The sequence below is a fragment of the Pseudomonas sp. KNUC1026 genome (assembly GCF_021650705.1).
GTDB lineage: Bacteria > Pseudomonadota > Gammaproteobacteria > Pseudomonadales > Pseudomonadaceae > Aquipseudomonas.
Window position 1 is genome coordinate 457,422 of sequence record NZ_CP087138.1, and the last position, 57,671, is coordinate 515,092.

General features: G+C 62.8%; 35 protein-coding genes and 10 pseudogenes (2 of these 45 cut by a window edge). 22 read left to right on the forward strand and 23 right to left on the reverse strand.

Annotated elements, in window-relative coordinates:
- Nucleotides 1–999: pseudogene (purL, locus tag LN139_RS01790) on the forward strand (phosphoribosylformylglycinamidine synthase); it begins 2,902 nt to the left of the window's first position.
- Between the two features lies 1 nt (nucleotide 1,000).
- On the forward strand, nucleotides 1,001–1,312 hold the full coding sequence (locus LN139_RS01795) for a Nif3-like dinuclear metal center hexameric protein (protein WP_236358257.1): 312 nt from the start codon (nucleotides 1,001–1,003) through the stop codon (nucleotides 1,310–1,312).
- Nucleotides 1,313–1,832: 520 nt separating this feature from the next.
- Here LN139_RS01795 and LN139_RS01800 read toward each other — a convergent pair.
- From LN139_RS01800 to yaaA, 13 genes are all read right to left on the reverse strand, one after another.
- Nucleotides 1,833–3,302 carry a mannose-1-phosphate guanylyltransferase/mannose-6-phosphate isomerase gene (locus tag LN139_RS01800; protein WP_236358258.1) on the reverse strand — a complete coding sequence of 490 codons (1,470 nt, stop codon included), beginning with the start codon at nucleotides 3,300–3,302 and terminating at the stop codon, nucleotides 1,833–1,835.
- A gap of 111 nt (nucleotides 3,303–3,413) precedes the next feature.
- Entirely contained in the window at nucleotides 3,414–4,076 is a 663-nt protein-coding gene (locus LN139_RS01805) for an alginate O-acetyltransferase AlgF (protein WP_236358260.1), read from the reverse strand.
- Nucleotides 4,077–4,105: 29 nt separating this feature from the next.
- On the reverse strand, nucleotides 4,106–5,248 hold the full coding sequence (locus LN139_RS01810; protein ID WP_236358262.1) for an alginate O-acetyltransferase: 1,143 nt from the start codon (nucleotides 5,246–5,248) through the stop codon (nucleotides 4,106–4,108).
- A gap of 10 nt (nucleotides 5,249–5,258) precedes the next feature.
- Nucleotides 5,259–6,827 (reverse strand): MBOAT family O-acyltransferase, encoded by a 1,569-nt coding sequence (locus tag LN139_RS01815; RefSeq protein WP_236358263.1) that lies wholly within the window; start codon nucleotides 6,825–6,827, stop codon nucleotides 5,259–5,261.
- A gap of 122 nt (nucleotides 6,828–6,949) precedes the next feature.
- Nucleotides 6,950–8,113, reverse strand: coding sequence for a mannuronate-specific alginate lyase (locus LN139_RS01820; protein ID WP_268944806.1), 1,164 nt, complete (start codon nucleotides 8,111–8,113; stop codon nucleotides 6,950–6,952).
- A 7-nt stretch (nucleotides 8,114–8,120) separates the two neighbouring features.
- On the reverse strand, nucleotides 8,121–9,605 hold the full coding sequence (locus LN139_RS01825) for an alginate O-acetyltransferase (RefSeq protein WP_236358265.1): 1,485 nt from the start codon (nucleotides 9,603–9,605) through the stop codon (nucleotides 8,121–8,123).
- Between the two features lie 11 nt (nucleotides 9,606–9,616).
- Entirely contained in the window at nucleotides 9,617–11,212 is a 1,596-nt protein-coding gene (gene algG, locus LN139_RS01830; RefSeq protein WP_236358267.1) for a mannuronan 5-epimerase AlgG, read from the reverse strand.
- Between the two features lie 27 nt (nucleotides 11,213–11,239).
- Complete coding sequence (locus LN139_RS01835; RefSeq protein ID WP_236358269.1) at nucleotides 11,240–12,718, reverse strand: alginate export family protein; 1,479 nt, start codon at nucleotides 12,716–12,718, stop codon at nucleotides 11,240–11,242.
- The gene (locus tag LN139_RS01840; RefSeq protein ID WP_442964367.1) at nucleotides 12,715–14,151 is read right to left on the reverse strand and encodes an alginate biosynthesis protein AlgK; all 1,437 of its coding nucleotides are present in this window, start codon (nucleotides 14,149–14,151) and stop codon (nucleotides 12,715–12,717) included. The genes LN139_RS01835 and LN139_RS01840 overlap by 4 nt, the downstream gene beginning before the upstream one ends.
- Before the next feature lie 22 nt (nucleotides 14,152–14,173).
- Nucleotides 14,174–15,337, reverse strand: a complete 1,164-nt coding sequence (locus tag LN139_RS01845; protein WP_236358273.1) for an alginate biosynthesis protein Alg44 — start codon at nucleotides 15,335–15,337, stop codon at nucleotides 14,174–14,176.
- A gap of 34 nt (nucleotides 15,338–15,371) precedes the next feature.
- The gene (locus LN139_RS01850; protein WP_236358275.1) at nucleotides 15,372–16,853 is read right to left on the reverse strand and encodes a glycosyltransferase family 2 protein; all 1,482 of its coding nucleotides are present in this window, start codon (nucleotides 16,851–16,853) and stop codon (nucleotides 15,372–15,374) included.
- Nucleotides 16,854–16,961: 108 nt separating this feature from the next.
- Entirely contained in the window at nucleotides 16,962–18,278 is a 1,317-nt protein-coding gene (locus LN139_RS01855) for a nucleotide sugar dehydrogenase (RefSeq protein WP_236358277.1), read from the reverse strand.
- A gap of 823 nt (nucleotides 18,279–19,101) precedes the next feature.
- Complete coding sequence (gene yaaA / locus LN139_RS01860) at nucleotides 19,102–19,878, reverse strand: peroxide stress protein YaaA (RefSeq protein ID WP_236358279.1); 777 nt, start codon at nucleotides 19,876–19,878, stop codon at nucleotides 19,102–19,104.
- Between the two features lie 120 nt (nucleotides 19,879–19,998).
- Between yaaA and LN139_RS01865 the strand changes: the two genes are divergently transcribed.
- The 5 genes and pseudogenes from LN139_RS01865 to moaE all read left to right on the forward strand — a co-directional run bounded on the left by LN139_RS01865 (nucleotide 19,999) and on the right by moaE (nucleotide 24,086).
- On the forward strand, nucleotides 19,999–21,120 hold the full coding sequence (locus LN139_RS01865) for a polysaccharide deacetylase family protein (RefSeq protein WP_442964368.1): 1,122 nt from the start codon (nucleotides 19,999–20,001) through the stop codon (nucleotides 21,118–21,120).
- Nucleotides 21,121–21,392: 272 nt separating this feature from the next.
- Nucleotides 21,393–22,786: pseudogene (locus LN139_RS01870) on the forward strand (PhoH family protein).
- 119 nt (nucleotides 22,787–22,905) lie between these two features.
- Nucleotides 22,906–23,379 carry a cyclic pyranopterin monophosphate synthase MoaC gene (moaC, locus tag LN139_RS01875; RefSeq protein WP_236358281.1) on the forward strand — a complete coding sequence of 158 codons (474 nt, stop codon included), beginning with the start codon at nucleotides 22,906–22,908 and terminating at the stop codon, nucleotides 23,377–23,379.
- On the forward strand, nucleotides 23,376–23,618 hold the full coding sequence (locus tag LN139_RS01880) for a MoaD/ThiS family protein (protein ID WP_236358283.1): 243 nt from the start codon (nucleotides 23,376–23,378) through the stop codon (nucleotides 23,616–23,618). The genes moaC and LN139_RS01880 overlap by 4 nt, the downstream gene beginning before the upstream one ends.
- A 1-nt stretch (nucleotide 23,619) precedes the next feature.
- Nucleotides 23,620–24,086: pseudogene (gene moaE, locus LN139_RS01885) on the forward strand (molybdopterin synthase catalytic subunit MoaE).
- Between the two features lie 141 nt (nucleotides 24,087–24,227).
- On the opposite strand, the pseudogene LN139_RS01890 reads toward moaE, so the two are convergent.
- Together LN139_RS01890 and cra are read right to left on the reverse strand one after the other, a co-directional pair.
- A pseudogene (locus LN139_RS01890) lies at nucleotides 24,228–25,003 on the reverse strand (TatD family hydrolase).
- A 4-nt stretch (nucleotides 25,004–25,007) separates the two neighbouring features.
- On the reverse strand, nucleotides 25,008–26,003 hold the full coding sequence (gene cra / locus LN139_RS01895; protein WP_236358285.1) for a catabolite repressor/activator: 996 nt from the start codon (nucleotides 26,001–26,003) through the stop codon (nucleotides 25,008–25,010).
- A 266-nt stretch (nucleotides 26,004–26,269) separates the two neighbouring features.
- On the opposite strand from cra, the pseudogene ptsP reads away from it, so the two are divergent.
- The 3 pseudogenes from ptsP to LN139_RS01910 all read left to right on the forward strand — a co-directional run bounded on the left by ptsP (nucleotide 26,270) and on the right by LN139_RS01910 (nucleotide 31,826).
- A pseudogene (gene ptsP, locus LN139_RS01900) lies at nucleotides 26,270–29,135 on the forward strand (phosphoenolpyruvate--protein phosphotransferase).
- Nucleotides 29,135–30,085 (forward strand): annotated as a pseudogene (gene pfkB, locus LN139_RS01905) (1-phosphofructokinase). Before ptsP ends, pfkB begins: the two co-directional pseudogenes overlap by 1 nt.
- A 2-nt stretch (nucleotides 30,086–30,087) precedes the next feature.
- Nucleotides 30,088–31,826, forward strand: a pseudogene (locus tag LN139_RS01910) (PTS fructose-like transporter subunit IIB).
- Nucleotides 31,827–31,829: 3 nt separating this feature from the next.
- Here LN139_RS01910 and LN139_RS01915 read toward each other — a convergent pair.
- Nucleotides 31,830–32,135, reverse strand: coding sequence for a DUF2845 domain-containing protein (locus LN139_RS01915; protein WP_236358287.1), 306 nt, complete (start codon nucleotides 32,133–32,135; stop codon nucleotides 31,830–31,832).
- 286 nt (nucleotides 32,136–32,421) lie between these two features.
- On the opposite strand from LN139_RS01915, the gene LN139_RS01920 reads away from it, so the two are divergent.
- From LN139_RS01920 to LN139_RS01960, 10 genes and pseudogenes are all read left to right on the forward strand, one after another.
- Nucleotides 32,422–34,086 (forward strand): ShlB/FhaC/HecB family hemolysin secretion/activation protein, encoded by a 1,665-nt coding sequence (locus tag LN139_RS01920; protein WP_236358289.1) that lies wholly within the window; start codon nucleotides 32,422–32,424, stop codon nucleotides 34,084–34,086.
- Between the two features lie 13 nt (nucleotides 34,087–34,099).
- On the forward strand, nucleotides 34,100–35,419 hold the full coding sequence (locus LN139_RS01925) for a filamentous hemagglutinin N-terminal domain-containing protein (RefSeq protein WP_236358290.1): 1,320 nt from the start codon (nucleotides 34,100–34,102) through the stop codon (nucleotides 35,417–35,419).
- Between the two features lie 146 nt (nucleotides 35,420–35,565).
- The gene (locus tag LN139_RS25355) at nucleotides 35,566–36,813 is read left to right on the forward strand and encodes a hypothetical protein (RefSeq protein WP_442964408.1); all 1,248 of its coding nucleotides are present in this window, start codon (nucleotides 35,566–35,568) and stop codon (nucleotides 36,811–36,813) included.
- Between the two features lie 847 nt (nucleotides 36,814–37,660).
- Nucleotides 37,661–38,269: pseudogene (locus LN139_RS24640) on the forward strand (hemagglutinin repeat-containing protein); the annotation flags it as partial.
- Nucleotides 38,270–38,352: 83 nt separating this feature from the next.
- Complete coding sequence (locus LN139_RS24645) at nucleotides 38,353–39,933, forward strand: hemagglutinin repeat-containing protein (RefSeq protein WP_268944807.1); 1,581 nt, start codon at nucleotides 38,353–38,355, stop codon at nucleotides 39,931–39,933.
- A complete protein-coding gene (locus LN139_RS01940) occupies nucleotides 39,888–41,765 on the forward strand; it encodes a hypothetical protein (RefSeq protein ID WP_236358292.1) in 1,878 nt (625 codons plus the stop codon). The genes LN139_RS24645 and LN139_RS01940 overlap by 46 nt, the downstream gene beginning before the upstream one ends.
- A gap of 46 nt (nucleotides 41,766–41,811) precedes the next feature.
- Nucleotides 41,812–42,231 (forward strand): hypothetical protein, encoded by a 420-nt coding sequence (locus LN139_RS01945; RefSeq protein WP_236358294.1) that lies wholly within the window; start codon nucleotides 41,812–41,814, stop codon nucleotides 42,229–42,231.
- 3 nt (nucleotides 42,232–42,234) lie between these two features.
- Nucleotides 42,235–42,675 carry a hypothetical protein gene (locus tag LN139_RS01950; RefSeq protein WP_236358296.1) on the forward strand — a complete coding sequence of 147 codons (441 nt, stop codon included), beginning with the start codon at nucleotides 42,235–42,237 and terminating at the stop codon, nucleotides 42,673–42,675.
- 584 nt (nucleotides 42,676–43,259) lie between these two features.
- Nucleotides 43,260–43,808, forward strand: a complete 549-nt coding sequence (locus LN139_RS01955) for a DUF1524 domain-containing protein (RefSeq protein ID WP_236358298.1) — start codon at nucleotides 43,260–43,262, stop codon at nucleotides 43,806–43,808.
- 952 nt (nucleotides 43,809–44,760) lie between these two features.
- Entirely contained in the window at nucleotides 44,761–45,357 is a 597-nt protein-coding gene (locus LN139_RS01960) for a hypothetical protein (RefSeq protein WP_236358300.1), read from the forward strand.
- 287 nt (nucleotides 45,358–45,644) lie between these two features.
- Here LN139_RS01960 and LN139_RS01965 read toward each other — a convergent pair whose 3' ends face one another.
- The gene (locus tag LN139_RS01965) at nucleotides 45,645–45,875 is read right to left on the reverse strand and encodes an NADAR family protein (protein ID WP_236358302.1); all 231 of its coding nucleotides are present in this window, start codon (nucleotides 45,873–45,875) and stop codon (nucleotides 45,645–45,647) included.
- A gap of 694 nt (nucleotides 45,876–46,569) precedes the next feature.
- On the opposite strand from LN139_RS01965, the pseudogene LN139_RS01970 reads away from it, so the two are divergent.
- Nucleotides 46,570–48,122, forward strand: a pseudogene (locus LN139_RS01970) (alkaline phosphatase D family protein).
- Between the two features lies 1 nt (nucleotide 48,123).
- On the opposite strand, the pseudogene LN139_RS24650 reads toward LN139_RS01970, so the two are convergent.
- Together LN139_RS24650 and LN139_RS01985 are read right to left on the reverse strand one after the other, a co-directional pair.
- Nucleotides 48,124–50,479, reverse strand: a pseudogene (locus tag LN139_RS24650) (PepSY domain-containing protein).
- Between the two features lie 181 nt (nucleotides 50,480–50,660).
- Nucleotides 50,661–52,826 (reverse strand): TonB-dependent receptor, encoded by a 2,166-nt coding sequence (locus tag LN139_RS01985; RefSeq protein WP_236358304.1) that lies wholly within the window; start codon nucleotides 52,824–52,826, stop codon nucleotides 50,661–50,663.
- 254 nt (nucleotides 52,827–53,080) lie between these two features.
- Between LN139_RS01985 and LN139_RS01990 the strand changes: the two genes are divergently transcribed.
- On the forward strand, nucleotides 53,081–53,758 hold the full coding sequence (locus LN139_RS01990; protein WP_236358306.1) for a Fe2+-dependent dioxygenase: 678 nt from the start codon (nucleotides 53,081–53,083) through the stop codon (nucleotides 53,756–53,758).
- Nucleotides 53,759–53,780: 22 nt separating this feature from the next.
- Here LN139_RS01990 and LN139_RS01995 read toward each other — a convergent pair whose 3' ends face one another.
- From LN139_RS01995 to LN139_RS02010, 4 genes are all read right to left on the reverse strand, one after another.
- Nucleotides 53,781–54,944 carry a type III PLP-dependent enzyme gene (locus LN139_RS01995; RefSeq protein ID WP_236358308.1) on the reverse strand — a complete coding sequence of 388 codons (1,164 nt, stop codon included), beginning with the start codon at nucleotides 54,942–54,944 and terminating at the stop codon, nucleotides 53,781–53,783.
- A gap of 377 nt (nucleotides 54,945–55,321) precedes the next feature.
- Nucleotides 55,322–56,479, reverse strand: coding sequence for an osmoprotectant ABC transporter ATP-binding protein OsmV (locus LN139_RS02000; RefSeq protein WP_236358310.1), 1,158 nt, complete (start codon nucleotides 56,477–56,479; stop codon nucleotides 55,322–55,324).
- The gene (locus LN139_RS02005; RefSeq protein ID WP_236358311.1) at nucleotides 56,476–57,129 is read right to left on the reverse strand and encodes an ABC transporter permease; all 654 of its coding nucleotides are present in this window, start codon (nucleotides 57,127–57,129) and stop codon (nucleotides 56,476–56,478) included. Before LN139_RS02005 ends, LN139_RS02000 begins: the two co-directional genes overlap by 4 nt.
- On the reverse strand, nucleotides 57,126–57,671 hold the 3' portion of the coding sequence (locus LN139_RS02010) for a glycine betaine ABC transporter substrate-binding protein (RefSeq protein WP_236358314.1). It continues 366 nt past the right edge of the window; only the last 546 of its 912 coding nucleotides appear in the window; its start codon lies beyond the right edge, outside the window; its stop codon occupies nucleotides 57,126–57,128. The genes LN139_RS02005 and LN139_RS02010 overlap by 4 nt, the downstream gene beginning before the upstream one ends.

The following is a 57,671-nucleotide window of genomic DNA, read 5'->3' on the forward strand; positions in this document are numbered from 1 at the left end:
GTGGTCATCCGCTACGAGCGTGACGTCGTTTACCAGGGCGAGCGCCGCCTGTTGCAACGCCAGTGGGCCGAAACCAGCTACCAGATTCAGCGCCTGCGCGACAACGCGCACTGTGCCGATCAGGAGTTCGACGCACTGCTCGAAGAAGACAACCCGGGCCTGAGCGCCAAGCTCGGCTTCGACGTCAACGAAAACATCGCAGCGCCGTTCATCAAGACCGGCGTTCGCCCACAGGTGGCCGTGCTGCGTGAACAGGGCGTCAACGGCCAGGTCGAAATGGGCGCTGCCTTCGATCGCGCCGGCTTTGCCGCTATCGACGTGCACATGAGCGACATCCTCGCCGGGCGTGTCGACCTCGCCGAGTTCAAGGGCCTGGTGGCCTGTGGCGGCTTCTCCTACGGCGATGTGCTCGGCGCAGGTGAAGGCTGGGCGAAATCGGCGCTGTTCAACACCCGCGCCCGTGACGCTTTCCAGGGCTTCTTCGAGCGCAGCGACTCGTTCACCCTGGGTGTGTGCAACGGTTGCCAGATGCTTTCCAACCTGAGCGAGCTGATCCCTGGCAGCGACTTCTGGCCGCACTTCGTGCGCAACCGCTCCGAGCAGTTCGAAGCGCGCGTGGCGATGGTTCAGGTGCAGGAGTCGAACTCGATCTTCCTCAAGGGCATGGCCGGCTCGCGCATGCCGATCGCCATCGCTCACGGCGAAGGCCATGCCGAGTTCGCCAACGAGCAGGCGCTGATCGAGGCCGATGTCTCCGGTTGCGTGGCGCTGCGCTTCGTCGACAACCACGGCAAGGTCACCGAAAGCTACCCGGCCAACCCCAATGGCTCGCCACGTGGCATCACTGGCCTCACCAGCCTCGACGGCCGCGTGACCATCATGATGCCGCACCCTGAGCGGGTGTTCCGTGCGGTGCAGAACTCCTGGCGCCCTGACGACTGGAACGAAGACGCGGCCTGGCTGCGCATGTTCCGTAACGCCCGCGCCTGGGTGAGCTGATTTGCACAAGCTCTGCTTCTTCGTACCGCCAAGCCACCTGGAGGCGGTCAAGGAGGCAGTCTTTGCCGCTGGTGGCGGCAAGATCGGCGATTACGACCGTTGTTGCTGGCAGGTGCTGGGGGAGGGGCAGTTCCGCCCCTTGCCCGGTAGCCAGCCGTTCATAGGCACCAGCGGTGCCGTGGAGCAGGTGACCGAGTGGCGGGTGGAGCTGGTGGTCAATGATGAGCGCATCGCTGCTGCGGTGGAGGCGCTCAAGGCCAGCCACCCTTATGAAACACCGGCGTATGAGGCTTGGCGCTTGGTGGATCTCTGAGAAACTCCGTCGCCCGTTACACAGCGTCCGTTACACGTCGCCCGGCACAGCCGGCCTCCCACGAGGCCATCAGCGATCCCGAAGTAAATCGCGGTAAAGCAAAAGGCCCGCAGGGCAAGCCTTGTGGAAAGGATTGGTATGGGGCCGGATGTTGCTACCGCCTCCGGGGCCTGCACTCACCCGATCTGAGTGTTGTGGCTACATCCGTGGGAGGCCGGCTTGCCGGGCGACGTCTAACGGACGCCGTGTAACGGACGCCGTGTAACGGACGCCGTGTAACGGGTGACACCTGGCGGATCTCTGGAAAAGCTTTCGCCCGTTACACGGCGTCCGGCAAGCCAGCCTCCCATAAGGCCATCAGTGATTCCGAGATAAATCGCGGTAAAGCAAAAGGCCCCCGGGGCAAGCCTTGTTGAAGGGCTTGGCTCGGGGGCCTTTTGCTATGGGGATCGGATGTTGCTACCGCCTGCCGGGGCCAGCACTCCAGCGTGGGAGGCCGGCTCGCCGATGAGGCGGGCTATCAGTGATGCTGCTGCTGAGTGATCGCCTTGACCGACACACCACCTTCGAGCGAGGTACCGCCCGAACGGCCGTAGATGTCTTCGAAGCGCTCGATGTCGTCTTCGCCCAGGTAGGAACCCGACTGCACTTCGATGATTTCCAGCGGGATCTTGCCCGGGTTGCGCAGGCGGTGTACCGACGCGATCGGGATGTAGGTCGACTGGTTCTCGGTCAGCAGGAACACGTTCTCATCGCAGGTCACTTCCGCAGTGCCAGATACGACGATCCAGTGCTCGGCGCGGTGGTGGTGCATCTGCAGCGAGAGCGAGGCGCCCGGCTTGACGCTGATGTGCTTGACCTGGAAGCGGCCGCCCATGTCCACCGAATCGTACGAGCCCCATGGGCGGTACACTTCGCAGTGATTCTGGGTTTCGCTGCGGCCGGCTTCGTTCAGGGTAGCGACCATCTGCTTGACGCCCTGGACCTTGTCCTTGTGCGCAATCATCATAGCGTCCTTGGTTTCGACGACCACGATGTTGTCCAGGCCAATGACCGATACCAGCTTACCATTGCCGTGGATCATGCAGTTGCGGCTGTCTTGCACCACAACGTCGCCCTTGGTGACGTTGCCGCTGTCATCCTTCTCGTGCACTTCCCACAGCGAAGCCCAGCAACCTACGTCGCTCCAGCCCGCCGACAGCGGCACTACGCAGGCGCGCTGGGTTTTTTCCATGACGGCATAGTCGATGGAGTTGTCAGGGCAACAGGCGAAGCTGGCTTCGTCGATGTCGACGGTGTCGCCTTCCTGCTTGCTGCGCTCAAGGGTCAGCAGGCAGTTGTCATAGATGTCCGGGTCGTGCTTTTTCAGCTCTTCCAGGAAGCGGCTGGCGCGGAACAGGAACATGCCGCTGTTCCAGAAGTAACCGCCGGCCTGTACGTATTCCTGGGCGCGGGTTTCGTCGGGTTTTTCGACGAACTGCGACACGCGGGAGACGCCTTCCGGCAGCAGCGCATCGGCAGTGGATTTGATGTAGCCGTAGCCGGTCTCAGGGCGGGTGGCCGGCACGCCGAACAGCACCATTTCGCCACGCTCGGCGGCAACGGTGGCCAGGGCCAGAGCGCGCTGCAGGGCTTTCTGATCTTCGATCACGTGGTCGGCTGGCAGTACCAGCATCAGGTCATCACGGCCTTCGTTGATCAGCTTCATGGCCGCCAGGGCCACGGCAGGGGCGGTGTTGCGCCCGAAGGGTTCCATCAGCAAGCCCTGGGTCTCGAGCTTGAGCGCAGCCAGTTGCTCGCTGACGATGAATTTGTGGTCTTTGTTGCAAACGATAACTGGCTTATCCATGCCTTCGAACAACAGGCGCTCCAGCGTTTGCTGGAACAGCGTGTGCTCACCGGTCAGAGCCAGGAACTGTTTCGGGAATTGCTTGCGCGAGAGCGGCCACAGACGCGAGCCACTGCCACCGGACAAGATCACTGGAATCATGACGTATCTCCAAGATATTTCGTTAAGGAAGTTGGACTGCTGTCGCTGCCGTTTCTTCTTGTTCCATTTAAAGTGGCCGCTTGAACTAAGCGGCCACCCTCATCAGTTAGATCACAAGGCTGGCGGAACAACCCATTCCGCTTTTACATTGCTGCCCGAGCCGGTAACAAAGAGCGAAGTAATTTGACCGCGCTCCAGAGAAACCGGTTTTACGTCCGCCACTTTAGTGGCGCCATCGAACAGTGCGAGGGACACTTTCACCGGGTTGATTTCACGCTGGCCGGACTTACCCGGCGCGACGTTATCAACTACGGCAGTCTTGCCGTCGGCAGTTTTCAGTGTCAAAGATTTGTCCGTCAAATTCTGGACATCAACGCGGGCTTTCTGCTTATTATCGAACTTGGATTCTTCGACCAGTTTGGCGGCAGAAGTTTCATTGACGACCGTATAATATTTGTTGCTGTCCAGTTTCACCGGCAGGCTGGTGCCACCCAGCTGGGCGGTGTAGCTGCCGCCGGGCAGGAAGGAGTAGGCGCTGCTCTTCTGCGGCGCGATCGGGGTGAATTTGGCTGTGCCGATGGACGGTGTGATTTCCTGCGAGCTCGCATTGTAGACACGCACGAACGCGGACCCTGCAGGCGCGGTGGGGTACAGAGCCGAATCACCGCCGGCGAAGGCATTGAGCGAGAGCATCGAGAGGCCAGCGGCCATGGCGCACAGCTTGGCGGCGCGGGATTTGACGATGCGGCGTGGGGCAGTTGCGAGTGCGTACATAGGGTATTTCCTCTTGCTGAAAAATCGAGTCAGTCGTTCTGGCCGACGGCCAGGTTCTGGTTCTTTTTCACGTCTTTCAGTTCTGCGATCCAGTTCGGATCGAAGCTGCTGAGGTCACTTTTCGCCGGCAAGTAACGCTCCGGGAATTCCCAGATCACCACCTGCGGCGGCGCGTTCTTGAAACCGTCGCTCTGCAGATACTTGAGCATCGGCAGGATCGGGCCATGGCCATCTTCGGCGTAGTTAACGACATCGCTATTGAGCGATTGTTGCAATGCACCTACAAAGTTCCAGTGTGGATTGGCGCTGTAACTGGTACCGATCAAGGCAACCGGCACATCGCTATTACCGAACATGTCACCACCGCCGCTGCCGTTGTCGGCGGCCTGGGTCGTGTGCTGGGACAGGTCATCCGGCTTTGGCAGCAGGTTGCTGAACAGCGGGTCCAGCGGCAGGAAGTTGGTCAGGTCGCCCTTGTAAGGCTGAGCAGGCGCGGCCGTGGTGGTGTACTGCACAGGCGTTGCGTTCAGTGGCGTGTTGCTGGCGATGAAGCTGCCCAGCTGTTTGGCCACCAGGTCCGCGCCCATGGGCGTCCAGTGGGTGTCGGTGCGCAGAAACACCTGGCCTTGTTGCTTGCCTTGCTCCAGCGTACCGAGCAGGTCGGGGGCGGCGATGCCGTCCCGTTGCAGCTCGCTGTGCAGGCGCTGGTAGGTGTCGGCGTGCAGCGCGGCAGGTTTCACCTCGCCGATGTGCTCGGGATACACCCGCGCCTTGGCAGGGATCACCGCCATCACCAGCTTGATGTTGTGCTCCTTCAGGCGAGTGGCCACGCCCTTGATCAAGGCCAGGTTGTCAGCCTCGACCTGCTCGCCATGGGCGATCGGGTCGAATTCTTCGTCGCTGTACAGCCACTGGTCGCGGCCCAGCACAACGCCGGGGCGGCCTTCCTTGAACACCTTGTAATCCACGGCAGCCCAGAGATTGGTGCCCAGCCGCTTGATCGGGAACTCGTCGTCGTAGTGGCCTTCGAGCGCGTGGGTGAATTTGCCGTTGAGCACGGTCATCTGTTCGGTCTTGCTGAATGAGCCGAAGCTCACCAGCGACCACAGCCCCAGGATCACCAGGATGCCGAAGAAGGTCAGGACGTAGAGAAGGCGAAGTGTGCGTGTCATGGTCGTCGTCTCAGAACTGGAAGTAGAGGAACGGCGAGAAGCTCTGCGCCGAAAGCTTGAGGATCGAGGCGACGAACAACAGCAGGATCAGCGCGCGCATGGCATAGCGCGGAACGTCCGCCACCCAGTAGGCCGGCTGCACGGTGTGCCCGCCGCCGACGTGGGCTTGCACCACCGCAGGGCTGTCGCCCGGCACCGCCTTGATCTGGCCTGGTTGGGCAGTGGCCGGGCCATTGGCTTCGGCGTCGTCGCGCTTGGCTTCGGCTTTCTGGGCACGAGCGCCGAGCGGGGCGTAGTAGAAGTCGCGCAGGCCGAAGAACGCCAGCGACAGGTAGGCAACCACCAGCGTCGCGATCTGCAGACCGGTCAGGTCTGCGGCCAGCAGCTCGGACAGGTGCCAGTCACTGAAGCTGAACATCGCGCCGTACATGCGCCCGGCCACGTGCAGGTTCTCGGAACGGAAGATCACCCAGCCCATCACCACCAGCAGGAAGGTGAAGATCCATTTGACCGGGTTGAAGCTGCGTGGGCCGGCGTTAATGCCCAGTGCGCGCTCGATGGCCAGCCACAGGCCGTGCCAGGCACCCCAGATGATGTAGGTGAAGTTGGCGCCGTGCCACAGGCCGCCGAGCAGCATGGTCAGGAACAGGTTGCGGTAAGTCGCGAAGGTGCCGCCACGGTTGCCGCCCAGGGTGATGTACAGGTAATCACGCAGCCAGGTGGAAAGGCTGATGTGCCAGCGCCGCCAGAACTCGGTGATCGACTGGCTGATATAGGGCTGCTTGAAGTTCTCCATGAAGCGGAAACCCATCATCAGGCCCAGGCCGATGGCCATGTCGCTGTAACCGGAGAAGTCGAAGTACAGCTGCGCGGTGTACGCCAAAGCCCCCAGCCAGGCATCTCCCGTAGTGGGGTGTTCCAGGGCGAAGGCATGGTCGGCGATCACCGCGATGGTGTCGGCGATGAACACCTTCTTGATAAAGCCCTGCATGAAGCGGGTGCAGCCTTCGCTGAACTTGTCCAGCGTATGGGTGCGGTGGTTGAACTGGTCGACCAGGTCCTTGAAGCGCAGCACGGGGCCGGCGATCAAGTGCGGGAAAATCGCCACGAAGGCAGCGAAATCGATCAGATTCTTGGTGGCCGGGGTGTCGCCGCGGTACACGTCGATGATGTAGCTGATCGATTCGAAGGTGTAGAAGGAGATCCCGATCGGCAGCAGGATGTGCGTCAGGATGAAAGGCTCAAGGCCGAACGAGGTAATGATCTCGTTCATGCTGTCGACGCCGAAGTTGGCGTACTTGAAGTAGCCCAGCACCGCCAGGTCGACCGCCACACCCAGCAGCAGCCAGCGCTGCGAAGCCTTGGTGCGCACACCGTTGGCACCAATGCGCAAACCGATGAAGTAGTTCCACAAGGTGACCCCGGCGAACAGCGCCAGGAAGTCTATCCGCCACCAGGCGTAGAAGATGTAGCTGGAAATCAGCAGCAGCAGGTTGCGGTAGCGATTCGAGCACAGGTAGTACAGGCCGAAGAAGATCGGCATGAACAGGAACAGGAATACGTTGGATGAGAAAACCATCCCGATCTCTCCTTGTTGTTCAGCATTCCAGGGAACTGCTCACAGCTCCCCCCAAACCCCCCATGCCTAACGCATGGGGGAACGTAAAACGCCACCCCCGGGGATGCCCGGGGTGAGGTGCCTCAGAAGCCGTCGTCCTTGTCGTCGTCCTTGCCGCCCTTGTCACCCTTTTCGTGGCTCGGGTCGTAAGTACGGGTCAGGTCGCCGCCCAGGCGAAACGCCTTGAAGGGCTCCATGTCGTGCTTGCGCTCGACGACATCCGCCGCGCACTGGTACAGGTCGCAGTAGGGTTCGAGCCAGGCGAACTTGCTGTTGACCTTCAGATCGGTCATGTCCTGCTCGTTGCCGTTCTTGGCCACAAAACCGCCCTGGTCCTTGATACCGTCCATCACCCGCTTGGCCAGCTTCTCCAGTGCGCCATGATTCTCGCCGCGCAGGTCGACGCCGTTGGCGTTGGCGAAGCTGGCGATCATCATCAGCGGCGGCAGGGCGTAGTTGTGATACGCCAGTGCGCGCTGCTGGCGCTTGAGTTCGTTGGGCAGGAACCCGTCTGGGTCGATCTGCGTGGTGGCGATCTTGAATTCCTTGACCGACCAATCGAACAGGTCGCGGCGGTTGGTCACCACGGAGGTAGCCATTACCGACCAGGCGGCCCAGTAGGAATGGTTGTTGATCTTCTCCATCGGCAGGTTCGACCAGTCGCTCACGACCTGATCGCCCAGCTTGCTGAACCAGCCTTCGATCTGCTGAGCCTGTTGCTCGTGGCCCTGCAGCGGATGGGCGCTTGAGAATTTCAGGCGCAGGTAGGACGAGGACATACTGCCCAGTGCCCATTTGCGCATCGACTTGCCGGTGTGGTTGAAGTCGGTGGACTCCAGCGCATTGGCATTGGCCCAGGTGGTCAGCCAGTTCAGTGCGCAGTCGAGCTGGTTGGGCCGGCCGTCGCGCATGTACTGCATCACGATCTTGCTGATCCCGCGCTCCATGTCGGTGATCGGCTTGGTCGAGTTGCGGAAGGCTTCATCACTGGCGGCGTTGAACGTCGCGCGATGCTTGTCGGAACCTTCGTATTTGCTGCGAAATTGCAATGTGCCGGTGTACGGCTGAGGGATGGCGGGGCAACTGAAGTTGCCATCGCCCACCTTCTGCTTTTCGATGCCTTCGTAGTAGCCATGTGGCGGTACCAGAGGCCCACCGGCCAGCGCCGCGAGCGGGCTGGCCATGGCCAGCCCGAGCAGGGCAGGGGCCAGCAACTTCCTGGCTTTACGAGAGTTCACGCGGTTCATGATCACCTCACAACCCGGCTTGCGCGTTGCGGCGTTCGCTCACGCCGGGGAATACGTTGCGTTTGCACAGCGTCGCTTCGACCTGTTGCGGGCCCGGTTTGGCCGCTGGCGCGCCGTCGGCGGCCTGCTCATCCGGGTTGTCTTCCGGGCCATGCAGCTCCAGAGCCAGCAGGTTCTGGTGGGCCCAGTCGGCATCGTCACGCAGTTCGAAGGCAAAACGCCCGTCGGTATCGGATGTGGTGGGTTTCTCGATCTTGATGTCTTCGTGCCGCCCGTTCATGTACCAAAGGGTGGCCTTCATCGTCTTGACCGAAGTGTCGGCAAACTTAATGTCGATCTGATGGTTGTAGTTTTCGAAGTCCTTCACGCCATTGCGCCCGTTGACCAGCAATTCGCTGGCCTGGTTCGGTTTGAGCGTGGCTTTGCCGGTGAGTTCGGCAGGCTTTCCTTCGCATCCGTTACCCATCATTGCCATCATCTGGCGGTAGATGGTTTCCTGGTCCAGCGGGTACAGCGGGCTGAATTCCCACACCAGGACCTTCGGCGGGTTCTTCTGGAAGTCTTCGCTGCCCAGGTACTGCAGCATCGAGCCCTCGAAACCACCGCCGGGGAACGCCACGTTCAGAACGTCAGCGTTGGTGTTTTGCTGGATGAAACCGGCGAAGTTGTAGTTCTTGCCACTGTGCGAGGTACCCACCAGCGTGATCTGCGGCTCGGCGCTGTCGCCGAACAGGTCGCCGTCACCGGCTTCGCCTTTGGGCTCGGTGGAGAACTGGTCCATGTACTGGATCGCATAGCTGGTACCGCACAGCTGGCCGGCCATGTTCTGCAGGGTGCCGGTCTTGCCCATGCGGCCGGTGACCTTGGTCTCGAACTCGCGCTTGGGAATGCCTTGGTAGGCCGGGATCTGCTTGATGGTGTCGGCGACGATCTTGGCGGTGCGCTGGGCGCCGTACGGGGTCCAGTGCTGGTCACCGCGGAAGTAGAAGTCGTGGGCCTGCTGCTCGTTGGTCAACGGCGAGAGGTCCGGCACGTGGTAGCCCATCGCGGCGAAACGGCCGAGCATGTCCTTGTAGTTCTTCAGCGCCTTGTCGTAGTCGAAGCGGGCGCGGTCGGCCGGCAGCATGTGCGCGCGGTCTACCAGGCCACGGGTGGGCTGGTAAACGATGACCACTTCAACGCCCTTGCTCTTGAACGCATCGTGCAGTTCTTGCAGGCGGCGATAGCCTTCAGGCGTTGTGTTGAACTCGGTGCGCAGGTCTTCGACGGTACGGAACAGCCAGTCGCCTTCGCCCTGGAACAGGGTGGTGAAGTTGCGCTGGTAGCGGGTCACGTAGTTCTTGGCATCCAGCGCGGCCGGGCAGATCTGGCAGCAAGGCTGTGCGGTGAAATTCGGTGCTTGCACCGGCGCCGCCTGCGCGGTGCCTGCAACGGCGTAGAGCGCCGCTGCCAGGCCAGACAAACCGAACCATTTGATCAATGGTGAATGCATTTAGGTCTTCCTCAGTCCTTCGCCATGTCCGATTGCTTTTCGACCGGATCGATCAGCACCGCTTTCTGCTGGCGCACCAGCAGGTCCATGATTTTTTCCTGGTTGTCGCCCAGCACGCCGTTGAAGCTGATGCCGCTGGACTTCGACGGTGCCAGCATCGCCACCTTGTACAGCTCCACCGACAGCGGCGAGTCGATCGCCATGGGGCCTGTGCCGTTGGCCGACAACTGGCCGCCCACCACGATCAGCGACACTTCGGCATCGAACGGGTCGAGCTTGATGTCGCGGTCGGTGTCGGACAGGTCCTTGATGTGGCCATACACGCCCGTCAGGCCATTGCCCATGGCGATGTTGTCGTACAGGCGGATGTTGGTGCTGTTGCGCACGCGGATGCCGTGGCGCTTGTTGGCCAGCACCTTGTTGCCCCACAGCAGGTTGTCGCCGCTTTCGTACAGGGTGATGCCGTCGGTGTGGTTCTGGTAGATGTGGTTGTAGGCAACCACGTTGCCCACGCTGTTACGGTCCAGCACCACGCCGGAAAGGTGGTTGTTGTAGCTGCGGTTGTTGATGATGTAGCTGTTGTCGACTTCGCGCGACACGATGATCCCGTGCTTCTTGTGGGTTCCGTAGACGTCGTTGTCGGCGATGATCAACCCGTGCGAACGGTCGTGCGGGTCGATGCCGTAGATGATGTTGTCTTTGTAGGTGTTGCTCTTGACCACGAAGTCACGGGTCTCGTAGCAGTAGTAGCCGTACCACATGTCGCTGAAGGTCGAACCGATGATCCAGCCGGTGGGCTCTTCACGGTTCATCTGCGCCTTCATGCTGGGCGTGTACTGCGAAATCGAGATCCCGTAGGACTTCGATTCGTTGTAGCCCAGGCTGGCCACGACGGTGTTGACCAGGTACGTCTCGGTACCGCCCCACGACACCAGGAACGGGCGGAACTCGTTCGGCGTCTTGAACTTGCTCGGGCCTTTGGCCTGCTCGCTCCAGCCGGTGACCTTGGTGTCGAAGGTGAAGAACTTGCCGTCGTTGACCAGGAACGAGCCACCTTCCTGCGACAGGCGCAGGTCCTTGACCCGGCTGTCGATTTCCAGCGTCGCGCCGTGGGAGATCACGATCGGAACGCGGGCCACCCAGATGCCCGGCGAGGTTTCGTGCAGGTACTGCTGCGGCACGCTCTTGGCCAGGTCGGCAAAGTTCATGTAGCCGCCGTCGACGAAGATCGCCACCGGAATGCCACGTTGCTTGCCGACCCAGGCGGCGAGTTTGTTGTCACCGCCAATGAAGGCCTTGAGCGGATCTTCCTGCATCATGCGGCGGATCGACACCTTGCCTTTCTTGCTGTGGTCGATCTTGGCCCTGGCGGCCTCGGCGGTGTAGCCGGAAAGGTCGGGCAGCTTGGGCGGCGACATGGCCAGCGGGCCTGCATCGGCCTCGACGATGTTGTAGGTCTTGGCTTGCTGCAGTTCCTTGACCGCGTCCGGCTTGCCCGGCGCCGGTGCCGGCGCGGGGTTGGCCCAGGCGCCGGCGCCTGCGAGCATGATCGCGGCGGCCAGAGCTGTCACTGCGCAGATACGGCCACTGCGGTTAGGATGATTCATCTCAATGCACTCCCTTGGCGGTATTCATCAGAAACGCCAGATCACATCGACGATGGCGCGGTGCATGTAGCTGTCGACGCCACTGCCGTACGCATCGCCCGGCTTGAACACGCCGGCACGCAGGCGAACCAGTGCCGAAGGCTCATCGATGGACTTGGCAACGGCCGCCGGCAGCAGGCCTTGTTTGAAGTACTTGGTCACGACCAGGTCCAGCTCCTGCCCCAGGTCCTTGCTGCCGGGGCTGAGCGGCAGGGTGGAGAGGCGGTCGCCGTTGTTGTCGTCGGGGCCGATCGCGGTGACGTTGTTGCTGCCGATGCCGGTGCTGCCATCGACACGCCAGAACTTGTGGTAGATCAGGCTGGCGTCATAGTCCTCTTGCAGTTCCCATGAGGCGAACAGCGAAGCGGTCTGCACGTTGGCCATCTCGGCCTGGTAGGCCTCACCGAAACGGCTGATGCGCGAGCGGGTACCGGTCCAGCTGGAGCGGTTGCTCTGCAGGCCGTTCTGTTGGTAGTTCTTGCTGGCACGCGAATAGGCGCCGCCGACCTGCCATTGCGGATCGAGGCGGAAACGAATGCCCATGTCGGTAGCCCAGCCGCTGACGTCCTGGCTGGTGCGCTCGCCTGCGGTCACGATCTCGTCGCTGGTGGAGCTGGTGCTCACACGCTTGCGGTTACCGGTCATGCCGGTCAGGCTGCCCCAGTAGTTGATCGTGTTCAGGTTGCGGTGGTTGTAAGCGTCACTGTCAGCTTCGATACCCAGCCAAGTCAGTTTCGCGTTTTCGCGTTTATCCAGATCGTCGACTTCTTCGCCCACCGACGGCAGCTTGCCGTCATCGTTGATGTGGTGCGCGCGGATGCCGATCCACTGGCCCGGCGTCCACTGGTAGGCCGCGTCACCCCAGAAGTGGGTGCGGTCCTTGTCGGTGGGGGAGAGGCGCGAGTAGTCGGTACGGTAGTCGCTGAAACGCTGGCCAACGCCCACGTCTGCCTTGAGCAGGGTGGTGTCGAAGTTCCAGGTCAGCGATTCGATGTAGTTGTCGTGCCACAGGCCGTCGTTCTGTCGCAGGCGCTGGCGGCCGAACTTGAACATCTCGCCCGGGTAGGGCGTCAGGCCGCTGTAGCCGACCCACAGTTCGCGCAGGGCCAGGTAGCTGTTCTTGGCTTCGCGGTCCTTGCTGTAGTACCGGCTGTTGCCCGAGGCTTCCTGGCCCGGCTGTACCAACGGGTCGGTCTGGATGGTATCGGTGGCGGTGACCGCCTGGCCCATGAAATAGCCACTCCAGTTGCCCCACTCACCGTACGCCCACGGGCGCAGGTCAAGGCCGATACCGTTGACGTCGCCATCGGAGCGCGTGCCCAGGTCGCGGTCACCTTCCGATTGAGCAGTGGCCTTGACCTCAAGGCCGAAATTCTGCTCGGTGGTCAGCGCCGCCAAAGTGGGGCACGACCACAAAGAGGCGAACCCCAGGCCGATACCGGCCAGCATCCATTGATTCAATTTCATAGAGATTCGTCCTCACCTACTTCATTCTCTGGCAGGGCGTGCATCGCCACCGCGGCGTTATCCTGGGCCATGGCGCCGCGTGCGGCCATCTCTTGTTGCAAGATCTGCTGGGCTTGCGCACGTTGTTCTGGCAGCACTTGCTGGTCGATGGTCTGGAACAGCTCATCGATCTCCGGGCGCGGCTGGTTCATCGCCTGGGCACGGGCCTTGGCCAGCTGAATGAACACGTAGGCGTTGGTCATGTTCGGCATCGTGCCGCGGCCGTTGGCATAGAGCTGCGCCAAGGCGAAGTCTGCGCTGTTCTGGCCACGGCGCGCTGCGGTGAGCAGGTTGTCGACAGCCTTCTGCGGCTCGACCATGCCCAGGTAACCCCGGCGGTAGATCTGGCCGATGTAGTAGTAACCGCTGACTTGCTCGGGCACAGCCTTCTGGAAGTGCCCCAGTGCGTCCTGGGCATTGGGCAGGATCAGCTTGCCCTCATAACTCATGCGCCCCAGCAGCAGTTCCGCGCGGGTCGGGTCGGCCTCGTGGCCCTTGTCGATGTTGGCCTTGATCGCATCGACATCCCCAAGGTCGGGGTTGTTGTACTGCAGGTCTGCCAGCGTGATGTACGCCTGCGGCCAGCTGGGTGCTGCGTCTTCGAGCAGCTCCTTGGCGACTTTCGGGTCCGGGGTGCCGATGCTCGGATCGGCCATTACCCGTGCCACGCCGTCGACGCGCTGGCCGGTGACGAAACCGAAGTGGAACTTGTTCTTCAGGTCCTCGATCAGGTTGTCGCGGTCCTGGGTACGGTTCTGCTTCTGGTAAACGGTCGCCAGCTCCACGTAACAGATGTCGCTGGTTTCCAGCGCCTGCTTGCAGATGCTTTCGACTTCGCCCAGATGCTGGTCGTAGGTGTTCTGCATGCGGTACAGAATGATCTGCGCCAGGCCCGCCTCGGGATAACCCTGGGCGCGCCATTGGCTGATCTTCTGCTGCGCATTCACATTCGGGAAGCTTTGCGGGTATTGCAGGTACAGCAGCGCCAGCGGCATCAGCACGCCTGGCTCGCCGTTGTCGAACGCCTTGGTCAGCAGCCCTTCGGCTTCATGGCGTTCGGCCTCGGTGGAGTTGGGCTTGACCGCCAGCAGCTTGCCCAGGCGCGATTGCGCCCGTGGCGAGGTGGCAGCGGCGGCCCGATAGGTCGCCTCTGCCTTGGCCAGTTGCGCAGGATCGCCACTGTCTACCCAGGTGTCGGCCAGGCCGATCTGGGCGTCGACGTAACCCATGTCGGCCAGTTGCTGGTAGTTCTTCTGCGCCAGGGCGAGGTCGCCGTTTTTCAGCGCCTCGTTGGCCAGGCGCTGGTCAGGCAGCCCGGCGCAACCGGCGAGGCCGATGGCCACGGCCAGGCCCAAGAGCACGGGCCTGTGCAGGTTCTTGAAAGTATCTGCCACGGTCATCTCCTTAGGGCCCTGCTCAGAAACCGCGCGCCACGGCTTTGTTGATCAGCCAGTCCAGGCTTGGGCCACGGTCGTTGGCCACTTCAACCGGGCGGCCGGCCAGCGAGCTTGGCAGCGCTTCGTCAGGCTTGATGGTCACGCGGATGTCCGAGGACAGCTCGTCCTGCTTGAGCGGGGTGCTGGAAACGATGGTGCCTTCACGGTCGGTGTCTTCACCGGAGACGTGGAAGGTCACGCGCGCGCCTGGGCGAACGTGCTGGAAGTCGCTGTAGGCAAAGCGGGCATCCACACCTGCGGTCGCGTCACGCGGCGCCAGGGTGAAGATCACGTCGCCTTTGCTCGCGTACTGGCCATTGGCAACCAGTTGCTGAGAGACCACGCAGTCGCACGGCGAGGTCAGGGTGCCGGTCATCTGCTTGCCGAACAGCTCGGTGACTTTCTCGGGGGTCAGGTCGGCTTCTTCCAGGTGGCCCTTGAGCACGTCCAGCATGCTGGTGCTGAAGCTCGCCAGCGGGGCGCCTTTGGCAGCCACGCCGTTCGGGCCGATCAGGCTGGAAACGGTGCCGTCACGCGGCATGGTGATGTTGGTGCCCGGCACGCTGACCACGGCTGCTTCGGCGTGGGTGACGAAGTAGGCGCCGTAGATGGACTTGAGCACGTAACCGAAAGCCGCGACGCCAACGATGAACACGCCCAGGCTGAAGCCCACAGCGCTGGCACGGCCCAGGAAACCACGGCCGTCGGCCAGTTTCTTGTCCTTGCGCGCCTTGGTGAAGTTTTCGCGCTGCAGGGTGCCCAGCAGGTCGCCCATGGTCACCAGCTCACCGCTCATGTGCGAGGTGATCAGGTGGCGCAGGGTGGAGATGTCGGCAGGCTCCAGGTTCTGGAACTGCGCGCCTACACGGCCGTCGTTGTCGGTGGAGCGAGCCTGGAACTGCACGTCCATGCCCAGGCCGAGGTTGTCGACCACGAACATCAGGCGGCCGCGATACAGTTGGCCTTCGACCAGCGGTTTGGGGCTGACGAAGGAGAAACCGCCTGCGGACAGGTCGTCGACGCGCGCTTCCAGGGTCTCGCGGTTCGGGCCGATGAAACGAATCTTCGCAGGCATGCGAACCCGGGCGAACTGGCGCTGGGCTTCGGATTCATGGACCACGTTGGTGTTGATTGCTGTACTCATGGTGATAATTCCTGATTAATCCATTGAAGCCCGGTCAGATGATCGCGAACAGGAAAGCAACGAAGATGCTGCCTGCCGAGAACGTCATCGTCCGAGACGACCAGGTGTTGAACCATTGTTGAAAACTGGCGAGATCGCGTTTGAGCGCAGTGGGCTGGCGGGTCCAGGACTGCTTATCGAGGCGGAAGAAGACGTAGATCTTCATCAGTGCGCCGACGATTTGGTTGTAATAAAGAATGATCGGGTACGCAGGGCCGATGCGGTGGCCGCTAAGCGACAGCAGCAGCGTGAGGATCAGGCGGGTGATGCCGATCCACAGGAAGTACGCCATCAGGTAGGCCGCGTGGTACTTGATGCCGGCGATGATCGCAGTGGTCAGGCCCAACAGGCTGGTCCACATCGACACGCGCTGATCGAACAGCACGACGCTGGTGAACACACCAAGGCGCTGCATGCCCAGGCCCAGGGCCCGGCTGTTCTGGCGCAGGTTGTTGCCGTACCAGCGATACATCAGCTTGCGGCTGGCCTTGACGAAGCTCTTTTCCGGGGGGTGTTCCACGGTGTTGATCTTCGCGTCCGGCACGTAGAAGGTGTCGTAACCCAGGCGCATCAGGCTGAACCAGCTCGACTTGTCGTCCCCGGTCAGGAACTTGAAGCGGCCAAGGCGCCAGTGCTGCAGCGAATCGGCTTCGACGTCGGCGATGAAGCTTGGGTCGGTGACCACGGTGGCGCGGAACATCGACATGCGCCCGGTCATGGTCAGCACGCGTTTGGACAGCGCCATCGAACACATGTTGATGTGGCGCTGAGCGAAGCGCAGCTTGTGCCACTCGCTCATGATGTAACCGCCGCGCACTTCGCAGAATTCGTTGGTGGTCAGGCCGCCAACGTTGGGGTACATCGCGAACCACGGCACGCTCTTGCGCACCACGCCCTCGGCCAGCACCGTATCGCCGTCGATCACCGCAACCACCGAGTTGGCATCGGGCAGGTGGCGGGAGATGGCGCGGAAGCCGTAGGCCAGGCCGTCGCGTTTGCCGGTGCCGGGGATGCGGACGAAGTCCAGCGACACGCGGTCAGGCGGGTTCAGCCGTTCCCACAGTGCCTTGACCAGCAGTTCGTCGCTCATCTCGACCAGCGAGCACACCACGGTGGTGGGGTAGCCGCAGTTGATCGCTTCGCGGATTACCGAGCCGTACACCGCAGCAGTGGTGCCTGCGTCGATGCGAAAGCTTGTGACCATCAGGTACACATGCGTAGGGTCGGTCGCGTCGCCCAGGGCCTGCGCCTTGCGCTTGAGCCAGGGGTAGACGATATAAAGGAAGATCATCCCGCGCACGAAGTGGATCGCGCCCATGGAATAGCGCCAGATACCCACGGCGCCGACCAGGAAGATGAAATCCTTGGAATCGGATTCGAAGAGGCGTTCGGGCAGCATCAATGCCAGCACCATCAACGCGCACAAGTAGAAAAGCCAACCGGCGGCCTGTAGCAGGCCGTGCTTTAGCCTGAGCATATCTGCATCCGTCTCTTGATCGGGGCGCTCGAATTCAGAGGCCCGAAATGTCTATGGGCAGGCATCGAAAAATCCGCAGCGCCCCGGAGGGCGCCACAGTTTCGCTGCTTACCAGCAGATACCTTCGGTACCTTTCTGCAGGTCGGTGGTGTCTTTCATGAAGCCCACCAGGTCGATGACCTTCTTGCCAGCCGGGACGTTGTCCACCAGCTTGCGGAAGCTCTCGTCACCGTTGCCGAGGATGATCACATCGGCGTTGTCGACCACTGCGTCGAAGTCGGAGTTGAGCAGCGAAGACACGTGAGGGATCTTCGACTCGATGTACTCTTTGTTCGCGCCGTGTACGCGGGCGTACTCGACGTTGCGGTCGAAGATCGACAGCTCGAAGCCTTTACCGATCAGCTTTTCGGCCAGCTCTACCAGCGGGCTTTCGCGCAGGTCGTCGGTGCCGGCCTTGAAGCTCAGGCCCAGCAGGGCGACTTTGCGCTTGTCGTGACTGGCGACGATGTCGAAGGCGTTCTGAACCTGCGATTCGTTGCTGCGCATCAGCGAGCCGATCAGCGGCGCTTCGACGTCCAGCGAGGTGGCGCGGTAGTTCAGGGCGCGTACGTCTTTTGGCAGGCAGGAGCCGCCGAACGCGAAGCCTGGGCGCATGTAGTAGGCCGACAGGTTCAGGTGAGTGTCCTGGCAGACCACGTTCATCACTTCACGGCCATCGACGCCGCAGGCCTTGGCGATGTTGCCGATTTCGTTGGCGAAGGTCACCTTGGTGGCGTGCCACACGTTGCAGGTGTACTTGATCATTTCGGCCACTTCGATCGACTTGCGGATCACCGGGGCGTCCAGCTCGCTGTACAGTTTTTCCAGCAGGTCGCCGGAGATCGTGTCCAGTTCGCCGATTACGGTCATCGGAGGATGATCGTAGTCTTTGATCGCGGTGCTTTCGCGCAGGAACTCAGGGTTGACCGCTACGCCGAAGTCGACGCCGGCTTTCTTGCCCGAATGCTGTTCCAGGATCGGGATCACCACGTTCTTGACGGTGCCCGGCAGAACGGTGGAGCGAACCACGACGGTGTGGCGCTCTTGCTTGTCGCGCAGCACCAGGCCGATTTCGCGGCATACCGACTCCATGAACTCAAGGCCCAGGTCGCCGTTCTTCTTGCTCGGGGTACCCACTGCAATCAGCGAAACTTCGGTGTCGCGAATCGCTTGGGCGAAATCATTGGTGCCACGCAGGCGACCATTCTGAATGCCCTGTGCCAGCAGCTCTTCCAGGCCCGGCTCAACGATGGGCGACTTCCCTTGGTTGATCAGGTCGATCTTGGCTTTGGAAACGTCTACACCAACGACCTCGTGACCACGAGCCGACAAGCAGCCCGCACATACCGCGCCTACATAGCCCAAACCAAAGATGCTGATACGCATCGCATTCACCTCATGTGTCATGCCAGCTCAACTAATAGAGCCAGCCTGGGGTTGATTAACCGGCAGCATTCGGCCGCACGAGTGCCTGGCGCAAAAATCGCCATTTCACCGTGGTATTACCTCTGCAGGCCTGTTTGATTCCGAATGCCCAAGAACGGGCATCCAACGTGGGCAACGTTCGGCCATGAAACTTCGGCCTTGCCCTGGAATGTAGCCAGTCTTTATTGCAAAACGGCTCACCTTCACGTCGTTACTTGCATTCGCTTGTTGGATTTTTTCCTTGCGAATCAAGCATATAAGCCGAACTGCATGAACTTGTATCGTAAGTTCAGACTTGACCCTGTGTTGAGGGTAACTGTGCGATTTCTCTCCTGAGAACGTCGGTCATGGGGCTGTTAGTTCCCATCCAGTTGTGTCGGACAATCCGTCGATTGGCCATCCCTTCATGCACTTTGTACGTCATCTCTTACACGCTACGAGAGAATCGTTACGGGGCGTATGAGCGGCAGTTGGGGGGGAAGTTCCAGCCGCCCGCCGGGGGGATGTGACATTTCTCAAGAAATCTTCACATTTTGAGTGATGGCTTTTCGCCTGAAAATTGGCTGAAAGCCTTGCCAGCAAAGGGTTTTACCGGGGTTGGAATCCCTTTGCCATTAGCAAGAAATTTTTTGTAATGAGCTGCAAAATTTTTTCCCTGGTACGCAAGCCTTTGATGTATTTGGGAAAATACGCCCATGTTTTGACGGCAAAAAGCCGTCAATGCGTGTATTTGCACGACAAAATGCACAACATTGGTACAAGTTTGACGCACCAGGGCAGTGCGTCAGGCGGGTGTGTCGCGCAGGAATACCAGCTTGCCGTCAGTCGAGTGGTCCTCACTGAAGCGGTAGTTATCCAGGCTGAATGATTTGAGCTCAGCCGGGGTGCTCAATCGCTCCTGAATGATGAAGCGGCTCATCAGGCCGCGCGCACGCTTGGCATAGAAGCTGATGATCTTGTACTGGCCGTTCTTCAGGTCGCGGAATTCGGTTTCGATCACCCGCGCCTTGAGAGCGCTGCGTTTGACCGCCGAGAAGTACTCGTTGGAGGCCAGGTTCACCAGCACGTCGTCGCCTTGTTCGGCCAGCGCTTCATTCAGCCACTGCGCGATGCGCTCACCCCAGAAGGCGTAGAGGTCCTTGCCGCGCGGATTGGCAAGGCGTGTGCCCATTTCCAGGCGATAGGGCTGCATCAGGTCCAGCGGGCGCAGCAGCCCATAAAGGCCAGAGAGCATGCGCAGGTGGCTTTGTGCAAAGGTGAAATCACCCGGGCTCAGGCTCTCGGCATCCAGGCCTGTGTACACATCGCCTTTGAACGCGAGGATCGCCTGCTTGGCGTTGTCGGGGGTGAAATGGCGGTTCCAGCTGCCAAACCGTGCGGAGTTCAGGCCGGCGAGCTTGTCGGAAAGGCTCATCAGCTTCGCGATCTCCGCCGGGGAGAGTTGCTGCAACTTGTCGATCAACGCCTGGGAGTGGTCCAGGAACTGGGGCTGGGTGTAGTCGGCGATGGCCGAGGGTGTTTCATAGTCGAGGGTCTTGGCGGGGGAAATCACCAGCAGCATGGGAGGCACTCCAGATAACAATGCCGCGATTCTAGGCGGGGAAGGCGGCGGAGGCCACCTATGGGGGTTATGGGGATAAATGCTACAGTCCGGCGGTTCGAACGCCACCGGAGCCTGCCTTTGCGTACCGCCATCATGATGCTGACCGCCTGCCTCGCCTGGCCGGCCTTCGCCGCGCCGGGCCCAGTGGCGGTGCTCGATCGAAGCGTGTGGCCGGAGAAGCTCGATACGCCAGTATTGTTCGACGTGGCCTCACGTGCCGAAATCCTGGGTTTTGCCCATGAACTGGCCCAGGTCGACCCAATGAGCGACGACGCCCTGGCCGAGCGCCTGGGGCTGCGCCAGGTGAACCGCGAATCCATCGATGCCTGGCGCCAGCAGCTGTGGCAACGGTTGTGGGAAAACTTCGACGCCGCCCAGCAAAGCTGCGAGCAGGACGCCAGCTTCTGCCTGGCCATCGAAGATGTCACCAGCCTCAAGGCACAGGCTGCGGCCTTCGCGGTGGAAGACGACTCCTTTTATATAAAGTGGCGTGAACCCGGCCGTGGGTTCAACCGCGCCTATCTGGACGAGCAATTGCGCCTGGCTGCGCTGTTTCCGCAGGTCAGTAGCGAGATTGCGACCTTCTCCGATCAGGAACGTACCGGCACCGAGCTGGGTGATCGGGTGTTCATGCTCAGTTTCGAGGGCGGCCCGACGCTCGCGGGCGGCACTACCGACTGGGTGGCCGATTACTTGCGCAAGCAGAAGATGAGCGCGACCTTCTTCGTACTGGGCAACGGCGTGCAGCTGCGCCGCGACAACGACCCGCAGGATGAAACCGACGCGCTCTATAAAGACCAGTGTGTAGGCACTCAGGGTTGGCAGTACCGTTCCCACGCCCAGTGGCGTGACTGGCAGGACTCGGTGCGGCGCAGCGCGTCCGAGGTGCAGGCGCAACTGCCTGACAGCTACGTCGCGCAATTTCGGCCGCCCTATGGGCAGCGCCGCGCCGACAGCGGCGAATTCTTCAAGGAGCAAGGGTTGGCGGTGGTGCTGTGGAACATCGATGGGCAGGACACCGCCCAGTTGAGCGCCGAGCAAGTGACCGACCGGGTGCTGACACTGATGCTGCTGTGGCGCAAGGGCATCATCTCGCTGCACGACGGCCAGCAAAAAAACCGCCAGGTATTGCCGGCATTGCTGCAGCGCACTGCGCAAAGCGGCATCGCCTGGGAAGACTGCCACGACTTTCTGCGCTGATCGGACCTCGGACTTTACTGCGTTGCCAGCCCTGCCGCCAATGCCTGTCTGCCGCCTGGAAAATAAACCACCGCTGGTACGCAAAACGCTTTGTAACGTCATGATTTTTGCGGTAGTAAAGAGGTGACCGCCGAACCCTGCCCACACAGGTGGCGTCTTCTCTGGCCTGTCACCTGTCGGGCAACGCCCACGCCCTTGCGGAGCGCGGCGGTCATTCTGGCGCAGCACCGCCTAGGTATTGCGTCGAACGGCTCTGACACAGGTGACCGAGTATGGATGACCAAGGACGTACCCCCTCTTCCGACCAGCCTATCCTTTATGTGCTCGATACCAACGTATTGATTCACGACCCCAACGCCCTGCTCAATTTCGAAGAACACCACGTAGCGATCCCGATGACCGTGCTGGAGGAGCTGGACAAGCTCAAGGACGGCAAGCACACCGTCGCCGCCGAATGCCGCCAGGCGATTCGCCTGATCGACAAGACCCTGGGTGACGCCACCCCTGCTCAGGTCGAGCGCGGCGTGCCGATCCAGCGTGGCAAGGGCGACCCGAAAGGCAAGTTGTCGATCCTGATGAACAAGCACGGCCGCGCCGAAGACCCGCTGCCGTCACACCTTGCCGACAACGTGATCATCAACCAGCTGCTCGCGCTCAAGCAGGGAACCCCCGGCACCAGCGTTATCCTGGTGACCAAGGACATCAACATGCGCCTGAAGGCGCGTGCCTGTGGGCTGGAGGCCGAGGACTACAGCACCGACCAGTTGGTCGACGACGTATCGTTACTCTCCAATGGCTACCACAGCGTCAGTGGCTCGTTCTGGGACCGCGTGTGCAAGGTCGACACGCGCCAGGACCACGGCCGCACCTGGCACCGCGTGCAACTGACCGAGCAATTGCCACACGCACACATCAACGAGTTCATCGTCGACGAGCAAGGGTTCGTCGGCTGGATCAAGGGCGTGCGCGCCGATGAGTTGCTGATCCTGGACATGCACCAGGAGCCGCTGCTGCACCAGGAAGCCTGGGGCCTCAAGCCGCGGGACGTGTACCAGGCGCTGGCACTGTTCGCGCTGCTCGACCCGGACATCCACCTGGTCAACCTCACCGGCGCCGCCGGCTCGGGCAAGACCATCCTGGCGCTGGCTGCTGCTATCGAGCAGACCATGGTCACCAAGCGCTACCGGCGCATCATCGCCACCCGCAGCGTGCAAGGGCTCGACCAGGAGATCGGCTTCCTGCCAGGCACCGAGGCCGAAAAATGGAGCCTTGGCTGGGCGCGATCACCGACAACCTCGAAGCCCTGCACATGGATGACGAAAGCACCCATGGCAGCGTGGACTACATCCTGAGCAAGGTGCCGCTGCAGTTCAAATCCCTGAACTACATCCGCGGGCGCAGCTTCCAGCAGAGCCTGATCCTGATCGACGAATGCCAGAACCTGACCCCTCACCAGATCAAGACCATCATCACCCGCGCCGGCAACGGCTCGAAAGTAGTGTGCCTGGGTAACCTGGCGCAGATCGACACCCCGTACCTGTCAGCCACCAGCTCTGGCCTCACCTACATGACCGAGCGCTTCAAGGACTTCCCCAACGGCGTGCACATCACCCTGCAGGGCGTGCCGCGGTCGGTGCTGGCCGAGTACGCAGAGTCGCACCTTTGAGCTTCTAGCTTCTAGCTTCTAGCTTCTAGCTTCTAGCTTGCAGCTTGCAGCTTGCAGCTTGCAGCTCCCAGGTTCCGCCGTTTGCTAAGATGCAGCTTTTGCAAACGGCGGGTTTTTTCATGTTGACGCATCTGGATGCCCAAGGCCGGGCGAATATGGTCGATGTCACCGACAAAGCGGTGACGGCGCGCGAAGCGCTGGCGCAAGCACGAGTGCGCATGTTGCCTGGCACCTTGCGGATGATCGTCGAAGGCGGCCACCCCAAGGGGGACGTTTTTGCCGTTGCACGCATCGCCGGCATTCAGGCCGCAAAGAAAACCTCCGATCTGATTCCTTTATGCCATCCGTTGATGCTCACCAGCGTCAAGGTCGAGTTGCGCCCGGACGGTGAAGACGCGGTGCTGATCGAAGCGCGCTGCAAACTCGCCGGCCAGACCGGTGTGGAGATGGAAGCGCTCACTGCCGCCAGCGTTGCCGCACTGACGATCTACGACATGTGCAAGGCGGTGGATCGCGGCATGGTCATCGAGTCGGTTCGCCTGCTGGAAAAGCACGGCGGCAATAGCGGTGGCTACGTGGCGGATGCACCATGAACATCACTGTTCTGTACTTCGCACGGTTTCGTGAAGCGATGGGGTTTGATCGCGAAGCTCTGGAAGGCAACTTCGCCACTGTGGGTGAAGTACGCCAGGCGCTGCTCGACCTGGGCCACCGCGACGTGCTGGCCGAGCGCAACCTGATGTGCGCGCGCAACGAAGAGTTGTGCAGCCTCGACGAGCCGGTCAGCGACGGCGACGAAATCGCCTTTTTCCCCACTGTGACCGGAGGCTGAAATGGCCATCAGGGTACAGCAGGCTCCCTTCAGCCCGGGCGCCGAAACCGAAGCGCTGCATGCCGCCAACCTGGGCGTGGGCGCAGTGGTGTGCTTCACCGGCTATGTGCGCGACTTCAACGATGGCCACCCGGTGCATGGCCTGCACCTGGAGCATTACCCCGGCATGACCGAAAAAGCCCTGGGCAAGATCGAAGCCCAGGCCCGCGAGCGCTGGTCGCTATTGGCCGTCGAAATCCTGCACCGTGTGGGTAGCCTCGACCCGGGCGAGCCCATCGTGTTCGTCGGCATCAGCAGCGCCCACCGCCAGGCAGCCTTCCAGGCGTGTGAGTTCGTGATGGACTATCTAAAGACCCAGGCGCCGTTCTGGAAGAAGGAGCGCACGCCGGAAGGGGAGCGGTGGGTAGAGGGCGCGAGAGTGATGCCCAGGCCAAAGCCAGGTGGTCAGCTGACCAAGCCTCGCGGTAGCGTTGCTTTTAGTGGGAGGACGGCGTGTCGCGCGGCAAGCCGCCCTCCCACTGATTGATCTGCGAGGTGCCACCGGTTTTTTTGGTGGGAGGCCGGCTTGCCGGGCGCCGTGCAACGGGCGACATGCGCCGGCCAAGGCGTTCACCACCCAAACAACGCCTCTGCATTCTGGGTACTCACCCGAGCCAGTTCTCCCGGCTCCACCCCCATCAACCCCGCCAGCGCTTCGCAGATCTCCGGCAAGTGCAGCGGGCTGTTACGTACGCCCGGGTACATCGCCGGCGCCATATCGGGTGAGTCGGTTTCCAGCACCACATGCTCCAGAGGCAAGCGCGGCAGCACCTTGTGCAGGCGCAGCGCCTGCGGCCAGGTGGGGGCGCCCCCAAGGCCCAGGCAGAAGCCGAGCTTGATGTACTCGCGGGCCTCTTCGTAACTCCCGGCGAAGGCGTGGATGATGCCACGCCGCGCAAGCTTGTAGCGCTTGAGTGTCGCGATGGTGGCGGCATGGGCGTGGCGCACGTGCAGCAGCACCGGCAATTCGAATTGTGCAGCCAGTGCCAGTTGTGCTTCGAACAGCCCCTGCTGGGCGTCACGGTCCAGTGTTTTGACGTAATAGTCCAAGCCGAACTCGCCCAGCGCACACAGCTTGCGGTGCCCGGCCAGGCGCTCCAGCCAACGGCGCAGCTCGGCGAGGTGTTCAGAGCGATGATCGGCGAGGTAAACCGGGTGTAGCCCCAGCGCCGCGAACAGGCGTTCATCGCCCAGCGCCAAATCCCATACGCGCTGCCAGTTCGCCTGATACACACCCAGCACCACCGCCCGTTCTACCCACGCGCCTGGGCCTGATCGAGCAGGCTGGCACGGTCGTGGTCGAAACTGGGGAAGTCCAGGTGCGTGTGCGTATCGACCAGGCGCACGCCGTCAGGCCTGCTTGATACGCTGCTTGAAGCAGCGGGGGATGGCCGACACGCCAGGCTCGTAGCGCTTTTGCTCCAGCGCGCCGAGGGCCAGGTCCAGCGCCGTGTCGGCGATCAGCTTGTGCTGCTGGCCCATGGCATTGATCGGCAGCGGCAGGAAGTCGAGCAACTGCGTGTCGCCGAACGTGGCCAGCCGCAGTTGGCTGAAATCCAGCGCGCGGGCCTGCAACACGTCGAACACCCCTTGCAGCAGCACGTAGGAAGCCGTCACCAGCGCGTCCGGCAGGCTGCCCATCTCATCGAGCAACTGCTCGGCCAAACGCTGGCCGCCCTCACGGCTGAAATGTTCGGCGTGGTAAACACGCACCGGCCCCTCGAACCCTTCGAGCGCATCCTCGAAACCTGCCGCGCGGGCCTGGCTGATCGAAAGCTCCGGCCGTGCGCCGATCAGCGCGATGTTGCGCGGGGCAGGGGTGAGCAGGCTGGCGGTCAGCTGCTCGGCGGCGTGGCGGTCGTCACTGACTACCGAACAGAACAGCGAAGGGTCCAGTTGCCGGTCGATGGCGATCACCGGCGTGCCGCGGCTCTGGATTTCGCGGTAGCAGCCGTCGCTCGGCGGCAGGCAACTGGCGACGAACAAGGCGTCGCAATGGCGGGCGCGAAACAGCTTTTGCAACTGGTGCTCGCTTTCCGGCTCATCGTCGGAGCTGGCAATGAGCAACTGGTAGCCACGGGCGCGGGCGCCTTGTTCGAGAAACTTGGCGATGCGCGCGTAGCTGGGGTTTTCCAGGTCCGGCAGGATGAAACCCAGGGTGCGCGTGCGCCGGCTGCGCAACCCTGCCGCTTGTGGGTTGGGGGTAAAGCCGTGTTCCTGCACCACTGCCTGCACCCGTTCCACGGTGCTCTGGCTGATGCGCTGCTGCTGGGCCTTGCCGTTGATCACATAGCTGGCGGTGGTGACAGACACCCCGGCCAGGCGGGCGATATCGCTGAGTTTCACGCGCTGGTTCCTTTGGTCGCGACGGAGCGTGCGCGACATGTTAACGGCAAGCCGCCCCGGTAGGCGAATGGCACGGCCGGCCGGGCGGGCTTCATCCGCCGCGCAGAATCGGGTAACGTGCGCGTTTTCTTGGGTTAAACGTTTCAGCTTCAAGCATTTCGCTGGGAAGCGCTGTCTGACAGAGTAGCAGCCAGCCCAGCGGGCAGCGGATACGCTTACAACAATACCTGCGCGCCCAACAGGGGGCGCCAAAGAGGAGCCATGCAATGCTCGAGTTGACTGCGGAGCAGATTTCAATGGACCAGCGCGCTGCCAACAAGGCAGACGCGCTGGTATCACTGGCCGAGCAATTGGTGGCAGACGGTCTGGTTGCCGAGGGCTACCTGGCCGGCCTGCAAGCCCGCGAGGAGCAAGGCTCCACCTATCTGGGCCAGGGGATCGCCATTCCCCACGGCACCCCGCAGACCCGCGACCTGGTGCACACCACCGGCGTGCGCCTGCTGCAATTTCCCGAGGGCGTGGACTGGGGCGACGGCCAGATCGTCTACCTCGCCATCGGCATCGCCGCGCGCTCCGACGAACACTTGCGCCTGCTGCAATTGCTCACCCGCGCCCTCGGCGAAACCGACCTGGGCCAGGCCCTGCGCACCGCAGCCAGCCCCGAAGCGTTGTTGCGTTTGCTGCAAGGCGCGCCGCAGGCCCTGGCGCTGGATGCGCAGATGATCGCCTTGAACGTGCCGGCCGAGGATTTCGAAGAACTCGTCTGGCGGGGCGCGCGCCTGTTGCGCCAGGCCGACTGCGTCGAGCCGGGCTTCGCCGCGATTTGCAGCAGGTTTCGCCACTGCCCTTGGGCGATGGCTTGTGGTGGCTGCACAGTGAACAGACCGTACGCCGCCCCGGCCTTGCCTTCGTTACCCCAGCGCGGCCGCTCAAGTTCCTCGGCCAGCCACTCAACGGCCTGTTTTGCCTGGCCAGCCTCGGCGAGGCCCACCAGGCCCTGCTCGAACGCTTGTGCACGCTGTTGATCGAAGGCCGCGGCGAGGAGCTGTTTCGCGCGCAGGACACCCGCGCCGTGCTCCAGGCCTTGGGTGAAGAGGTGCCCGCCGACTGGCCCAGTGCTCAGGTGCCGTTGGCCAATGCCCATGGCCTGCACGCCCGCCCCGCCAAGGAGCTGGTGCAGGTGGCCAAGGCGTTCGAAGGCGAGATTCGCCTGCGGGTGATCGGCAGCAGCGAGCCGGCCGTGTCGGCCAAGAGCCTGAGCAAACTGCTCAGCCTGGGCGCCCGCCGTGGCCAGGTGCTGGAGCTGGCCGCCGAGCCTGCCATCGCCGCCGACGCCTTGCCTGCGCTGGTGGCGGCCATCGAGGCCGGTTTGGGTGAGGAGGTCGAAGCACTGCCACCGATGGCCGCCGAAGTGGCCAGTGAAGCGGTCGAGCCGGTCGCCAGGCTCAGCGCACCGGCTGCCGGTACGCGCCTGCAAGCCGTTGCGGCAGCGCCGGGGATCGCCGTGGGGCCGGCCCACGTGCATGCAGTGCGTGATTTCGATTATCCGGCGCAAGGGCAGGGCGCTGATGCCGAGCGGGGCACCCTGGAAGCTGCGCTTGCTGCCGTACGGGATGACATCACCGCCCTGGTTGCCCGCAGCAACCAGGCTTCTGTACGTGAAATCTTCAACACGCACCTGGAAATGCTCGACGACCCGTCGCTCACCGAAGACGTGCTCAAACGCCTGCAACAGGGCGAAAGCGCAGCCGCTGCCTGGGTTGCGGTCATCGACAGCGCCGCGCGCCAGCAGGAGGCTCTGCACGATGCGCTGCTCGCCGAGCGCGCTGCCGACCTGCGCGACATCGGCCGCCGGGTGCTGGCGCAGTTGTGCGGTGTGACGCTGTTCGAGGAACCGTCCGAGCCTTACATCCTGGTGATGGACGAGGTCGGCCCTTCAGACGTTGCCCGCCTCGACACCCAGCGCGTGGCCGGCATTCTCACTGCCCGCGGTGGGGCGACTGCGCACAGCGCTATCGTCGCGCGCGCTTTGGGCATTCCGGCGGTAGTCGGTGCCGGCGAAGCGGTGCTGCTGCTGAGCTCGGGGACTCCATTGCTGCTCGACGGCCAGAAGGGCCGCGTTCTGGTCTCGCCGGCCGAAGACGAGCTGGCCAAGGCGCTGGCCGAGCGCGACGCCCGTGGCGCACGCCTGGCCGCAGCCGCCGAGCGCCGCCACCGAGCCTGCCGTGACCCGCGATGGCCACGCCGTGGAAGTGTTTGCCAACGTCGGTGAAAGCGCAGGCGTCGCCAAAGCGGTGGCTCAAGGCGCCGAAGGCATTGGCCTGCTGCGCACCGAGCTGCTGTTCATGGCCCACAGCCAGGCCCCGGACGAAGCCACCCAGGAAGCCGAATACCGCCGCGTGCTCGACGACCTGGCCGGCCGCCCGCTGGTGGTGCGCACGCTCGACGTCGGCGGCGACAAGCCACTGCCGTACTGGCCGATCCCCACCGAAGAAAATCCCTTCCTTGGCGTGCGTGGCATCCGCCTGACCCTGCAGCGGCCCGAATTGATGGAGGCGCAACTGCGCGCCTTGCTGCGTTCGGCCGACGGCCGCGCGCTGCGCATCATGTTCCCGATGGTGGGGCAGGCCGAAGAATGGCGTGCAGCGCGGGCGATGGTCGACCGCTTGCGTCAGGAGATCCCGGTCGCCGACCTGCAAGTGGGCATCATGATCGAAGTGCCATCGGCCGCATCGCCGGCGCCGGTGCTGGCCGAGGAAGTGGACTTCTTCAGCATCGGCACCAACGACCTCACTCAATACACGTTGGCCATCGACCGTGGCCACCCGACGCTCTCGGCCCAGGCCGATGGCCTGCATCCAGCGGTGCTGCAATTGATCGACATCACCGTGCGCGCCGCCCATGCCCATGGCAAACTGGGTGGGCGTGTGCGGTGAGCTGGCCGCCGACCCGCAGGCGGTGCCGGTGCTGGTAGGGCTGGGCGTGGATGAGCTGAGCGTCTCGGCCAGCGGTATCGCCGAGGTCAAGGCCGAGGTGCGCGCGCTGGCCTTCAGCGACGCCCAGGCCCTGGCTCGACAGGCATTGCGCGCGGCCACCGCCGCGCAGGTTCGCGCTCTGACGGAGGCCCAGTAATGGCTCGCATCCTGAACCCTTACGCTCAACCCTGCGCTGGACCTGACCGTCTCGCTGACCGCGCTGCGCCTGGGCGAAGTCAACCGCAGCGACGGCCTGCAAGTGCACGCTGCCGGCAAGGGCCTGAACGTGGCCCAGGTGCTGGCCGACCTCGGCCATCAACTGACCGTGAGCGGCTTTCTGGGTGAAGCCAACGCCGACCGTTTCGATGCGCTGTTCGCCGCGCGCGGGTTCGACGATGCCTTCATCCGCGTGCCCGGCGAAACCCGGCGCAATTTCAAGCTGGCCGAAAGCGGCGGCCGCGTGACCGACATCAACGGCCAGGGGCCACAGGTGAGCGAAGACGACCAGGCGCGCTTGTTGGCGCGGCTGGAGCGTATCGCCCCCGGGCATGATGCAGTGGTGGCAGCGGCAGCTTGCCACGTGGCGTCAGCACAGCGTGGTTCCAGCAACTGCTCGAGCGCCTGCATGCGTTGGGCCTGAAGGTCGCGCTCGACACCAGCGGCGCGGCCTTGCGTGCCGGGCTGGCGACTCAGCCGTGGCTGGTCAAGCCCAACACCGACGAGCTGGCCGAAGTCACCGGCGGCGCGGTCGAAACCCTCGAACAACAAGCCCAGGTGGCCGCACGCTTGCGTGCCCAGGGCATCGCCAACGTCGTGATTTCCCAGGGCGCGCAAGGGGTCAACTGGTTCGCCGAAGGTATTGCCCTGCAAGGCCTGCCGCCGACCGTGGATGTGGCCAGCACCGTGGGCGCCGGCGATTCGCTGCTCGCGGGCATGGTCCATGGCCTGCTCAGCTCAGCCGAACCGGACTCGACCCTGCGCACCGCCACCGCCATTGCCGCGATGGCGGCGACTCAGATCGGTTTCGGCATCCCTGACCCCGAGGCGCTGGCGCGCTTGCAGAGCGGCGTATGCGTACGCCCCCTGCCACAACAACAAGAGGCATGAACATGAAATTAGCCATCGTCACGGCCTGCCCCAATGGCCGGGTTTCCAGTGCGCTCAGTGCCCGCCTGCTGGAAGCGGCGGCCAGGCGCCAGGGCTTTACCCCTTGCGTGGAAGTACACGACCCGCAACACCCTGAGCAGGGGCTCGATGCCCGCGATATCGAAAGCGCCGACTGGGTGCTGGTGGTGCGCACCGGCCCGCTGGACCTGGCCCGCTTCGCCGGCAAGCGCCTGTTCGAAAGCACCCCGGCCAAGGCGCTGACCGACGCCGACAGCTTCCTGCGCGAAGCCGAGCGCCAGGCCCAGCCCTACCAGCCGCCGGCTACCGTGCCGGCCGAGGCTTCGCAAGCCAAGGCGCTCAGCCGAAGATCGTGGCGGTCACCGCCTGCCCGACTGGCGTTGCACACACCTTCATGGCGGCCGAGGCGTTGCAACAGGCGGCTCAACAACTGGGCTACGGCATTGCCGTGGAAACCCAGGGCTCGGCGGGCGCCCGCACGCCGCTCAGTGCCGACGCCATCGCCGAGGCCGACGTGGTGCTGCTGGCGGCCGACATCGAAGTGGCTACCGACCGCTTCGCCGGCAAGCGCATCTATCGCTGCGGCACCGGCATCGCCCTCAAGCAGGCCCAGGCCACACTGCGCAAGGCCCTGGCCGAAGGCGCGGTGGAGCAAGCCGGTGGCAGCGCCAGCCAGGCGCCGGCCAAGGCCGAGCGCAAAGGGGTTTATAAACATCTGCTCACCGGCGTGTCGTTCATGCTGCCGATGGTGGTGGCGGGCGGCTTGCTGATCGCGCTGTCGTTCGTGTTCGGCATCCACGCTTTCGAGGAGCCTGGCACGCTAGCCGCTGCACTGAAGAAAGTCGGTGATGCGGCCTTTACGCTGATGGTGCCGCTGCTGGCCGGCTACATCGCCTACTCGATCGCCGACCGCCCCGGCATCGCCCCCGGCATGATCGGTGGCTTGCTGGCCAGCACTCTGGGCGCCGGCTTCATCGGCGGCATTCTTGCCGGCTTCATCGCCGGTTACCTTGCCTGGGGCATCAACCGCGCGCTGCGTTTGCCTTCGAGCCTGGAGGCGCTCAAGCCGATCCTGATCATTCCGCTGCTGGCGAGCTTGTTCACCGGCATGGTGATGATTTACGTGGTCGGTTCACCGGTCGCCAGCATGCTCGCCAGCCTCACTCAGTTCCTCGACAGCATGGGCACCGCCAACGCCGTGCTGCTGGGGCTGCTGCTGGGCGGGATGACGTGCGTGGACCTCGGCGGGCCTATCAACAAAGCGGCGTATGCGTTCTCCGTCGGCCTGCTGGCCAACCAGGCGGGCGGGCCGATGGCTGCGACCATGGCCGCCGGGATGGTGCCGCCGATCGGCCTGGGCCTGGCCACTTTCCTGGCTCGGCGCAAGTTCGCTCAAAGTGAGCGCGAAGCCGGCAAGGCTGCGCTGGTGCTGGGGATGTGCTTCATCTCCGAAGGCGCCATTCCGTTCGCCGCCAAGGACCCGCTGCGGGTAATCCCGGCCAGCATCGCAGGCGGTGCGCTCACCGGCGCGCTGTCGATGCTGTTCGGCTGCAAGCTGGCCGCGCCCCACGGCGGCCTGTTCGTGCTGCTGATCCCCAATGCGATCAACCATGCGCTGCTGTACTTGCTGGCGATTCTCGCCGGCAGCCTGGTCACCGCTGTGGTGTACGCGACGATCAAGCGCGGGCAGGACGCGGTCGCCGCGCAACCGGCAGCGGCCTGACCTTCAATCGCGCTCGGAGGTGATCCTTACCAACTGGTCACCTTCGAAGCGCAACGTGTGGTACATGCCCGAGTCCGGGCCGTAGGTCCACTGCTCGACCTGCACGTCGCTGAAACCACCCCGATAATTGGGCACACGCATGAAGCTGGGCGCCGTTTTGCTGGGCGGCTCACCGCATTTGCGCGCTACGCGGGTGGTGCTGTCGCCCACCGACACCAGGGTGCTGTTGCAGCGCCAGGTGTCATCGGCCATGGCCTGGCTGGCGGCAAACAACGTGATGAGGGCGAGGGGCAGTTTGAGTGAATGCATGGCGGCGTCCTCGGCGCGAGTCGGGCTCGTGACTATGCACAAGCCTGTTACAAATGCCTAGGGTCGCTCTGGGCGCAAGTGCCCGGGTGGCCAGTGCAGGTCATGACAAATCCTGAAATAGCGGTTTTTTCGGCCTGTTGCCGGGAATAACGCTCGGATGGCTCTGGAAAGGGCGTTTCGGCGGATGTCGCGCCGAAAAATTTGCATCAAGAAGATTCTGTACTTTCGTACCAATTCAGAGATGTCCTAGGGTGCGCGGCTTCGTTTAAACCAAAGCGAACCGCTCATGAAACCTTGGCCGCTCTTGTGCCTGCTCGCCTGCCTGATGCCTTCGGCACTGGCCGGCCCCGACCTGCCTTCGGCCACTGCCCTGCAGCGTGAGCGGCAGGCTGAATTGCTGGAGCACCAGCAAAAGCGGCTGGAAGCTTTGCAGCGGTTACCCGGCGCCGCGCCGCCGGTGCCGGCTGCAGCCGTGCCGAAGCCAGGGCAGTGCTTCGTTGTGCAGCGGCTGCAGGTGGAGGGGGTCACGGCATTGCCGGCCGAAGTGCTCGACCGCTTGGCCAGCGAATGGCAAGGGCGCTGCCTGGAGCCTTCGTCACTGGATGCGCTGCTCAGGCAGGTCACCCACCTCTACCTCGAACGCGGTTTGATCACCAGCCGCGCTTACCTGCCCGCGCAAAGCCTTGGTGGCGGCACGCTGGTCATCCAGGTGCTGGAGGGCCGCCTGCAAGGTGTGCGCGCCGAACCCGGCACCGGCCCTTCGGAACGCGAGCTGGCCATGGCTTTCCCCGGCAGCGCCGGGCAACTGCTGAACGTGCGCGATATCGAGCAGATGCTCGACCGGTTCGCGCGCCTGCCATCCCGGCAGGTGAGCGCTCAGCTCACGCCGGGCGATACGCCCGGCACCAGTTGGGTTCAGCTCGAGGGCCAACGTTCGCGCCCTTGGCAGGCCGGCCTCAGCCAGCACAACAACGGCCAGCCCGGCAGCGGCGAGCGGCAGTGGGCAGCCAGGTCGGCCTGGGACAGCCCGCTCGGGCTTGCCGATCAAGTGCGCCTGAACGCGGCGCAAGACGCTTATCGCGGCGCTTCCATTGGCTCTGCCAGCCAGCAGTTGCACTACAGCGTGCCCTGGCAGTGGTGGCTGTTCAGCTACAGCCACAGCCGCAGTGAATACCGCATGCAGCCAGGCCCCGGCACCCGCTACGGCGGCCGCAGCCAGCAACACGCGTGGCGTGCCGAACGCACGGTGCAGCGCAGCAGCGCCGGTAAAACCGCCATCAGTGCCGGCTTGAGCAGCCAGCGCGGCGAGTCGCAGATCAACGGCACGCGCCTGGCAGCGCAGGGCTATCGCCTGAGCGAGTGGCAATGGGGGCTCAACCATGGCCGCCGCCTGGGCAGCGGGTTTCTCAACCTCGACCTTGGCCTGCACCGCGGCGTTGGCGCATCGGGTGCGCAAGGCCAGGCGCCGCAACGGCTGCAAGCGGCCCGCTACCGAAAACAGAGCGCCACCCTCAGCTACTTGCAGCCCTTCGAGGTGCTGGGCGAGCGCGTGACCTTCAGCACTCTGGCCACCGGCCAGCGAAGCGCAGACACCCTCCACAGCGCACAACGCATCGGCGTAGGCGGCCTGGCCGCCGTGCGCGCCTACAAAACCCAGAGCCTCAGCGCCGACAGCGGCGGCTACTGGCGCACCGACCTGCGCTGGTCGCGGCCCCTGGCCGGGCGCGTGCTCAACCAGTACGGCATAGGCCTTGGCTACGACGCAGGCGCCGTGCGGGCCAACCGGCAAACCCGGGAACGCGCAGGCCGGGCGACCGGCCATGCGCTGGAGCTGTTCGCCCGCGGCCCACAACTGGGCCTGAGCCTGACCCTGGCCCACTCGCTGGAACGGCCCGCCGCACTGCCAAGGCGTGAGCGGCCTGTGTATTTCAATCTCGACCTGGACCTGTGAGCGGAGGCTGCCCGTGACCACTACCTTCTGCGGCCTGCCGATGCGCTGGCTCACCCTGACGCTCGCCCAGGCGATCTTCTGGCAACCGCTCTGGGCGCAGGCCGAGATGCTGGTGCCCAACCAGCCCGGCACCCAGGTCACCCAGGCGGCCAACGGCGTGCCTGTGCTCGACATCGCTACCCCCGATGCCCACGGGCTGTCCCACAACCGCTTCGACCACTACAACGTCGGCCCTCAGGGATTGGTGCTCAATAACGCCAGTGCCCCGGTCGTAAGCCAATTGGCCGGGGCCATTGCCGGCAACCCGCACCTGGCCGGCGGGCCGGCCGGGGTGATCCTCAACGAAGTCACGGCCGCCAACCCAAGCCAGCTCAGCGGTTACACCGAGGTCGCCGGCCCTGGCGCGCGGGTGATCGTCGCCAACCCCTACGGCATCACCTGTGACGGCTGCGGGTTCATCAACGCGCCCCGCGCCACGCTGAGCACCGGGCGGCCAATGTTCGGTGAAGACGGGCAACTGGAGCGTTTCTCGGTCGAAGGCGGGCACATTCTGGTGGGCGGCCAAGGCCTGAATGCCAGCAATGTCGACCGCTTCGAGCTGCTCACCCGCGCCGCGACGATCAATGCAAAGCTCTACGCCCGCGACCTGAAGGTGGTCGCCGGGCGCAACGACATCGATGCTCAGACCCTCGTACCCACGCCTCACGCCGGCGCCGCCGAAGATGCGCCGCGCGTCGCCATCGACAGCTCCGCGCTGGGCGGGATGTACGCCAACGCCATTTACCTGGTGGGCACTGAGGCTGGAGTCGGCGTGCATCTGGCCGGCGACCTGATCGCCAGCAGCGGCGACCTGCACCTGAGCGCCGACGGCCAGTTGACCCTGGCGCGCACGGCGGCCAGCGGCGATCTGCGGGTGCAGGGCGGCGACGTTGTGCTGAGCGAGGCGGTGCATGCCGGCGGCAACGCACACCTCAAGGCGCGGGGTGACTTGCTCAACCGGGGCGTGCTCAGCGCCGCAGGTACGCTGGCACTGGAAGCGGGTGGCAGCCTGGCCAACGCTGGCACGGCGCGGGCGGGGCAAGCGCTCTCGGTGAGTGCGGCGCACCTGGATAACCAGGGCGGTGTGCTGGAGAGCCTTGGCAACGTGGTTGATCACTGCGGGCAGCCTCGACAACCGCCATGGCCAGGTTCGCGCACTCGGCGATGGCCCGAACAGCTGAAAGCCGTTTCAGCCTGGCCGGGGCTTTCGACAACCGCAGCGGCCAACTGGAGATCGCCAGCTTTCGCTTTGCGCTGCAGGCCACAGGCCTGCGCAACGATGGCGGTCAGGTGAGCCACCGGGGCCTTGGCGCCTTCGACGTGAGCGCTGCGTTGTTGCAAGACGCTGGCGGCAGCATTGCCACGGCCGGGCGCCTGCAGATCGACGCAGACCAATGGACCAACAGCAGCGTATTGCAGGCTGGTGAGCTGGTCGTCAATGTGCGCCAGCTCAATCAACTGGCCGGCGGCCAGCTGCTGGCCACTGGCACCTTCCAAGGTACGGGCGGTATCTGGCACACAGCCGGCCTGATCGCGAGCGATGGCGACTTCAGCCTTGAGCTGGGCGCCGCCTTGAACAACAGCGGGCGGCTCTTCAGTGGCCAACGCATGCAGCTTCGTGCTGCGGAGCTCGCCAACCACGGCACCCTGGCCGCCGGCACCGAGTTGCAGGCAAAGGCTGCCAGCCTCGTCAATAACCACGGCCTGATCACCAGCGGCGGTCGCCTGGAGCTGTTGACCGAGCGTTTCGTCAACCGTTACGCCGACGTATTCAGCCTGGGCGACCTGTTCGATCGCGCAAGACGAAGCCGGCAGTTATGCCGACCTGATCCTGAACCAGTCCGGCAACATCACCAGCGACGGGGCCATGACCCTGGCCGCGCACACCCTCACCAACGAGCGCGCAGTGCTGCGCATAGACCCTTCGCGCCCGTGGAAGGGCCGCATCACCGAGATTGCCTGCACCTTCCCCGGTGGCCTGGACTGCGGGCACCAAAAGCGCGAGCACGTCTGGCGCATCGATCAGTACGACCGCTTGCGCGTGCTCGAAGCCAGCGACGCGGCGAGCATTACCGCAGGCGGGCACCTGACCCTGCTGGCCGGCGACTTCACCAATCGCAGCAGCAGCGTGGCCACCGGCGGTGGCTTCACCGCCCGGGTCACGAACTTCTACAACCTCGGTTTGGTACCCGGGGAGTTTCATACCTCACGCGTGGTGCGCACGGGGCGAACCCGCAATGCATCGGCGAGCTACGCGCAGGCCAACGCGTTCAACAGCCGTTATGCCGAAGGCGGAAATGGCTTCGACCCGAACGACAGCTCCGGCTTCGAGGCCGCGCTGGCGCGCTTTGTCTACCAGCAGGAGTACTTCCAGTACAAAACCACCCAGGCCGTGAGCGCCGACACTCAGGCCTATGCCGCAGTGATTCAGGCCGCCGGCAAGGTCGATGTGCAATCGCGCAACGGGGTGGGCAACAGCGTAGTGCGCACCGGCTACACCTTCGTCAGCCCTGGCCAACGCGTCGATACGCAGGCGCCAGGCACTGCTCAAGGCGCAGTTATCGACATCCACCCACAGCTGCCGGCAGACCTTGCCCAGCAGCAGGTCGACCCTACGCGCCTGCCGGGCTTCACCTTGCCCAACGGCGGGGGCAACGGGCTGTTTCGTCTCGGCGAAGGCTGGGGTGATGACTCAACGGCCCCGCCGCATCCTTACCTGATCGAAACCAACCCGGCACTCACCGACTTGCGGCAGTTCCTTAGCACCGATTACCTGCTCGATCGCCTGGACGCCAACCCGGCGAGAGCGCCCCCCGTTACGCCTGTGATCGAGGAACTGCCCTCTGCTCCACTCGCCAACCTGGCAGTTACCTTCGCTGGGCCTGCGCTCAGCTCGATACCTGCCCCGAGCGCGATACCCGCGCTACCCGCGCCCAGCACAACACGTGCTCTCGGGGCACCACCTGCCACCGATGTTCGCCCACCCAGGCCCCTGCGCCTCGGTGACGGCCTCTACGAACAACGCCTGATCCAGCAAGCCGTGCTCGCCCGCACCGGCCAGCGCTGGCTCGACGGCGTGGCCAGCGACCAGGCCCAGTTCAAGCACCTGATGGACAACGCCCTGGCCAGCCAGCAGGCGCTGCAATTGCGGCTGGGCGTGAGCCTCAGCGCTGCGCAGGTGAGTGCGCTGAACCGTGACATCGTCTGGCTCGAAGAGCGGCAAATGCATGGGCGGGCCGTGCTGGTGCCGGTGCTTTACCTGGCCCAGGCCAAAGGCGGCCTGCAGCCTTCCGGCGCCTTGATTCAGGGCGAGCAACTGGCGCTGGAAAGCGGCAGCCTGAACAACAGCGGCGCGCTCAAGGCCAGCGAAAGCCTCGCCGTGCAGTTGAGTGGCAGCCTGCTCAACAGCGGCCTCATCCAGGCTCAGAAGGCACTGGCCCTGAGCACCGGCGATCACCTGGTGAACCAGGGTGTCATCACCGGCCAGGACGTCAGCCTCAACAGCGCCGGCAATCTCAGCAACGCGCCCCTGGCCATGGCCTACCAGAGCCAACTGGGCAGCAGCACCTGGTTGCAGACCTTCACCGGCCAGGCCGCGCGCATCGAAGCCGAGCGCAACCTGCTGTTCAAGGCCGAGGGGGATGTGCTCAATCAGGGCAGCACCTTGCTGGCGGGGCAAACCCTGGCCATCGAAGCCGGGCAAAACCTCGACATCGGCGCGTCGCGCAGCGAAGAGGCAACCGAGCATGGGCCAGGCCTGGGCAATCGCCAGGTCACTCACATCGGCAGCCAGGTCAGGGCAGGTGCCGACCTGCTGCTGATCGCGCGCAAGCGCCTCAGCGTCATCGCCAGCGAGTTGGAAGCCGGGGGCAACGCCGGTTTGCAAGCCGGTGAGCACCTGCTGATCGGCAGCGCCGCGAACGAGCATCACAGTCATTTCAAAGGCGGGCACTTTGCTGCGCGGCTGGACGAGGTGCGCCAGCAGGGCACGTCGTTGCACGCCGAAGGCGCTGTTGACGTCAGCGCCGGGCAGAACGTCGCCATCGTCGGCAGCAGCGTCGAGGCCGGTGCTGGCGAGGTGAAATTGCTGGCCGGGCATGACCTGTTGATCGGCCCGGCCTTCGACACGCACCACAGCGAGCATTCCCGCGAGCAGAAACGCAGCAGCTGGGCCGGCTTCAAAGGCAGCGAATCGCGCACCCAGGCGGCCGAAAGCCGGGTGATGCGGTGGGCAGCCAGGTTTCTGGCGGCAGCGTCGTCGCCCAGGCCGGGCGCGATGCGCGCATCAGCGGCTCGGCCGTGGTCGCCACGCACGGCATCGACATTGCCGCAGGCCGCGACCTCAGCATCGAAGCCGCCCGCAACAACTTCAGTGGCAGCGACAGCTACCAGCACAAACGCCACGACCTCACCGGGCTGCTCACCGCCAACACGCTCGGGCTGGATGCCCTCACCGGCCAGCAGCACCTGTCCATCAGCCGCCAGAAAGGCCACAGCCACCGCGAGAGCACCACCCTCACGCCCAGCACGGTTGGCGCCAGCGCCGGCAGCCTCAACCTGGAGGCTGGCCGGCGGCTGGAGGTGGTCGCCAGTGACCTGATCAGCGCCGAGGCCATGCGCTTGCGCGGCAGCGACGTCACTGTGGCCGCAGGCCAGGAGCGAGCCGAACAGCGCAGTTACCACAGCCGCCGCGAACTGGCCGTGGGCCGTGTGGTGGGTGGCCAGGTGGTCGACACCGCGCAAGCCCTTTATCACAGCGCCAAGGCAGCGCGCGACGCCGATGACAGCCGGCTGGCTGCCGTCAAGGCAGCGCAGGCTGCGCTGGCGGCCTACACGCTCGTCCAGCAGGGCAGCCAGGTGGCTGGCAACCTGGCCGAAGGCAAGCCGAGCAACAGTTCCGGCTCGCTCATCAAGCTCGGCACTGAGCTGGCCAACACCCGCCAACGTACCCAGCAGGAGAGCGTCGAGGACGTCGCCAAGCCCGCGACGCTCATCTCCGGCGGCAAGCTGGAAATCATTGCCGAACGCGACCTGGAGGTGGTCGGCAGCCGGCTGCGTGGCACCGACACCGACCTGCTGGCCGGGCGTGACATCCGCTTCGAAAGTGCGCAGCACCGCAGCGCCTGGAACAACCAGTCGACCAGCGACAAGGCTGCCATCGGCGCCAGCTTCAACATCGGTGAACAGACCGGCTTCACCCTCGACCTGGGCGCGTCGGTGGGCAAGGCCCAAGGGCGCGGTTCGCAGGTAGAGCAGGCCAATGCGCAGCTGCACACCGGCACCCTCAACTGGCACAGCGGCCGGCACAGCCAGCTGGCAGGCGCCGAGATTCATGCCGAGCGCATCGATGCGCGGGTGGGTCGCGACCTGCTGATCGTGTCGCGGCAGGATGAGCTGCACCGCGAGCAACGCCAGCGCAGTGCCGGGGCGGTCGCGAGCCTGTGCATCCCGCCGTCGCGCCATGGCGCGACCGTGAGCGCCAGCGGCAGCCTGGCCTATGCCGACAGCACCACTCTCTATGAAGGCGTGGTCAACCAGAGCGGCCTGTTCGCAGGCCAGGGTGGCTTCGGCATCGACGTAGGCGGCACCACCGATCTGCAAGGGGCGGTGATCGACAGCCAGGCGCCCCCCGAGCGCAACCGCCTGAGCACCGAGCGGCTGGCCTTCAGCGACATTCGCAACCGCAGCGAAACCACGGCGCGTTCCGCCAGCCTGAGCGCCAGCTACAGCTCCAGTGGCACCCTGGCGGACAAAAAACGCCGGTGGCGGCCGACAGCAGCGTCGGTGGCGGCCTACCGTTGGCGTTGAGCGACAGCCAGGACAGCCTCACCCACAGCGCCATCAGCCCCGGCACGCTCGACATCCGCAGCCCCTTGGGCACCTTCGACGGTGTCGGGCTGAGCCGCGACCCGGCCAACGCCAACCAGGCCCGCGGCCCGCCAGACGAAAAGGCCCTGCAAACGCGCCTGGAGCTGATCCAGAGCACCGTGGCCCTGGGCCAGGGCGTGGTCAACGCCATCGCCCAGGCCAAACAGCGCACCGCCCAGGAACTGGCTGAAAAAGCCGGAAACAGCAACACCCCACAGGACCGCCAGGCCGCAGCCCACGCTGAGCAAGAGGCGGCGCAATGGAAGCCCGGCGGCAGCCAGCGCTGGGCTGCCGACATCGCCACCGGCCTGCTGGCTGCCGGGCTGGGCGGGGCGGGCGCTGGCACCACAGTCGGCGTCGTCGCCCACACCAGCGCCGCCGACACCTACAAGCGGCTGGGCGATTACGCCGACCAGCAAGCCCGCGCCTCCCCAGACGCTGCAACGCAAGCCGCCTGGGCCGAAGGCGGCCCCGCCCGCGTGGCCTTGCACGCCGCCGCCGGTGCCCTGCAAGGCCTGGCCAGTGGCAGCCCGGCCGCCGCCGCCAAGGGCGCGGCCCTGTCGGCAGCACTCATGCCTGGCGTCAGCGAGGCCCTCAAGCACAGCAGCCTCAGTGACAGCGAACGCACGGCCACCAGCACGCTGCTGGCCGCCACCCTCGGTGCTGCCAGCAGCGGCCCCGGCCCAGGCCCCGCCCAGGCCAGCGCCGCCCAGGCCGCCGCAGCCGTGGAGCAATACAACCGCCAGTTGCATGTGGCGGAAACCAACTTCCTCACCCAACTGCGAAACGCTGACCCACAGCGCAGCCGCGCCTGGCTCGCCGCGGCCTGCGCGCTGGCCAAGTGCAGCGCTGGTGTTCCGCCCACCGCCAAGGAATACCGCTACCTCCACGACCTGCAGCTCGAAGGGGCCGAACACACGGCCCTGCAGGACAGCCTGCTTGAAAGCGGGATGTTCCAGCTCAGCTGGCCCGAGGAAGTCGGCGACTTCTACAGCCGCCACGAACGCCCGCGCTACTACTTCAACGCCGGCCTCGACGCCGGCAGCGGCATCGCCCTGGCTGCAGGTTCCGCCACGGCAGGCGGCGCCGCCTGCCTGGGCACCGCAGGCCTTGCCTGCTTCGCGGCCGGCGCCGGTGTAGCCAGCGGCAGCAGCCTCGCCGCGTCGGGCTTCAACGACCTGTTCACACCGTTCAAAACCCAGGAAGGCCAAGCCGTTCTGCGGTCGCTCAACCCGGCCACCGACCCCGGTGATACGGACATCTGGGAATCGTTGAAAGCCGCAGCCGTGCAAACGGCGGTGGATGAAGCGATCGACCGGGTGGGCGGGCGGCTGGTCAGGGAGTTGGCTGATCGGGTTGGAGGGCGGTGGGGCGTTGTCGGTGACGTACGCCCACCCATCCGGGCGGGCCCGGTCGGTGATCTGACGGCGACGGGGCATCGCGCGGAGTTTTATGACGATCAGGGGAGGGCGGTTAACTGGATGAATCCGATGACGGGGCAGTTGGAGCCTGTGTCGGAGGGGATGAAGTTACATGCGGATCATATATATCCACAAAAGGAGGTGAAGAAGCTGGACGGGTTCAAGGAACTAACTAAAAGCCAGCAGAATAAAATCTTGAATGATCCTTACAACTTTCAGCCGTTGGGCGTCCCTGAAAATTGCAGTAAGGGGTGCCGGGTTAATGGCACGGATAAACCTTGGGAGACGTTTCGCGGACAGAAGCTATCTGCTGAATACTCAGATTGGTTAGAGGCGGAACAAAAAATATGAAAATATATCTTGAGAAGAAAATAAAAACGATGCGAGGAGATGTCAAGTGAAAGAGCTTATTGCCTTCGAAGATTTTATGGTCGGTCGTGACTGCGCCCAGTCTTGGACAAGTGTCAGCGATATTCCGGATTGTTACGTTCGAAGAATCCTAGGGTTGGATATGAACTCTCAAGATTTCCAGCCGCCGGATATCATCACACCTTTGATAAAGGGCAAGGAATGGTTGTTCGAGTTGACTCAGCAATGGCAGCCGAAAACAGCAGAAATACTTCTGCAAGGCAATTTGTTCGTTCGTCCTCCCAAGAGTAGACTGCTATGGGACTTTCCTGATCTCTGCCTGGATATCGAGGGGAGGATTCTGATTTTAGACCGCAAGTCTTTCGGGATAACTGCTGCGACGCAGGTTATCAACATTCTTCCAAGACTTTTAAAATCAAGAGGCAGGAGAGTTTGCCGGAAGGTATAAAATATGCCTATTACTGGCGTTTTGATGGAGTTAACGCACCAAGAACTTCATCTGTCGGTGCGTATACAAGAATATTCCCCTTTCCAGTTGGCCGGCCTTGGCAAAGCTGGGATGGATATCTCGAAGCAATTTCCAGGGTATAGAAAAAAATATTTGCGATGGCTAGACGCAATTATCCCGGATGTGGGTTACGAACGAGGAATGCCATGTACGGATTTCATGATGTTTCTAGACACGCGGCCCACGCTTAGCGGAAAGGAGGGGGACGTGTTTTTTGTAAAAAACCATATTCAAGACGGCAAGGTGTACTGGATACATGACGCGGATATAACAGGAATGAGGGAGTTATCAGATCCGGTTACTGCCATTGACCTCTACTGCGCGCATGTCCTCAGCGGCAAACCGGGTAGGTTCGATTTCAGAGAGTTTTCGCGACCGTTGTGAGTTTCACCCCATTGCTTTGGTTCTTTGAAAATTAGGTTTTTTACTTCTGCCGGGAGAGATGGAATTGAGCGTAGTGGGCTAGGCTCTGTATGAAATGTATTCCAGCGAAGGCCAGGCAAGGCGAAAACAGGCGAGGAAGCGGAGTTTACTGGTTGTAAATGAGCATTCCGAGCCTGTTTTCAACGCAGCATGGACGAGCTGGGATGCATTTCGTACAGAGCCTAGGCGGCTTGTCATTCAAACCCGGCAGAGAGACGTCAAAGCGAATTCGAATTCCCTGCTCGCGGGTTGCTGATGCGCTGGGGGGCATCGGCTGCTGAGTCAGCCAAACAGCGAATAAGCGAAGCGTACTCCTTTTGGCCCAGCTTGCTGCCCCGGTGAGTTAGCCCGGCAACCCGGTTGGCCTCCAAAGCTGCAGCCAATGCGCGCAGTGCGGCTCCAGGGCCGTTGTAGCCAGCGGCAGCAGCCTCGCCGCCTCAGGTTTCAACGACCTGTTCACACCGTTCAAAACCCAGGAAGGCCAAGCCGTCCTGCGGTCGCTCAACCCTGCTACCCACCCCGGTGATACGGACATCTGGGAATCGTTGAAAGCCGCGGCCGTGCAAACGGCGGTGGATGAAGCGATCGACCGGGTGGGCGGGCGGCTGGTCAGGGAGTTGGCTGATCGGGTTGGGGGGCGTTGGGGCGTTGTCGGTGACGTACGCCCACCCATCCGGGCGGGCCCGGTCGGTGATCTGACGGCGACGGGGCATCGCGCGGAGTTTTATGACGATCAGGGGAGGGCGGTTAACTGGATGAATCCGATGACGGGGCAGTTGGAGCCTGTGTCGGAGGGGATGAAGTTGCATGCGGATCATATATATCCACAAAAGGAGGTGAAGAAGCTGGACGGGTTCAAGGAACTAACTAAAAGCCAGCAGAATAAAATCTTGAATGATCCTTACAACTTTCAGCCGTTGGGCGTCCCTGAGAATTGTAGTAAGGGGTGCCGGGTTAATGGTACGGATAAACCTTGGGATACATTCCGGGGACACAAGCTGCCAGATGCATATTCTAAATGGCTCAGGGCAGAACAGGAAAATATGAGAATTTATCTTCAAGAGAAGATTAAATCAATGAGCGGGGTTGACTGATGAGAGAATTAATCACTTACGAAGACTTTATGGTGGATTGTAATCCCTCATGTTGCTGGATGAGTGTGAGCGACGTTCCAGACTTGTATGTTCGAAGAGTCTTGGGACTGGATCGCGTTCCTGGAATAGTTCAGCCGCCCGACATTATTACACCTTTGGAAAAAGGGGCGGAGTGGTTATTTGAGTTAACTAATAAATGGCAGCCAGAAACAGCCAGAAGACTTTCAAAAGGTAAATTATTTGTTCGGCCTCCCATAGGTGATATCTCCAGAAGGATCGCGCATCTCTGTATTGAGCTCGACGGAAGGGTTCTGGTACTAGACCGGAATTCATATGGGGAAAACTGCTGCGATCGCCGTCGTTCAGAATTTTATAGAACGATCTCAGAAAGGAGAGAGAGAAGCTTGCCTGAAGCTATAAAGTACGCTTATTACTGGCGTTTCGACGGGGTCAATGCTCCCAAAACATCATCTATTGGTACATACACAAGAATATTTCCATTTCCTATTGGGCGACCTTGACAAAGCTGGGATGGATATCTCGAGCAATTTCCAGGGTATAGGAAAAAGTATTTGCGATGGCTAGACGAAATCATCCCTGATGTGAGTTTCGAACGAGGAATGCCTTGTACGGATTTTATGATGTTTCTAGACACGAGACCCACGCTCTCAGGAAAGGAGGGAGACGTCTTTTTCGTAAAAAATCATATTCAAGACGGCAAGGTGTATTGGATACATGACGCGGATATAACAGGTATGAGGGAGTTGTCAGATCCAGCCACTGCCATCGACCTCTACTGCGCGCATGTTCTCAGCGATAAACCGGGTAGGTTCGATTTCAAAGAGTTTTCGCGACCGCTGTAAGCCTTCACCCCGTCGCATTGGTTATTTAAAAGTACGATTCTGTCTTTCAAACGCGTAAATTACTCATCATCAAGGAATAGACCAACGTCATGCTATGGAAATCCAGTAAACCCACCGTCGTTTTTGCTGCTATCGCCATCTCAACACTGCTTGTCGGATGCGCCACGGGGCGTTATGACGGCACCCGCCCGCCGGATCCGACCAAAGCCATCATCGTTGGCTCCATCACTGAAGCCTTCCTGACGCAACCCCATGGCCTGAAGGTGCATATCCGAAAAGTGGGCGAGCGATACACTACCGTTCTGTTGGCCACCTTGAATGCCGAAGACGATCAACCGTCTCTAAACTTGCGTGGCAACCTTTTCATGTACGAAGTGCCAGAGGGCAGCTATGAAATTTACAAATGGAACTACATATATTACGACGGCGAAACGGCGCCCCGGGCAAACCCGGTTATTTTTAGCGTGAAAGCTGGCGAAACCGCCTACATCGGCGACTTCTACGCCAACGCCCTGACCTTCTGCCTGTCTAGCGTCAACAACGCGGAAACGACTATAGCCACCTTGAAGCACAAGTACCCGGTGCTCAATGGCCGGACCGTACAAAATCTGACACCCCGGACGACGTTGCACCCTTGGCCCAATTCCGATGCTCGCGATAACGGTAACGGTCTGTGCAAAATTTGAGGCAAGCCAGCCATTTTTAAGCGATAACCTTCTCCAGAACTCGCCGTACTTTCAAGCAAACGCGACAACGTAAGTATCGAACGCTCACTGGTTACGGCCAAATGCAATGGGATGGTCGTTTTCTGCCTCTCGCGACGGATAGAAATCGGCCAGATGCAGGCGCTCGAAGGTATCGACGAAATTCGGGTGACTCAGCTTTTGTTGATTGACGCTTGGTCTTGGTAAGGCTGCATGCAAAAAAACCTGGCGTTCGCCAAGGCCGCGTTTTTCGCGAGTAAGGACGGGTACTACCTTGGGGCTGGGATACTAGTTCGGTCCCGCACCTGCAACAGCGCAATCCCAAAAAATTCAAACCCTTCCACAGATTTGGATTTTCGCATCCGCATGTCCTGCACGAGCCCTATACCCCAAATGTTATCAACCGGGCTGGCTTCGAAAATAACGCGCAAACCGGTTTGTAGAAGATATTCGTTTAACTGCGGATTCCGAGAGAACCTGGGCTGATTCGCTCCGCGCACAGTCCTTTCAAATGTTTGGGGTCGTTTAAAAGTATATCTTTGAATTTATATTCTGGCGGCAGAATCTGAAAGTTTTCTTGTTGAGTGGCAAGTTTATTTAGAATATATTGTTTGTGTGTTTCCTTTAGTGATTTTATAGTCTTTTTGGGCAAGATTTTTTCATCTAGGCGCCATGAGCGTTTTTTAGATTATTTCTGAGTAGGCTGCCTTTTGGGTTGGCGCTTTCGAAGATTCCAATTCTGTACATATTGTAGTTATGGTTTCCCCAATGAAACTGATTGGGTTTTGTCTGGATTGAATGCAGAAGAGTCCGATTTCTATATCACAGTTGTGTGATTTTATTTCTCGATCTGTTCTTATGTTGTGTTTTCAGGTTCTGACTCCTCATGATGCAAATGGTCGCTAATCACAAAGTTGGTTTTCGAGTTTTTGCGAAGCCCATCTTTTTCAATCTCTTAGTTCTCCAGGATCTCCGATTGAGTGGGTTTTATAGCTATTGGGTTAGTTATCTTATGCTTCTGTTCGCGGAGAGAGGTTGTCGTACGCCTCACGCCGAGATATCTCTGTGGTGGCATAGCCAACCAATCCCGACGTTGGACTGAGATCCCCGTCCGGCCTTGGTCACCCCCAATGCCACACCCCTGTCACACCCACCCCGTTACATATCCTCTCCACCTCACCCCCGGAGAGCCCCATGTACGATTTCCCCTTGGCCCGCCGCCGCCTTCTGCAAACCGTTGGTGCCGGCCTGCTGCTGCCGGGCGCTGCGCCTGCGATCATCGCTGCCCCCAATGCCCGCCCGCGCATGCCGGACGGCGTGCAGTCCGGCGACCCGCTGGGCGGCCGTGCCGTGGTCTGGAGCCGTTGCGACCGGCCGGCAAAGATGGTGGTGGAGTGGGACACCCGCAGTGGCTTCACTCAACCGCGCCGGGTGGTGTCTGCGGCGGTGGATGCGCGCAGCGATTTCACCGCGCGCGTCGAGCTGACGGGGCTGCCGGCCGGGCAGGCGATTTTCTATCGGGTGTGGTTCGAAGACGCCAGCACGGGTGTGGCCAGTGAGCCATGGATGGGCCACCTGCGCAGTGTGCCGCTGCACAAGCGCGACATCCGCTTCGTCTGGAGTGGCGACACGGTAGGGCAGGGCTACGGCATCAATCCCGACATCGGCGGCATGCGCATTTATGAGGCGATGCGCCTGCGCCTGCCGGACTTCTTCATTCACAGCGGCGACACCATCTACGCCGACGGCCCGGTACCGGCCATGCTCACCACCGAAGACGGCCGCCAGTGGCGCAACCTCACCACCGAGGCCAAGAGCAAGGTGGCCGAGACGCTGGACGAGTACCGCGGCAATTACCGCTACAACCTGATGGACGAGAACGTGCGGCGCTTCAACGCCGAGGTGCCGCAGATCTGGCAGTGGGACGACCATGAAGTGACCAACAACTGGTCGCCGAGCAAGCAGCTCGATGACCGTTACCGGGTCAAGGACATCCAGAAGCTGGTGGTGAACGCCCGCCAGGCCTGGCTGGAATACTCGCCCATGCGCCTGCAAGCGGCCGACGATGGCCGGCGGGTGTACCGCAAGCTTGCCTACGGCCCGATGCTGGAGGTGTTCGTGCTCGACATGCGCAGTTACCGCGGGCCGAACGATGCCAACCTGTCGGCCACCATGACCGACACCAGTGCCTTCCTCGGCCGCACCCAGCTCGACTGGCTAAAGGCGCAGCTCAAGGCCTCGACCGCGCAATGGAAGGTGATCGCCGCCGACATGCCGATCGGCCTCGGCGTGCCGGACGGTGAGGTCAGCCCGGGCATCGGGCGCTGGGAGGCTATCGCCAACGGCGACAACGGGCCGGCCAAGGGCCGCGAGCTGGAGATCGCCGAGCTGCTGAGCTACCTGCGTGCGCAGCAGGTGCGCAACACGGTATGGCTGACCGCCGATGTGCATTACGCCGCTGCCCACCACTATCACCCCGACCGTGCGGCGTTTCAGGATTTCGAGCCGTTCTGGGAGTTCGTGGCCGGGCCGTTGAACGCGGGCAGCTTCGGCCCCAACCCGCTGGATGGCACTTTCGGGCCTGAGGTGGTGTTCCAGAAGGCCCCTGCACAGCAGAACACCTCGCCGCTGGCCGGTTACCAGTTTTCGGCGAGGTGAACATCGATGCGCAGAGCGGTGAGCTGAAGGTCACGCTGCGTGACCTCAAGGGCGATGCAGTGTTCGAGCGCACCCTGCAGCCGGCGTGAGTCAGTAGACGTCGCGGCGGTAGCGGCCCTGCTCGATCAACTGCTCCACCGCGTGGTCCCCGATCAGCTCACGCAAGGCGCGGTCCACACCGTCGGCCATGCCTTGCAGGCTGCCGCACACATAAAGCGCGGCGCCCTCGGCCAGCCATTGCCTGAGCGGTTCGGCCGCTTCGCGCAGGCGGCCCTGCACGTAGAACTTCTCGGCCTGGTCGCGCGAGAAGGCAAGATCCAGCCGTTGCAGGTGCCCGTTGGCCAGCCAGCATTCCAGCTCATGGCCGAGCAGCAGGTCGTGGGCGCGGTTGCGCTCACCGAACAACAGCCAGTTGCGGGAGTGGCCCTGCGCCTGCCGATGGCGCAACAGGCTGCGCAGGCCGGCAAGGCCGGTGCCATTGCCGATCAGGATCAGCGGGCGATCATCCTCAGGCGCATGAAAGGCACTGTTGCGGCGCAGGTGCACTTGCAGTGCGCTGCCCAGCGCCGCGTGCTCGGTGAGCCAGCCACTGCCCAGGCCCAGGCTGCCATCGGCGTGGCGATGCTGGCGCACCAGCAGTTCCAGGCCGCCGTCTGCGGGGAGCGAGGCGATGGAGTATTCCCGCGCCTGGGTGGCGTCGGCGCTTGGCCCGGGGATGATTTCGGCGATGTCGCCTGCGTCCCACGCTGCCTGGCCCTCAGGCAACAGGCGCAGGTGATAGACTGCCGCGCCCGCGCTGCCAGGGTTGAGCCGCGTGCGTTCGGCCAAGGTCCAGGGGCTGAAGCGCTCGGGGTGCGCGAGCACCGCCGCGCCGCCGGCCTGTGCAGCGACCTGCTCGGCCCACTGAGCCAGGGCGTTTGCGGCGTTGTTGTCGACTTCGATGCGCTCGAACAGCGGCGTTGCGCCTTGCGCGCTCAGCCAGGTGTCGAGCTTGCGGGCGAAACCACAGAATTGTGTGTAATTGCGGTCACCCAGCGCCAGCAGGCCGTAGCGTAGGTGGGGCAGGGGCCAGTGCAAGGCCGCCATCTGCCGCTCGAACAGGCGGGCGCTGTCGGGGGCCTCGCCATCGCCGAAAGTGCTGACCACGAACAACGCACGGTCGGTGGCCTTCAGGTCGCCTTCGCTGATGGTGCCCAAGGCCCGCACCTTGGCACCGATGCCGCCGGCCTGCAGTTGCGCGGCGGCCTGCCAGGCCAGTTGCTCGGCCTGGCCGCTCTGGCTGGCGAAACCGATCAGCCAGCCTTCGCTGGCGGCGTCCAACCCTTGGCGGCTGTGGCGGATCAGCCGCTTCTTGCGCCGGCGGTCCAGGTACAGCAGCCAGCCGGTCACGAAGAACAGCGGCATGCACAGCGAGGCGAGTGTGATGATCAAGCGGCCGGGCAGGCCGAAGTAACTGCCCACGTGGATGGCGTACAAGCTGGTCAGCAACTGGTCGCCCAACGCCTTTTGCGCATAGGTGGCCTGGCTGCGCAGCTCGCCGGTTGCAGGCACCAGTTGCAGCTGGTTGAAGGCGCGGTCGTTGGGTGAGCTGCTCAGCAGGTAGAACACCGTGGCCACGCCGCTGGCGCGGGCCGGCAGGCGCAAGGTGTAGCTGGCAAGCTCGGGGCCTGCGGCCTGGTGAACGGCGCGGTCGATGGCGGTGAAGTCGACCTGCAGCGCTTCGGCGGCCTGGTTGCCGGGCCGGTCACGGCGCTCGGCTGGGCGCTGCTCGGCCTGTTCGCTCGACAGCAACGCCGTAGCCCCGTCGCGAAACCAGGCGTACGACCAGGTCAGGCCGGTGAGCGCGCTGACGAGATACACCACCAGGCACCAGGTGCCAAACACCGCGTGCAAGTCCCATTGAAACGCCCGGCCTTTTTCGCCCAGTCCAGCGCCAGCCAGGCCCGCCACGACAGCGGCCGGCGCGGCCAGCGCAGGTAAAGGCCTGAAAGCAGAAGAACAACAGGGCCAGGGTGCAAGCGCCAGTGATCTGCCGGCCGGTATCGCCCATGGCCAGAAAGCGGTGCAGATCGAGCATCAAACGGAAGAAGCCATCACCGCTGACCTCGCCTTTGAGTGCCCCGGTGTAACTGTCGAAATAGCGCAGCTCCCCGCGCCGCTGCCCCGGCTCGGGCATGAAATAGGCCCGTGAAGCGTCGTTGGTGGCCACTTCCAGGTTGAGCCCGACCACTTCCTTGCCCACCGCCTGTTGCAACTGATCGACCAGTTGCCCCAGTGGCAGCGGGCCTTCGGGGCGTGGCTGCACCTTGAGCGTGTCGGGGTTCAATGCCTGGAGAATTTCATCCTGGAAGGAATAGAGCGCCCCGGTGATGCCCATCAGCGCAAGCACCAGCCCCGCCGTGATGCCGAAGAACCAGTGCAGTTGGAACAGAACCTTCTTGAACACGCTGTCGCTCACGAAAAAGGGTGGCCGCTTTCCACACGACAAGCCCCGGCGAGGGAGTCGCCGGGGCTTGTAGGAGGGGCGGAAAGCAAATGATTGAGAATATATATCATTTGATATTTTTTACAATTTACTGCTTCCACACTGGCCCTTGCAACAGCGCCTCAGGCCTCGCACGCAGGTGCTAGAACTTCACCCGCGTTGTGACCAGCGCCGTGCGGCCAGCCGCCATGCTTGCGTAGTGATTGCCCAGGGTGCGGTCGTAGTAGGCCTTGTCGGCGAGGTTCTGCACGTTCAACTGCAGCTCGACCGTTCGGCTCAGCTGGTAGTTGGCCATGGCGTCGAAGCGGGTGTAGGCCGGTACGTACACGCTGTTGCCGACGTCGCCAAACACCCGGCCTGCATGAAATGCCCCGCCACCCACCGATAACTGCGGCGTCAGCGCATAGGTGCTCCACAGCACCAGGCTTTGCCGAGGCACATTGGGCAGGCGGTTGCCGCTGTTGTTCGGCGCGCTTGCATCCACCGTGCCGCGCCGGCCAGGCAGGCCGGCATCCACCAGCTCGCTGTCGAGCAGGCTGTAGCCCGCGTACACCTGCCACTGCGTGCTCAACTGGCCGGTAGCGCTCAGCTCCAGGCCATTGACCCTTGATGTACCGGCATTGCGGTAAGTGTTGTTGCCGACCAGCACGCGGGTGTTGTGCTTGACCGTATGGAACACCGCGCCGGCCAGCATGAGGTCGCCACCGGCTAGGTCCCATTTGCCGCCCAGTTCATGGTTGACGGTTTGCTCGGGCTGCAGCTCGCTGTGAACGTTGGCAGCGGCCAGCGGGTTGGTTTCGCTGCCTTCGCCGACCAGGCCGCCAACCGGCGTTGCCGAGGTGGCCCATGACAGGTAAAGGCTGGCCTCGGGCACCGGTTTGAAAACGACGCCGGCCTGGCCGTTCCAGAACTGGCTGGTGTGCCTGGCACGGCTGGTGCTGTCGCGGGCTTCGGTGCTGAAGTGGTCAAGCCGGGTGCCCAGGTTCAGTTGCCAGCGCGGCGACAGCTCGACAGTGTTCATCGCGTACAGCGCCAGTGTCTGGCCCTGAGTACGCGTGCGTGTGGCAGGGTCCAACGTTGCGCTGCCGTACCAGGGGTCGCGTGGGGAGGGGGCGCTCAGCCAGGTGCATTGGCCATCGCCGATCAGGCCCGGCAGGCAGCCGCCGGCTGGGTTCTTGTTAGGGCTGACTTTGTAACGCTGGACGTCAGTGTGCTCGCGGCTGGCCTCAAGCCCCAGGCTGTAGCGGTTGGCCAGCCCGCCTGCCTCGAAGCTGCCGAACACGTCGCTCTGCAGGCTCGCGGTATCGGTGTCGGAATGGCGTGAGTTGGCACGCCGCCACACCGTGCCGTAGCGGTCGACGTTGTGCTGGCTGCCATCAGGGTTGGTGAGAATGTAGTCCTGGCCGCTGTTGCCGATGCGCAGGGTGGTGCGTGAGGTGAGGTGCTCGGTGAAGTCATGCTCGGCGGTGAGGGTGGTGAGGTCCGCGCGGGTCTTGCGAAAGTCGCGGGCTTTCAAGCCATAGAAGTTCGAGCGGTCGCCGCCATCGATGGGCCTGTCCTTCACATGGCCGGCGGCCGACCCGTATCGATAAGGGATGCCTGAGTCAGGCAACTCGTCGCTGCGCAAATGGTAGTGGCTCAGGGTCAGCCGCGTAGGCGTCCCCAGCCCGAGGCTCAACGAAGGAGCGATGCCCTGCCGGCGTTGCTCCACCGCCTGCCGGCCAGCGACGTTCTGATCGTGGCTGAGCAGGTTCAGGCGCAGGGCGGCGTGGCTTGTGAGTGGCTGGTTGAGGTCGAGGGTATAGCGCTGGGTCTGGTCTGAGCCGTAGGTCAGGCCGGCTTCGGCGAAGCGTTGCGCTTGCGGCAGCTTGCTGACCAGGTTGAGGCTGCCACCTGCCGCGCCGCGGCCGGCGAACGCGGAATTGGGCCCCTTGATCACTTCGACGCGCTCGATGTTGAACAGCTCGCGGCTCTGCCCGCCGATATCGCGCACGCCATCGACGAAGGTATCTCCCTGGGCGTCGAAGCCGCGAATGAACGGCCGGTCCCCCAGAGGGTTGCCACCCTCACCGGCACCGAAGGTGATGCCGGGAGAAAACCGTAGCGCCTCCTGCAGGGTCAATGCCGCGCTGTCACGCAGCAGCGGTTCGGTGAGCGTGGTGGTCGAGCGTGGGGTATCCAACTCGGCCGCGGTGTGTTCGGCGCCCGTGGCTGAGGCTGCCTTGTAACTGCGCGCCTCGCCGTCGATCTGGATAGTTTCGAGCTCGACGGCGGGGCCCGCCCAGGCAGGCGCAGCCAACAGGCTCATTGCACTGGCGAGTGCCAAGCAGCCGTTTCTATTTATTTCCAGGTAATTGTTTTTACGCGTTTTTTCATGTGACGCCCCAATGCGCTCGATCTGAAGGGGCGGCACTTTAAGAGTCGTCTGGGGTGTTCTCAAATGAGAATGAGTATCGAATTGTGAAGTGGGCCTTTTGCTAGCTCAGCAGGCCGGATGCCACGATTGTCGAGGGCGTTTGAGACTGACTATCATCGCCGCCCTCTCAGATGCCGGTGCCCGTTATGCTTCTCCAGATCCCGCAGTTGTTCTCTCGCCAAGAAGCGCAGCGCATCCGCCAGGCGCTGGAAAACGCCGAATGGATCGACGGCAAGGCGACTGCGGGCTATCAATCCGCGAAGGCCAAGCACAACGAGCAACTGGCCGAGGATCACCCGCTTGCCCGGGAGCTTGGCGAGGCCGTCGTGCAGCGATTGTGGGGCAACCCGTTGTTCATGGCGGCCGCGTTGCCGGCCAAGATATTCCCGCCGCTGATCAACCGCTATGGGCCGGGGCAGGGCTTCGGTACTCACATCGACAACGCCGTTCGCCAGGGGCGCGGTGGCGAGCGAATACGCACGGATCTTTCGACCACAGTGTTCTTCAGCGAGCCTGAGGGTTACGACGGGGGAGAGCTGGAGATCCAGGACACTTATGGCCCGCAGCGGATCAAACTGGCGGCCGGCGACGCAGTGCTGTACCCCGGCACGAGTTTGCACAAGGTCAACGAGGTAACGCGGGGAACGCGATACGCTGCGTTTTTCTGGACTCAGAGCCTGGTGCGGGAAGATGCCCAGCGCACCTTGCTGTTCGAGATGGACAGCGCCATCCAGGCACTGGCGTGTGAGGTGCCCGATCACCCCTCGCTGGTGCGGCTGACCGGGGCATATCACAACCTGTTGCGCCGCTGGGTGGAGGTGTAAGCCCCACCCGGCGGTTATCGGCTTACAGGTAGAACGACTTCAGCGGCGGGAAGCCGTTGAATTCCACCGCGCTGTAGCTGGTGGTGTAGGCACCGGTGGAGAACCAGTACAGGCGGTCACCGCTGGCAAGGTTCAACGGCAGGCCGTACTTGTAGTTCTCGTACATGATGTCGGCGCTGTCGCAGGTTGGGCCGGCAATCACTACTTCCTCGTCTTCACCTTTCTTCTCGGTCCATACCGGGAACTTGATCGACTCGTCGGTGGTTTCGATCAGGCCGGAGAACTTGCCCACGTCGGTGTACACCCAGCGCTCGACCGAGGTACGCGATTTGCGCGCCACCAGCACAACTTCACTGACCAGCACGCCGGCGTTGGCGATCAGCGAACGGCCAGGCTCCAGAATGATTTCCGGCAGGTCGTCACCGAAGTCTTCTTTCAGGAAGCGAATGATTTCCTGGGCGTAGGTTTCCAGGCTGTTGGTGCGCTGGATGTAGTTGGCCGGGAAGCCGCCACCCATGTTGATCATCTGCAGGGTGATGCCGTCTTCGGTCTTGAGGCGGTCGAAGATCACCTTGACCTTGGCGATGGCCGAGTCCCACACGTCGATGTCACGCTGCTGGCTGCCGACGTGGAACGACACGCCGTAGGGCACCAGGCCCAGTTGCTTGGCCAGGATCAGCAGGTCCAGGGCCATGTCGGGGTTGCAGCCGAACTTGCGCGACAGCGGCCAGTCGGCGCTGGTGGAGCCGTCGGTGAGGATGCGCACGTAGACTTTCGAACCGGGCGCAGCCTTGGCGATGTTGCGCAGGTCGGCCTCGGAGTCGGTGGCGTACAGGCGCACGCCTTTTTCGTAGAAGTAGCGCACGTCGCGCGCTTTCTTGATGGTGTTGCCGTAGCTGATGCGGTCGGGGGTGACGCCCTGGCCCATGACCTTGTCCAGCTCGTAGATCGAGGCGATGTCGAAGTTCGAGCCTTTGTCGCGCAGCAGGTCGATGATCTCGACGGCCGGGTTGGCTTTTACCGCGTAGTACACCTTGGCGAATTCGAACCCGGCGCGCAGGTCGTCGTAGGCCTGGGCGATCATCTGGGTGTCGATGACCACGAACGGGGTTTCCTGGGTGTCGGCGAACGCCTTCATGCGCTTGAAGGTGTCGGGGGCGTAGTAGTCTTCGACCTTGATCGACATGGGGTACTCCTCAGGTGGCAAACGATGAATGTAAGTGGCTGATCTGCAAGCGCCCTCCGTATCCCCACTTTGGTTCGCCTACTTCCCAAGGCATGTCGCCGAAAGCAAAAAGGCCACGCCGGGTGAGGGGGGTGACCTTGCTGTCTCGTCGTCAGTACTTGAGCCGGATGGATCGTTTCCAGCATGGACGCTCGGCGCGCACTGTAGGGCGAGAGGGGGCCAAGATCAACTAAAAATGTCGTGTTTAAATAAATTCAACGTACTGCAAAATAAATTCAACAAAGTTGCAGTTTCTTCAACTTATTTAACCGACACATATGACAGAGAGGTGTTCCCTGCTCGTGATATTCACAAGCAGGGAATTCAGGCGGCGGGGGTCAGGCGGAGGCTTGTTCAGCCGGCGACACGATACTGGTCTTCATGCCGCGCGAACGGCCCGAGCTCAGGTAGGCCGCGATCGATTCCTGGGTCACTTCACCGAGAAACACCTGTTCGGCATCGAGCACCGGCAGCCAGGCGCGGTTGAACTCGTACATGCGCGACAGCAGGATGCGCAGGTTCTCGTCATAGGCGGCGGTGGCGTTGAACTCGCGCAGGAAGTCGGCGCAGGTGCCGCTCTGGCGGTGCAGGTCGCGCCGGCGCACGTAGCCCATGGCCTTGTTGGCGGCATCGGTGACCACCACATAGCGGCGGTCGTGCTCGTCCATCAGCTCCAGCGCATCGGCCACGGTGGTCTCGGGGCTGGCCGACGGGGCGTTGTCGGCGGCGTCTTCGGCCTTGACCAACAGCAGGCGCTTGAGCGTGCTGTCCTGGCCGACGAAGTTGCTGACGAAATCGTCGACCGGGTGGGCCAGCAGGGTGTCGGGGTGGTCGAGCTGCAGCAGCTTGCCGGCGCGGAAGATGGCGATCTTGTCACCCAGCTTCAGAGCTTCGTCGATATCGTGGCTGACCATGATCACGGTCTTGTTCAATGCACGTTGCATCTCGAAGAACTCGTTCTGGATCATCTCGCGGTTGATCGGGTCGACCGCGCCGAACGGCTCGTCCATCAGCAGCAGCGGCGCTTCGGCCGCCAGGGCGCGGATTACGCCGATACGCTGTTGCTGGCCACCGGAAAGCTCACGCGGATAGCGCTGCAGGTACTGCTTGGGTTCGAGCTTGATCATGCTCATCAGCTCGCGCGCCCGTTCACGGCACTTGTCCTTGTCCCAGCCGAGCAGGCGCGGCACCACCGTGATGTTTTCCTCGATGGTCATGTTCGGGAACAGGCCGATCTGCTGGATCACGTAGCCGATCTTGCGGCGCAGGGTCACTTCGTCGAGCGAGGTGGTGTCTTCGCCATTGATCAGCACTTTGCCGGAGGAGGGCTCGATCAGGCGGTTGATCATCTTGAGCGTGGTGCTCTTGCCGCAGCCCGAAGGGCCCAGGAACACGCAGATCTCGCCCTCGTTGACCGTAAGGTTCACCGAATCGACGGCGCGCACTTCCTTGCCGTTGCTCTGGAAGGTTTTGGTGAGGTTCTGAAGTTCGATCATTTGAGCAGTCCTTTCGGGGTCAGCGAGCGTTGCAGCCATTGCAGGAGCAGGTCGGCGATGATGGCGAGCAGGCTCACCAGCACGGCACCGACGACCAGCATCGACATGTCGCTGCGGCTGATGGAGGTCAGGATAAGGACACCGAGGCCGCCGGCCCCGATGGTGGCGGCGATGGTCATCACGCCAATGTTCATCACGACGGCCGTGCGCACACCGGCCAGGATCACCGGCACCGCGATGGGCAGTTCGACCATGCGCAGGCGCTGGCCGAAGGTCATGCCGATGCCGCGCGCGGCTTCGCGGATACCGGGCTCAACGCTGGTCAGCGCCAGGTAGGTGTTGCGCAGGATCGGCAGCAGCGAGTAAAGGAACACCGCGGTGATCGCTGGCAATGGGCCCAGGCCTTGGCCGAACTTGGAGTAGAACGGCAGCAGCAGGCCGAACAGCGCAATGGAAGGGATGGTCAGCAGCACGGTGGCGCTGGCCTGCAGTGGGCCTGCCAGGACCGGGAAGCGGGTCATTACGATGCCTACCGGCACCCCGACCAGAATCGCCAAGGTCACTGCGATACCCACCAGCATCACGTGCTGGCCAGTCAGTTGCAGCACCTGGGCCCAGTCGATGTGGCTGAATGTATCGACAATGCTCATTTGGCCTCCTGCTGATTCAGTTCAGGGTGCTTGGCGAGAAAAGCCTTGGCGACCTGGGTGGGGCTGTCGTGGTCAACGTCGACGCTGGCATTGAGCTGGCGCATGGTGGCGTTATCCAGCAGCGCAGCGAGCGGTTTGAGCAGGGCAGCCAGTTCCGGGTGCGCGTCGAGGTAGTCCTTGCGCACCACCGGGGCTGCGGTGTAGTCGGGGAAGTAATGCAGGTCGTCTTCGAGCACCTTCAGGCGGAACGAATCCAGGCGGCCGTCGGTGGTGTAGACCAGCCCGGCGAATACCTGGCCGTTCTTCAGCGCCGTGTACACAAGGCCTGCATCCATCTGGCGGATGTCCCGGCGAGTGAATTTCAGGTCGTAGGTCTGGGTCAGGCCAACGAGGCCGTCAGGGCGGTTGGCGAACTCGGTGTCCAGGGCCACCACGTGGCTCTTTTTCGGTTCGTCCTTGAGCACCTGGTTGAGCTGGCTGATGGTGTTCACCTGCGGGTACTGCTGGGCGACCTTCTCGGGGAAGGCCAGGGCGTAGGTGTT

Excerpts from the sequence above, each read along its gene's own strand:
- LN139_RS01845 (WP_236358273.1), bottom strand. The coding sequence starts at position 15,337 with ATGAGTACAGCAATCAACACCAACGTGGTCCATGAATCCGAAGCCCAG.
- LN139_RS01950 (WP_236358296.1), top strand. The coding sequence starts at position 42,235 with ATGCCTATTACTGGCGTTTTGATGGAGTTAACGCACCAAGAACTTCAT.
- LN139_RS01850 (WP_236358275.1), bottom strand. The coding sequence starts at position 16,853 with ATGCTCAGGCTAAAGCACGGCCTGCTACAGGCCGCCGGTTGGCTTTTC.
- LN139_RS01855 (WP_236358277.1), bottom strand. The coding sequence starts at position 18,278 with ATGCGTATCAGCATCTTTGGTTTGGGCTATGTAGGCGCGGTATGTGCG.
- LN139_RS01920 (WP_236358289.1), top strand. The coding sequence starts at position 32,422 with ATGAAACCTTGGCCGCTCTTGTGCCTGCTCGCCTGCCTGATGCCTTCG.
- LN139_RS01805 (WP_236358260.1), bottom strand. The coding sequence starts at position 4,076 with ATGTACGCACTCGCAACTGCCCCACGCCGCATCGTCAAATCCCGCGCC.
- yaaA (WP_236358279.1), bottom strand. The coding sequence starts at position 19,878 with ATGCTGCTGGTGATTTCCCCCGCCAAGACCCTCGACTATGAAACACCC.
- LN139_RS01995 (WP_236358308.1), bottom strand. The coding sequence starts at position 54,944 with ATGTCGATCAAGGTCGAAGACTACTACGCCCCCGACACCTTCAAGCGC.
- LN139_RS01815 (WP_236358263.1), bottom strand. The coding sequence starts at position 6,827 with ATGGTTTTCTCATCCAACGTATTCCTGTTCCTGTTCATGCCGATCTTC.
- LN139_RS02005 (WP_236358311.1), bottom strand. The coding sequence starts at position 57,129 with ATGAGCATTGTCGATACATTCAGCCACATCGACTGGGCCCAGGTGCTG.
- algG (WP_236358267.1), bottom strand. The coding sequence starts at position 11,212 with ATGAATCATCCTAACCGCAGTGGCCGTATCTGCGCAGTGACAGCTCTG.
- moaC (WP_236358281.1), top strand. The coding sequence starts at position 22,906 with ATGTTGACGCATCTGGATGCCCAAGGCCGGGCGAATATGGTCGATGTC.
- LN139_RS01915 (WP_236358287.1), bottom strand. The coding sequence starts at position 32,135 with ATGCATTCACTCAAACTGCCCCTCGCCCTCATCACGTTGTTTGCCGCC.
- LN139_RS01960 (WP_236358300.1), top strand. The coding sequence starts at position 44,761 with ATGCTATGGAAATCCAGTAAACCCACCGTCGTTTTTGCTGCTATCGCC.
- LN139_RS01985 (WP_236358304.1), bottom strand. The coding sequence starts at position 52,826 with ATGAGCCTGTTGGCTGCGCCTGCCTGGGCGGGCCCCGCCGTCGAGCTC.
- LN139_RS01825 (WP_236358265.1), bottom strand. The coding sequence starts at position 9,605 with ATGCATTCACCATTGATCAAATGGTTCGGTTTGTCTGGCCTGGCAGCG.
- LN139_RS02000 (WP_236358310.1), bottom strand. The coding sequence starts at position 56,479 with ATGATCGAACTTCAGAACCTCACCAAAACCTTCCAGAGCAACGGCAAG.
- LN139_RS01835 (WP_236358269.1), bottom strand. The coding sequence starts at position 12,718 with ATGAAATTGAATCAATGGATGCTGGCCGGTATCGGCCTGGGGTTCGCC.
- LN139_RS01800 (WP_236358258.1), bottom strand. The coding sequence starts at position 3,302 with ATGATTCCAGTGATCTTGTCCGGTGGCAGTGGCTCGCGTCTGTGGCCG.
- LN139_RS01820 (WP_268944806.1), bottom strand. The coding sequence starts at position 8,113 with ATGAACCGCGTGAACTCTCGTAAAGCCAGGAAGTTGCTGGCCCCTGCC.
- LN139_RS01810 (WP_236358262.1), bottom strand. The coding sequence starts at position 5,248 with ATGACACGCACACTTCGCCTTCTCTACGTCCTGACCTTCTTCGGCATC.
- LN139_RS01880 (WP_236358283.1), top strand. The coding sequence starts at position 23,376 with ATGAACATCACTGTTCTGTACTTCGCACGGTTTCGTGAAGCGATGGGG.
- LN139_RS01990 (WP_236358306.1), top strand. The coding sequence starts at position 53,081 with ATGCTTCTCCAGATCCCGCAGTTGTTCTCTCGCCAAGAAGCGCAGCGC.